The organism is Kribbella sp. NPDC051620, assembly GCF_044453825.1.
Taxonomy (GTDB): domain Bacteria; phylum Actinomycetota; class Actinomycetes; order Propionibacteriales; family Kribbellaceae; genus Kribbella.
In genome coordinates this window covers 1544820-1602169 of record NZ_JBITDB010000001.1, presented here as the reverse complement: position 1 = coordinate 1602169, position 57350 = coordinate 1544820, and the positions used below count along the sequence as shown (strand labels likewise).

The 57350-nt window shown below is 68.8% G+C and carries 52 protein-coding genes (2 of these 52 cut by a window edge); 34 read left to right on the top strand and 18 right to left on the bottom strand.

Features of this window, described 5'->3' with window-relative positions:
• The 11 genes from ACIA12_RS07050 to ACIA12_RS07000 all read left to right on the top strand — a co-directional run.
• Positions 1 to 368 carry the end of an MDR family MFS transporter gene (locus ACIA12_RS07050; protein WP_396365935.1) on the top strand. It extends 1030 nt beyond the left edge of the window, so the window shows 368 of its 1398 coding nt (coding positions 1031-1398); the start codon falls outside the window, past its left edge; the stop codon is at positions 366 to 368.
• Positions 369 to 372: 4 nt separating this feature from the next.
• On the top strand, positions 373 to 1023 hold the full coding sequence (locus ACIA12_RS07045) for an HAD family hydrolase (protein WP_396365933.1): 651 nt from the start codon (positions 373 to 375) through the stop codon (positions 1021 to 1023).
• Positions 1024 to 1064: 41 nt separating this feature from the next.
• On the top strand, positions 1065 to 1523 hold the full coding sequence (locus tag ACIA12_RS07040) for a VOC family protein (protein ID WP_396365932.1): 459 nt from the start codon (positions 1065 to 1067) through the stop codon (positions 1521 to 1523).
• 120 nt (positions 1524 to 1643) lie between these two features.
• Complete coding sequence (locus ACIA12_RS07035; RefSeq protein ID WP_396365930.1) at positions 1644 to 2318, top strand: GntR family transcriptional regulator; 675 nt, start codon at positions 1644 to 1646, stop codon at positions 2316 to 2318.
• Positions 2319 to 2588: 270 nt separating this feature from the next.
• Positions 2589 to 4277, top strand: coding sequence for an ABC transporter substrate-binding protein (locus ACIA12_RS07030; protein ID WP_396365929.1), 1689 nt, complete (start codon positions 2589 to 2591; stop codon positions 4275 to 4277).
• Positions 4277 to 5209, top strand: a complete 933-nt coding sequence (locus ACIA12_RS07025; RefSeq protein ID WP_396365927.1) for an ABC transporter permease — start codon at positions 4277 to 4279, stop codon at positions 5207 to 5209. The genes ACIA12_RS07030 and ACIA12_RS07025 overlap by 1 nt, the downstream gene beginning before the upstream one ends.
• A complete protein-coding gene (locus ACIA12_RS07020) occupies positions 5206 to 6150 on the top strand; it encodes an ABC transporter permease (protein WP_396365926.1) in 945 nt (314 codons plus the stop codon). Before ACIA12_RS07025 ends, ACIA12_RS07020 begins: the two co-directional genes overlap by 4 nt.
• Entirely contained in the window at positions 6147 to 8183 is a 2037-nt protein-coding gene (locus tag ACIA12_RS07015; RefSeq protein WP_396365924.1) for a dipeptide ABC transporter ATP-binding protein, read from the top strand. The genes ACIA12_RS07020 and ACIA12_RS07015 overlap by 4 nt, the downstream gene beginning before the upstream one ends.
• A 3-nt stretch (positions 8184 to 8186) precedes the next feature.
• Entirely contained in the window at positions 8187 to 9128 is a 942-nt protein-coding gene (locus ACIA12_RS07010) for an acetamidase/formamidase family protein (RefSeq protein WP_396365922.1), read from the top strand.
• On the top strand, positions 9125 to 10132 hold the full coding sequence (locus ACIA12_RS07005) for an alpha/beta fold hydrolase (protein ID WP_396365921.1): 1008 nt from the start codon (positions 9125 to 9127) through the stop codon (positions 10130 to 10132). Before ACIA12_RS07010 ends, ACIA12_RS07005 begins: the two co-directional genes overlap by 4 nt.
• Positions 10133 to 10144: 12 nt before the next feature.
• Positions 10145 to 11080: a proline iminopeptidase-family hydrolase gene (locus ACIA12_RS07000; RefSeq protein WP_396365919.1), complete on the top strand. Its 936-nt coding sequence runs from the start codon at positions 10145 to 10147 to the stop codon at positions 11078 to 11080.
• A gap of 11 nt (positions 11081 to 11091) precedes the next feature.
• On the opposite strand, the gene ACIA12_RS06995 is transcribed toward ACIA12_RS07000, so the two are convergent.
• Positions 11092 to 12405 (bottom strand): hypothetical protein, encoded by a 1314-nt coding sequence (locus ACIA12_RS06995; RefSeq protein WP_396365918.1) that lies wholly within the window; start codon positions 12403 to 12405, stop codon positions 11092 to 11094.
• A gap of 131 nt (positions 12406 to 12536) precedes the next feature.
• Between ACIA12_RS06995 and ACIA12_RS06990 the strand changes: the two genes are divergently transcribed.
• A complete protein-coding gene (locus tag ACIA12_RS06990; RefSeq protein WP_396365917.1) occupies positions 12537 to 13313 on the top strand; it encodes a carbonic anhydrase in 777 nt (258 codons plus the stop codon).
• Here the strand turns inward: ACIA12_RS06990 and ACIA12_RS06985 are convergent.
• From ACIA12_RS06985 to ACIA12_RS06955, 7 genes are all read right to left on the bottom strand, one after another.
• A complete protein-coding gene (locus tag ACIA12_RS06985; RefSeq protein WP_396365915.1) occupies positions 13306 to 13812 on the bottom strand; it encodes a beta-class carbonic anhydrase in 507 nt (168 codons plus the stop codon). The genes ACIA12_RS06990 and ACIA12_RS06985 overlap by 8 nt on opposite strands.
• Positions 13809 to 14750: a sucrase ferredoxin gene (locus ACIA12_RS06980; RefSeq protein ID WP_396365913.1), complete on the bottom strand. Its 942-nt coding sequence runs from the start codon at positions 14748 to 14750 to the stop codon at positions 13809 to 13811. Before ACIA12_RS06980 ends, ACIA12_RS06985 begins: the two co-directional genes overlap by 4 nt.
• 39 nt (positions 14751 to 14789) lie before the next feature.
• Positions 14790 to 16457, bottom strand: coding sequence for an MFS transporter (locus ACIA12_RS06975; RefSeq protein WP_396365911.1), 1668 nt, complete (start codon positions 16455 to 16457; stop codon positions 14790 to 14792).
• Positions 16454 to 17161 carry an LppX_LprAFG lipoprotein gene (locus ACIA12_RS06970; RefSeq protein ID WP_396365909.1) on the bottom strand — a complete coding sequence of 236 codons (708 nt, stop codon included), beginning with the start codon at positions 17159 to 17161 and terminating at the stop codon, positions 16454 to 16456. The genes ACIA12_RS06975 and ACIA12_RS06970 overlap by 4 nt, the downstream gene beginning before the upstream one ends.
• A gap of 4 nt (positions 17162 to 17165) precedes the next feature.
• Positions 17166 to 19616, bottom strand: a complete 2451-nt coding sequence (locus tag ACIA12_RS06965; RefSeq protein WP_396365907.1) for a DNA topoisomerase (ATP-hydrolyzing) subunit A — start codon at positions 19614 to 19616, stop codon at positions 17166 to 17168.
• Positions 19617 to 19761: 145 nt separating this feature from the next.
• The gene (locus ACIA12_RS06960) at positions 19762 to 21765 is read right to left on the bottom strand and encodes an FtsX-like permease family protein (RefSeq protein ID WP_396365905.1); all 2004 of its coding nucleotides are present in this window, start codon (positions 21763 to 21765) and stop codon (positions 19762 to 19764) included.
• Positions 21765 to 22532 carry an ABC transporter ATP-binding protein gene (locus ACIA12_RS06955; protein ID WP_396365903.1) on the bottom strand — a complete coding sequence of 256 codons (768 nt, stop codon included), beginning with the start codon at positions 22530 to 22532 and terminating at the stop codon, positions 21765 to 21767. The genes ACIA12_RS06960 and ACIA12_RS06955 overlap by 1 nt, the downstream gene beginning before the upstream one ends.
• Positions 22533 to 22641: 109 nt before the next feature.
• Here ACIA12_RS06955 and ACIA12_RS06950 point away from each other — a divergent pair, with 109 nt between their 5' ends.
• Genes ACIA12_RS06950 through ACIA12_RS06935 form a run of 4 tightly spaced genes read left to right on the top strand, consistent with a single transcriptional unit; the run spans position 22642 to position 25450 of the window.
• On the top strand, positions 22642 to 23922 hold the full coding sequence (locus ACIA12_RS06950; RefSeq protein ID WP_396365902.1) for a sensor histidine kinase: 1281 nt from the start codon (positions 22642 to 22644) through the stop codon (positions 23920 to 23922).
• On the top strand, positions 23904 to 24557 hold the full coding sequence (locus ACIA12_RS06945; RefSeq protein WP_396365900.1) for a LuxR C-terminal-related transcriptional regulator: 654 nt from the start codon (positions 23904 to 23906) through the stop codon (positions 24555 to 24557). The genes ACIA12_RS06950 and ACIA12_RS06945 overlap by 19 nt, the downstream gene beginning before the upstream one ends.
• Before the next feature lie 26 nt (positions 24558 to 24583).
• Positions 24584 to 24997: a CoA-binding protein gene (locus tag ACIA12_RS06940; protein WP_396365898.1), complete on the top strand. Its 414-nt coding sequence runs from the start codon at positions 24584 to 24586 to the stop codon at positions 24995 to 24997.
• A gap of 30 nt (positions 24998 to 25027) precedes the next feature.
• Positions 25028 to 25450: a TIGR03667 family PPOX class F420-dependent oxidoreductase gene (locus ACIA12_RS06935; protein WP_396365896.1), complete on the top strand. Its 423-nt coding sequence runs from the start codon at positions 25028 to 25030 to the stop codon at positions 25448 to 25450.
• A gap of 42 nt (positions 25451 to 25492) precedes the next feature.
• Here ACIA12_RS06935 and ACIA12_RS06930 read toward each other — a convergent pair whose 3' ends face one another.
• The 4 genes from ACIA12_RS06930 to ACIA12_RS06915 all read right to left on the bottom strand — a co-directional run bounded on the left by ACIA12_RS06930 (position 25493) and on the right by ACIA12_RS06915 (position 29523).
• Positions 25493 to 25741 carry a DUF2630 family protein gene (locus tag ACIA12_RS06930; protein ID WP_396365895.1) on the bottom strand — a complete coding sequence of 83 codons (249 nt, stop codon included), beginning with the start codon at positions 25739 to 25741 and terminating at the stop codon, positions 25493 to 25495.
• A complete protein-coding gene (locus ACIA12_RS06925; RefSeq protein WP_396365893.1) occupies positions 25738 to 26505 on the bottom strand; it encodes an ABC transporter permease in 768 nt (255 codons plus the stop codon). Before ACIA12_RS06925 ends, ACIA12_RS06930 begins: the two co-directional genes overlap by 4 nt.
• Before the next feature lie 36 nt (positions 26506 to 26541).
• Complete coding sequence (locus ACIA12_RS06920) at positions 26542 to 28251, bottom strand: AMP-binding protein (protein ID WP_396365892.1); 1710 nt, start codon at positions 28249 to 28251, stop codon at positions 26542 to 26544.
• A gap of 126 nt (positions 28252 to 28377) precedes the next feature.
• Positions 28378 to 29523, bottom strand: coding sequence for an SLC13 family permease (locus tag ACIA12_RS06915; RefSeq protein WP_396365891.1), 1146 nt, complete (start codon positions 29521 to 29523; stop codon positions 28378 to 28380).
• Between the two features lie 45 nt (positions 29524 to 29568).
• On the opposite strand from ACIA12_RS06915, the gene ACIA12_RS06910 reads away from it, so the two are divergent.
• Positions 29569 to 32289, top strand: coding sequence for a GNAT family N-acetyltransferase (locus tag ACIA12_RS06910; protein ID WP_396365890.1), 2721 nt, complete (start codon positions 29569 to 29571; stop codon positions 32287 to 32289).
• Here the strand turns inward: ACIA12_RS06910 and ACIA12_RS06905 are convergent.
• The 3 genes from ACIA12_RS06905 to ACIA12_RS06895 form a co-directional block, all read right to left on the bottom strand.
• Positions 32282 to 33454 (bottom strand): barstar family protein, encoded by a 1173-nt coding sequence (locus tag ACIA12_RS06905; RefSeq protein ID WP_396365889.1) that lies wholly within the window; start codon positions 33452 to 33454, stop codon positions 32282 to 32284. The two genes, ACIA12_RS06910 and ACIA12_RS06905, sit on opposite strands and share 8 nt — an antisense overlap.
• Positions 33455 to 33537: 83 nt before the next feature.
• Positions 33538 to 34539, bottom strand: coding sequence for a sigma-70 family RNA polymerase sigma factor (locus ACIA12_RS06900; protein ID WP_396365888.1), 1002 nt, complete (start codon positions 34537 to 34539; stop codon positions 33538 to 33540).
• A gap of 55 nt (positions 34540 to 34594) precedes the next feature.
• Positions 34595 to 35587, bottom strand: coding sequence for a zinc-binding dehydrogenase (locus tag ACIA12_RS06895; protein ID WP_396365886.1), 993 nt, complete (start codon positions 35585 to 35587; stop codon positions 34595 to 34597).
• Between the two features lie 122 nt (positions 35588 to 35709).
• Here ACIA12_RS06895 and ACIA12_RS06890 point away from each other — a divergent pair, with 122 nt between their 5' ends.
• Positions 35710 to 36657, top strand: a complete 948-nt coding sequence (locus ACIA12_RS06890) for a phosphotransferase enzyme family protein (protein WP_396365884.1) — start codon at positions 35710 to 35712, stop codon at positions 36655 to 36657.
• Here ACIA12_RS06890 and ACIA12_RS06885 read toward each other — a convergent pair.
• Positions 36654 to 37166, bottom strand: a complete 513-nt coding sequence (locus ACIA12_RS06885; protein ID WP_396365882.1) for a DUF2087 domain-containing protein — start codon at positions 37164 to 37166, stop codon at positions 36654 to 36656. The genes ACIA12_RS06890 and ACIA12_RS06885 overlap by 4 nt on opposite strands.
• 57 nt (positions 37167 to 37223) lie before the next feature.
• Here ACIA12_RS06885 and ACIA12_RS06880 point away from each other — a divergent pair, with 57 nt between their 5' ends.
• The 5 genes from ACIA12_RS06880 to ACIA12_RS06860 all read left to right on the top strand — a co-directional run bounded on the left by ACIA12_RS06880 (position 37224) and on the right by ACIA12_RS06860 (position 42837).
• The gene (locus ACIA12_RS06880; RefSeq protein WP_396365881.1) at positions 37224 to 38270 is read left to right on the top strand and encodes a P1 family peptidase; all 1047 of its coding nucleotides are present in this window, start codon (positions 37224 to 37226) and stop codon (positions 38268 to 38270) included.
• Between the two features lie 114 nt (positions 38271 to 38384).
• The gene (locus ACIA12_RS06875; RefSeq protein ID WP_396365879.1) at positions 38385 to 39113 is read left to right on the top strand and encodes an ABC transporter ATP-binding protein; all 729 of its coding nucleotides are present in this window, start codon (positions 38385 to 38387) and stop codon (positions 39111 to 39113) included.
• Entirely contained in the window at positions 39110 to 41011 is a 1902-nt protein-coding gene (locus ACIA12_RS06870) for an FtsX-like permease family protein (protein WP_396365878.1), read from the top strand. Before ACIA12_RS06875 ends, ACIA12_RS06870 begins: the two co-directional genes overlap by 4 nt.
• A 79-nt stretch (positions 41012 to 41090) precedes the next feature.
• On the top strand, positions 41091 to 41711 hold the full coding sequence (locus ACIA12_RS06865; RefSeq protein WP_396365876.1) for a DUF5998 family protein: 621 nt from the start codon (positions 41091 to 41093) through the stop codon (positions 41709 to 41711).
• A 4-nt stretch (positions 41712 to 41715) separates the two neighbouring features.
• Entirely contained in the window at positions 41716 to 42837 is a 1122-nt protein-coding gene (locus tag ACIA12_RS06860; RefSeq protein WP_396365875.1) for an alkaline phosphatase family protein, read from the top strand.
• Here ACIA12_RS06860 and ACIA12_RS06855 read toward each other — a convergent pair.
• The gene (locus tag ACIA12_RS06855) at positions 42834 to 44525 is read right to left on the bottom strand and encodes a S8 family peptidase (protein WP_396365873.1); all 1692 of its coding nucleotides are present in this window, start codon (positions 44523 to 44525) and stop codon (positions 42834 to 42836) included. The two genes, ACIA12_RS06860 and ACIA12_RS06855, sit on opposite strands and share 4 nt — an antisense overlap.
• Before the next feature lie 45 nt (positions 44526 to 44570).
• Here ACIA12_RS06855 and ACIA12_RS06850 point away from each other — a divergent pair, with 45 nt between their 5' ends.
• From ACIA12_RS06850 to ACIA12_RS06805, 10 genes are all read left to right on the top strand, one after another.
• Complete coding sequence (locus ACIA12_RS06850) at positions 44571 to 45221, top strand: thymidine kinase (RefSeq protein ID WP_396365871.1); 651 nt, start codon at positions 44571 to 44573, stop codon at positions 45219 to 45221.
• Entirely contained in the window at positions 45218 to 46057 is an 840-nt protein-coding gene (locus tag ACIA12_RS06845; RefSeq protein ID WP_396365870.1) for a sulfurtransferase, read from the top strand. The genes ACIA12_RS06850 and ACIA12_RS06845 overlap by 4 nt, the downstream gene beginning before the upstream one ends.
• A 218-nt stretch (positions 46058 to 46275) precedes the next feature.
• The gene (locus tag ACIA12_RS06840; protein ID WP_396365868.1) at positions 46276 to 47658 is read left to right on the top strand and encodes an ABC transporter substrate-binding protein; all 1383 of its coding nucleotides are present in this window, start codon (positions 46276 to 46278) and stop codon (positions 47656 to 47658) included.
• Positions 47659 to 47662: 4 nt separating this feature from the next.
• On the top strand, positions 47663 to 48595 hold the full coding sequence (locus tag ACIA12_RS06835; protein ID WP_396365866.1) for a carbohydrate ABC transporter permease: 933 nt from the start codon (positions 47663 to 47665) through the stop codon (positions 48593 to 48595).
• On the top strand, positions 48592 to 49482 hold the full coding sequence (locus ACIA12_RS06830) for a carbohydrate ABC transporter permease (RefSeq protein WP_396365864.1): 891 nt from the start codon (positions 48592 to 48594) through the stop codon (positions 49480 to 49482). The genes ACIA12_RS06835 and ACIA12_RS06830 overlap by 4 nt, the downstream gene beginning before the upstream one ends.
• Complete coding sequence (locus ACIA12_RS06825) at positions 49479 to 50366, top strand: NAD-dependent epimerase/dehydratase family protein (protein ID WP_396365863.1); 888 nt, start codon at positions 49479 to 49481, stop codon at positions 50364 to 50366. Before ACIA12_RS06830 ends, ACIA12_RS06825 begins: the two co-directional genes overlap by 4 nt.
• On the top strand, positions 50367 to 51632 hold the full coding sequence (locus tag ACIA12_RS06820) for an enolase C-terminal domain-like protein (protein ID WP_396365861.1): 1266 nt from the start codon (positions 50367 to 50369) through the stop codon (positions 51630 to 51632).
• A complete protein-coding gene (locus tag ACIA12_RS06815; protein ID WP_396365859.1) occupies positions 51629 to 52492 on the top strand; it encodes a sugar phosphate isomerase/epimerase family protein in 864 nt (287 codons plus the stop codon). Before ACIA12_RS06820 ends, ACIA12_RS06815 begins: the two co-directional genes overlap by 4 nt.
• Before the next feature lie 54 nt (positions 52493 to 52546).
• A complete protein-coding gene (locus tag ACIA12_RS06810) occupies positions 52547 to 53821 on the top strand; it encodes an ROK family transcriptional regulator (RefSeq protein ID WP_396365857.1) in 1275 nt (424 codons plus the stop codon).
• Positions 53818 to 54381, top strand: coding sequence for a GNAT family N-acetyltransferase (locus ACIA12_RS06805; protein ID WP_396365856.1), 564 nt, complete (start codon positions 53818 to 53820; stop codon positions 54379 to 54381). The genes ACIA12_RS06810 and ACIA12_RS06805 overlap by 4 nt, the downstream gene beginning before the upstream one ends.
• On the opposite strand, the gene ACIA12_RS06800 is transcribed toward ACIA12_RS06805, so the two are convergent.
• A complete protein-coding gene (locus ACIA12_RS06800) occupies positions 54382 to 55254 on the bottom strand; it encodes a sigma-70 family RNA polymerase sigma factor (protein WP_396365854.1) in 873 nt (290 codons plus the stop codon).
• Between the two features lie 366 nt (positions 55255 to 55620).
• On the opposite strand from ACIA12_RS06800, the gene ACIA12_RS06795 reads away from it, so the two are divergent.
• Positions 55621 to 57350, top strand: the beginning of a protein-coding gene (locus ACIA12_RS06795; protein ID WP_396365853.1) for an RHS repeat-associated core domain-containing protein. Its footprint extends 5719 nt past the window's final position; only the first 1730 of its 7449 coding nucleotides appear in the window; the start codon lies at positions 55621 to 55623; the stop codon falls past the right edge of the window.

The following is a 57350-nucleotide window of genomic DNA, read 5'->3' as shown; positions in this document are numbered from 1 at the left end:
TCGCGGTGATGACGATCGCGACCGTCCCGTTCGCCTTCGCGTCGGAAGGTACGAACACCTGGTACCTGATGGCGGTGCTGCTCGTCCGCGGCCTCGGCCTGGGAGCAGTCGTCATCCCGCTGATGACCGGCGCGTACGTCGGCCTCGACCACGACGAGATGCCGGACGCCAGCATCATCACCCGGATCGCCCAGCAAGTCGGCGGCTCGTTCGGTACCGCCGTACTGGCCGTCATCCTCACCACTGCTGCCACCACCTCCGCCAACCTCTCGGACGCCTACGGCACAGCCTTCTGGTGGGCCACCGCCTTCACCGCCGTCGCCGCACTACTCTCCCTGCTACTCCCGAAACCGACTGTGAAACCCTGAGCCCGTGCCCCGCCTCGCCTGCTTCGACCTCGACAACACGCTGATCGATCGGGATCGGGCCTTCCGCGACTGGGTCGATTGGTGGGTGCAGCGCGAAGGTCTCGGGCCCGAAGCGGTGGACTGGCTGCACGAGCACGACGGTGGCGGGTACCGCCCGCGCGAAGAACTGTTCGCGAGCGTGAAGGAACGCTTCGGACTCGACGCCGACGTCGCCGCGCTGGTCGAGGCGTACGACCGCGAGTACCCGGTCTTCGCCTCGATCGACCCCGCCGTGGTGCCGGGGCTGCTGTCGCTCCGTACTGCGGGATGGCGCGTGGCCGTGATCACCAACGGCGGCGTCGTGCAGCAATCGATCAAGCTGGAGCGGACCGGTATCGGCGCGGCCGTGGACTACTGCTGCATCTCCGAGGCGGTCGGGGTGCGGAAGCCCGATCCGCGGATCTTCAAGATCACCGCCGCCCAGACCGGCGCGACGCTCGTCGATGGCTGGATGGTGGGGGATCACCCCGCATACGACATCGCCGGCGGGATCGCGGCCGGACTGTCCACGATCCTGATCGGCAACCACCATCCGGCGGCCGCCACGCCGGATCGGGTGCCCACGCATCACGTCGCGTCGGTGCTGCAGGCGTTCCCGGTGATTCTCGCGTCCTGAGCCGTGGTCTTGGGCAGGCCGGCTGGTACAGGATGTCGGCCATGAGCTACCTGCCGCCGCATGGGCGTGTGCTGACGCCGTACTTGTGTTGTCGCGATGCTGCGAAGGCGATCGACTGGTACGGCGAGGTGTTCGGTGCGCGGCCGACCGAGGCGCCGTTCGTCGGCGCGGACGGGCGGATCGGGCATGCCGAGTTGGAGATCGACGGCACCGCCTTCATGCTGTCCGACAGCTACCCCGAAGCCGGTGTCGAAGCGCCGGCCACCGACAGCGCCCCGACCTATGCGCTGAATCTGTATGTGCCGGATGTGGACGCTACCGTCGCGGCCGCCGAGCAGGCCGGCGCGGTGATCGAGAAGCCGGTCGCGGACACGTTCTTCGGCGCGCGCTCGGCCACCTTCAGGGATCCGTTCGGCATCCGCTGGTCGGTGGCTACTCACCTTCGCGACGTCGGGCAGGAGGCCCTGGACGCCGCGAAGGCGAGCTTTGCCGGGGGCTAGCCGAGGGCGGCGCGCAGGACCGCGTGGGCGCACTGGACGATCTCGGCACCCGCCGAATGTCGCTGCCTCGCAGAACGCATCGGCTCGGGCTGAGGCCAATGCTTCGTATACAGTTCACCGGTGACCTCCCACCCGGTTCTTGTCGGCGACGGCCATCTGCCACTGCGCGACGTGGTCGCGGCGGAGCTGCGCCGGCTGATTCTGGACGGTTCGCTGCGGCCCGGTGAGCGCCTCGTCGAGGACCGCCTGGCCCAGCAACTGGGAGTGTCGCGGAACCCGATCCGGGAGGCGATGCGGGTCCTGGAGGCCGAAGGCTTCCTCGACGTGGTGTCGCGGCGCGGGGCGTTCGTGGCCAAGCTGTCGGCTCGCCAGGCCGACGACCTGTTCCACGTCCGGCTCGCCCTCGAGCCGCTCGGAGCCCGGCTGGCCGCCTCGGTCGAGGAGCCGCAAACGGCTATGCTGCAACGGGCCTGGGAGATCCTGGCCCTGGTGCGCGCGTCCGGCGCGGACCAGGACCTCGACACACTGTCGACCCTGCACACCGAGTTGCACTCGCTCATCTTCGAGATGACGCGGAACGACTACCTGATCGCGATCGCGATCCCGATGGTGAAACGCGGCCAGTGGTTGCTGAGGCAGAGCGCGCCGCTGCAGAACCCGGGCGCCTGGACGGAGCACCACGGGCTGATCGAGGCGATCGAGGCCGGTGACGCCGACCTCGCCGAGGCGGCCGCCCGCCACCACGTGCTGAATGTCCGCAGCTCGCTGCGCCCGCGGCTCGACTCCGCCGGATAGGCCGCGCACTGCTCCAACTGTATACGGGAGCATCTCGGCAACCCCGGCCCCTTAGCCGCTGATTCTGCGGCCTGAGTTGTTCCCAGCCTGAGATTCGACCGCTCAGCCGCGCCTCAACGCCTTGTTTTCAACGGATCTGGGGCTGCGTGGCGACCACTCCACGGCCTGATACGAAATTCGCCTGTGCCGGACCGGAAACACGGACGTAGCAAACTCCGTATACAACATACGGAACAGCTTCTGCCTGCTCGTCCCCGAGGAGCACCTCACATGGACCACCACCCCCGTCGCTCCACCACCGCGGCCTTCGGTACTGCCGCTCGCCGCCCGTTGTCCCGCCGCCGGCTGCTGGGGCTGAGCGGCGGCCTGGCCGCCGGCATCGGCCTCGCCCCGGTGCTGTCGGCCTGCAGCGCCGACAACGCGACCACTTCCGCCGCGGTGTCCGCTGGTGGCGGCACGCTGACGATGGGCATCAACGCCACGCCCGACACTCTCGACCCGGGTGCGACCGGTCTGGCGCTCACCCTGCTGATCTCGTTCGCCCTGTTCGACCCGCTTGTCTACTGGCTGCCCGACGGCAAGGGCGGCAGCGCCTTCCATCCCGGCCTGGCCGAGTCCTGGACGATCTCGCCGGACGCCTCGATCTACACCTTCAAGTTGCGCAAGGGCGTGACGTTCCACGACGGCACCCCGTTCAACGCCGCCGCGGTCAAGGCGACGTATGACCACGTCGTCGACCCGCGGACGAAGTCCAAGAGTGGGCTGGGAGCGCTCGGCCCGTACCGCGAGACGAAGGTCATCGACGACTACACCGCGCAGATCGTGTTCAGCGCGCCGAACGCGTCGTTCCTGCACCAGCAGGCGGCCGGCAACTTCGGGATCTCGTCGCCGGCCGCGCTGACCAAGTACGGGCCGACCGGCTTCGGCAACAACCCGGTCGGAACCGGTCCGTTCACCTTCGACAGCTACCAGACCGGCAGTCAGCTCACGCTGCTGAAGAACCCGAAGTACACCTGGGGCCCGAAGGCGCTCGGCGACGGCCCGGCCAAGCTGGACAAGCTGATCTTCCGGATCGTCACCGACGACAGCGGCCGGTACAACGCGCTGCAGAGCGGTCAGCTGCAGATCGCGATGAACCTGCCGCCGAACAACATCTCCGCCGCGCAGAAGTCCGGCAAGTACCAGCAGCTGCTGGTGCCCTCGATCGGTACGCCGCTCGGCATGCCGATCAACGTGGCCAAGCCGCCGACCGACGACCCACTGGTCCGGCAGGCGATCCTGGCCGCGGTCGACCAGGACGCGATGGTCAAGAGCGTCCTGTACGACGTCTACAAACCGGCCCACAACGTGCTGACCCCGATCACCCCCGGCTACAGCGATGCGGCGAGCAAGATCCACACCTACGACCCGGACAAGGCCGCGGCGCTGCTCGACCGCGCCGGCTGGTCGGTCGGCGACGGCGGCACCCGGACCAAGAACGGGCAGAAGCTCGACCTGAACATCATCCTCTTCAGCGGGGGAGGCCTCGAGCTGCCGACCCAGTTCGTCGTCTCGGAGCTGCAGAAGGTCGGCTTCAACGCGACTACGTCCGTGCAACCGTTCGCCACCGCGCAGGCGAGCTTCAACTCCGGCGTCCACAACCTCGGCTCGTTCGGCTACTACGGCGCCGACCCGTACCTGCTCAACATCTGGGTCAACTCCGCCGCGATCGAGTCCGGCTTCAACTGGTCCCACTACAACAACCCGGCGGTCGACAAGATGATCGCGACGGCCAACGCCACCGCCGCCGACGCGACCCGTGACCGGCTGTACCAGCAGGTCGGCACCAAGCTGATGCAGGACGCGATGTTCCTGCCGCTGTGGGACGTCGCCGGCGCCTTCACGCTGTCGCCGAAGGTGAAGAACCTGCACCAGACCCTCAACGGCTACCTGGCGTTCCACAGCGCCACCGTCGGCTGATGACGCTGTTCGTCCTGCGCCGGCTCGGCGCCGCGGTGCCGGTGGTGCTGGGCATCACCGCGATCGCGTTCATCTTGGTGCACGTCGTACCGGGCGATCCCGCCAAGGTGATCCTGTACGGCGCGAACGCCTCACCCGAGCAGATCGCGACCCTGCGTCAGCAGCTCGGCCTCGACCTCCCGCTCTGGCGCCAGTACGCCGACTTCGCCGGCCAGCTGCTGCACGGCAACCTCGGGACGTCGTTCCTGACCCAGAACTCGGTCGCTTTCGAGCTGCTCTCCCGGGCACCGAGCACGCTGGTCCTGACGGCGGCGTCGATGCTGGTGGCGATCCTGATCGGGGTCCCGCTCGGCCTGGTCGCGGGCATGCGGCCCGGCTCGGTGCTCGACACGCTGGCTCGCTGGATCTCCTTCGCCGGTGTCGCGGTGCCGTACTTCTTCCTGGCCCTGCTGCTCGTCCTGGTGTTCAGCGTGAAGCTCCAGTGGTTCTCCGCGATCGACGACGGTACGGCGCGAAGCCTCGTGCTGCCGGCCGTGTCGCTGGGCTGGGGCTACGCCGCGATCCTGACCCGGCTGGTCCGCGGCCGGGTGATCGAGGAGCTGCGCAGCGACTACGTGAAGGCGGCCCGGGCTCGCGGCAGCGGCGATGTACGGGTGTTGCTGCGGCAGGTGCTGCGCAACTCGGCGGTGCCGGCGGTGACCACCATCGGTCTGCAGTTCGGCAACATCCTGACCGGGGCCGCGATCACCGAGGTGATCTTCGGCCGCGCAGGGCTCGGCAGCTTCCTCGCCACCTCGATCACCGGCAAGAACATCCCGGTTGTGCAGGGCGCGGTCGTGGTGATCGGCCTCGCGTACGTGCTGATCAATCTCGGGGTCGACCTGCTCGTCGGCGCCATCGACCCCCGCACCCGGCAGGAGGCCCGCGGATGACCACCGATCCGTTGACCCTCGGCGTGGCCGCCCGGCGCACGCCCAAGCCGGCCGGCATCAAGGGGCTGAAGGCAACAATCGGCCGGACGGCGCTGGCCGTCGCGGTCCTCCTGCTGGTCGTGCTCCTGGTCGCGCCGGGCCTGCTGGCCCACGTCAGCCCGATCGCCACCAGCGACGCCAACCTGCAGGGCCCCAGTGGCAGTCACCTCTTCGGTACCGACCTGCTCGGCCGCGACGTGTTCAGCCGCACCGTGTACGGCGCCCGGCCGGTGCTCCTGGCCAGCCTGCTCGGCGTACTGGTCGCCACGGCGGCCGGTGTCGCCATCGGCGTCCTGGGTGGAGTGGCTCCGCGCCTGGTCAACGCGCTGGTGATGCGGCTGGTCGACGTGTTCCTCGCCCTGCCGGTGCTGCTGATCGCGCTGATCCTGATCGCGACCGCCGGCTCCGGAGTACGCAGCATCGTGCTCGCGATCGGCATCGCCTTCACGCCCGGCTTCGCCCGCGTGGTGGAGTCCTCGGTCCGCCGGTTGCGCAGGGCGGAGTACGTCGAAGCCGCGCGGGTCTTCGGCTCGACGACCCTGCGCACGTCCTGGCGGCACCTGATCCCCAACCTGCTCACCGAGGTCGTCGTCCTGGGCAGCAGCGCGATCGGCTGGGGAGTGCTGACGGCGACGACGCTGAGCTTCCTCGGACTGGGCGTCCGGTTGCCGGCACCCGACTGGGGCAGCGATCTCGCCGCGGGCGCGACGAACCTCGCCGACGCCTGGTGGCTGTCCACCTTTCCCGGCTTGGCGATCATGGCCACGATCCTGCTGGCCAACTTCGCCGGCGACCACCTGATGCGGGTGCTCGACCCGCGCGAGGGCGTCCGATTCGGCCGCCTCTTCCGGCTGGCCGCCGCCCGGCGGTCCGCCACCGGCGACGGAGGGGACGACGCATGAGCCTGCTCGAAGTCACCGGCCTACGCACCGAGATCGACACCCGGCAGGGCCGGATCCGCCCGGTCGACGGAGTAAGTTTCTCCGTCGAGGCGGGGCAGACCCTCGGCCTGGTCGGCGAGTCGGGCTGCGGCAAGACGCTGACCGGCCTGTCGATCCTGCGCCTGCTGCCGCCCGGCGGCGCGATCACCGGTGGATCGGTCCGCCTGGACGGCGAGGAGCTGACCGGTCTGGACGAACCCGCCATGCGCCGGTTGCGCGGCAGCCGGATGGCGATGATCTTCCAGGACCCGATGACCTCGCTGAACCCGGTGCGCACGATCGGCAGCCAGTTGCGCGAGGCGTACCGGATCCATGTCGGCGGGAGCCGGACGGCCGCCACCGCTCGCGCCACCGACGTACTCGGGCTGGTCGGCATGCCGCGCCCGCGGGAGCGGCTGCACGACTACCCGCACCAACTGTCCGGTGGCATGCGCCAGCGGGTGATGATCGCGCTCGGCCTGATGTGCGAGCCGAAACTGCTGATCGCCGACGAACCGACGACCGCGCTGGACGTCTCGATCCAGGCCCAGATCCTGACCCTGATCGACGACCTGAAGTCGCAGCTGTCGATGGGCGTGCTGCTGGTCACCCACGACATGGGCGTCATCGCCGAGTACGCCGACCGGGTCGCGGTGATGTACGGCGGCCGGATGGTCGAGCAGGCCGGTGTCCAGGAACTGTTCGAGGCGCCCAGGCACCGCTACACGAAGGCGCTGCTCGCGGCGATGCCGACTCTGGAGCTGGACCGGGGCGCCGAACTGGCCACGATTCCCGGCGCCCCGCCCAAGCTCCTGGACCTCGCGCCGCAGTGCAGGTTCGCGCCGCGCTGCGCGTTCGCCCAGGACGACTGCCGCCGTACCGACCCGGCGCTGGTGACGGTCGGACCGGGCGACGATCACCTGCACGCGTGTTTCCATCCGGCCACCGAGCCGGCGGTGCGGTCCGAGCCGTTGGTACGGCGTACGGGAGCCGGAGACGAGCCGCGGGAAAGCGAGACGCTGGTTCAGCTGGTCGACGTGCACAAACGCTTCGGGCTCAAGGCGCAGCGGCCGTTCGGGCCGCGCCGGGCGGTGCACGCGGTGTCCGGAGTGACGCTGTCGATCGCCGCCGGTGAGACGCTCGGCATCGTGGGGGAGTCGGGCTGCGGCAAGACCACGATCGGGCGGATGCTGGTCGGGCTGGAGCGCCCGAGCAGCGGCTGGGTCACCTTCGACGGCCGTGACCTGGCCGCCCAGAGCCCGGCGGTACGGCGCCGTCGCCGGCGGGACCTGCAGATGATGTTCCAGGACTCCGCGGCCGCCCTGGACCCGCGGATGACGGTGGCCGCGCTGATCGAGGAACCGCTGGTCGCCCAGGGCGTCGGCACGCGGCGCGAACGGCGCGACACCGTCCGCGAACTGCTGGACGCGGTCGGCCTGCCGCCCGAAGCCGCGCAGCGCTACCCGCACGAGTTCTCCGGTGGACAGCGGCAACGGATCGCGATGGCCCGCGCGCTGGCCCTGCGCCCGAAGGTGATCGTGGCCGACGAACCGGTCTCCGCGCTCGACGTCTCGGTCCAGGCGCAGATGCTGAACCTGATGCGCTCGCTGCAGGACCGGTACGGCCAGACGTACGTAGTGATCTCGCACGACCTGTCGCTGCTGAAGTACCTGGCCGACCGGATCGGCGTGATGTACTTGGGCCGGCTGGTCGAGCTCGGAGCGAGCGAGCAGGTGTACGGCGCACCCCGGCACCCGTACACCGCCGGCCTGATCAAGGCGATCCCGCTGCCGCCGGCCGCGCGGACCGGTGACGGACCGGAGAAGTCGGTCGGGCTCGGGGGCGAGCTGCCGTCCGCGATCGATCCGCCCAGCGGTTGCCATTTCCGGACCCGTTGCCCGTTGGCCACCGAGCGCTGTGCAGTGGAGGCACCGGCTCTGACCGCCGGTGAAGGACTGCACGCGGTGGCCTGCCACCACCCCCTGACCACCGAACTCCTGACCCCGGCGAGGTAACGGATGACCATCCAGGACACCACCCACCACAGGCTCGATCCCGCCCCCGGTACGACGGTCGACGTGTTCACCGCCGAACGCGACCCCGTGCTCACCGTCGATCCGGGCGACACGCTCGTCGTACGGTCCCTCGACGCGTCCGGCTACCTCGAGCCGCAGACGACGCCGGGGGAGAAGCAGCCGACCATGTTCACGCAGTCGCGCGGGCACTGCCTGACCGGCCCGATCGCGGTCCGGGGCGCCGAGCCCGGCGATCTGCTGGCAGTGCGGCTCGTCTCGCTGACGCCCGATCCGTGGGGATGGACCGTCGCCGGTGCGCTCAAGTCGCCGATCACCGAACGGCTCGGCATCACCGGGCAGCCGCCGGCGTGGCTGCTGTGGGACCTCGACGCCGAGGCCGGGACGGGCACCTGCAACGGCGGGTTCACCCGGGCGCTGGCGCCGTTCCTCGGCGTGATCGGCGTCGCGCCGCAGGCGACCGGCGAGTACTCGACCATCCCGCCGCGCGCGGTCGGCGGCGGGAACATCGACTGCAGGGAGCTGGTCGCCGGATCGACGCTCTACCTGCCGGTCGCCGTCGCCGAGGCGATGCTCAGCCTCGGCGACGGGCACGCGGCCCAGGGCGACGGCGAGGTCGGCGGGACCGCGATCGAGTGCCCGATGACGACCACGCTGACGGTCGACCTGGTCCGCGAGGAACCGCCGCTGCGCTCGATCCATGCGGTCACCCCGGTGGGACGGATCACGTTCGGCTTCGACCCCGACCTCGACGTCGCGATGGGCGACGCGCTGGACGCGATGGTGTGCTGGCTGGAGGTGATCCTCGACGTGGACAAGAGCACCGCGCTGGCCCTGGCCAGCACCGCTGTCGACCTGAGGATCACCCAGGTCGCGAACCAGACCTGGGGTGTGCACGCCGTACTGCCGACCGGAGTCCTGGCGTGACGGGATGGCCGGTGGACACCGGCGTGTTCGCGCTCGGGGACCTGCCGGTGGAACGCGGCGGCGTGATCCGCGACGCCCGGCTGTCCTGGCGTACGTACGGCACGCCGGCGCCCGCCCGGGACAACGTGATCGTCTACCCGTGCAGCTACGGCGCGACGCACGAGTCGCAGGAGTGGCTGATCGGACCGGACGGCGTACTCGATCCGGAGCGCTGGTTCGTGGTCGTCCCGGACATGTTCGGCAACGGGTTGTCGTCGAGCCCGTCCACCGACCCGGAGTACCCGGCGCTGGTGACGATGGCCGACAACGTGCGGGCGCAGTACCGGTTGCTCACCGAGGAGTTCGGGATCGCCGGGCTGCAGGCGGCGTACGGGTTCTCGATGGGCGCGGGGCAGGCCTATCACTGGGCGGCGCTGTACCCGGACTTCGTCGAACGGGCAGTCGTGGTGTGCGGCAGTGCCCGGACCTCTCTGCACAACCAGGTGTTCCTGTCCGGGCTGCTGCGCATCCTGGAGGCCGCGCCGCAGCACCTCGGCGGCGGACGGTTCAGCGCCGAGCCGGTCGCGGCGAAGAAGGCCTTCGCGCACGTGTACGCCGGCTGGGGGCTCAGTCAGGACTTCTACCGCGCCCGGCTGTTCGAGTCGCTCGGGTTCACCGATCTGGAGACATTCCTGCAGGCCGACTGGGTCGACAAGTTCGCGGAGGGACGCGCGGCCGATCAGTACGCCCAGGCCCTCACCTGGCTCGCGGCCGACATCAGCACGCCGTACGGCGGTGACCTGGACGCCGCGCTGGCGGCGATCACGGCCCGCGTCCTTCTGGTGCCCTCGGCAACCGATCTGTACTTCCGGACGGCCGACAACCAGCTGGAGCTGGCCGCCCTGCGCAAGGCGGAACTGGCCGAGATCCCGAGTGTGTGGGGACACCGGGCCGGCTCACCCCGCGACATCCCCGAAGACCTTGCCTTCCTGCGCCGGCACGTGCGCAGCTGGCTCGCCGACTGAAAGGCCCACCGCATGAGCATCACCGACTCGTCGCCCTACCGCATCCTGCCGTCCACGCTGGACGGGCGGATCCCGTTCGCCGACGGGGAGACCTGGTTCCGCGTCACCGGCGACCTGTCCAGCGGCGTCACTCCGCTGGTCGTGGCGCACGGCGGGCCCGGCGCCACCCACCAGTACCTGCTGTCGTTGACCGCCTTCGCCGATCCGGACGGGCCCGCGCGCCCGGTGGTCCACTACGACCAGCTCGGCTGCGGGAACTCCACGCACCTGCCGGACGCCGATCCGTCGTACTGGACGGTCGGGTTGTTCCTGGCCGAGCTGGAGAACCTGGTGACGCTGCTAGGGATCGCCGATGGCTACCACCTGCTCGGCCAGTCCTGGGGAGGCATGCTCGCCGCGGAGCACGCCGTACGGCGTCCTGCCGGGCTGAAGCGGCTCGTCATCGCGAACTCGCCGGCCTCGATGCCGTTGTGGCTGGAAGCAGCCGCTTCGTTGCGAGCCGAGCTGCCACCGGTGACTGACCAGACGCTGCGCGCGCACGAGCAGGCCGGGACGACCGACTCCCCCGAGTACGAGGCCGCGATGACGACGTTCTACGACCGGCACGTCTGCCGGGTGGTGCCCAACCCGCCGGAGGTGCGGGCGGCGTTCGCGGCGCTGGCGGACGACCCGACCGTCTACCACACGATGAACGGACCGAGTGAGTTCCACGTCGTCGGCAGTCTGCGCGACTGGAGCGTCGTGGACCGCTTGCCGAACATCGACGTCCCAACTCTGGTCGTCTCCGGCGCGTACGACGAGGCTGCGCCGTTCGCGGTGATGCCGTACGCGCAGCTGATCCCGGACGTGCACTGGGAGGTCTTCGAGTACTCCAGCCACATGCCCCACGTCGAGGAGCACAGCCGGTACGTCTCGGTGGTCGAAGCCTTCCTGCGCGGCAGCGACTGACCTCGGAGGCGTCAGCTCAGGGCGGCGCGCAGGACCGCGTGGGCGCCCTGGACGATCTCGTCGCGGTTGGCTTCGTAGGTCGGGTCGGTGATCGCCGTCGTGTTGGCGACGTCGAACTTGAGCACCGGTACGTGCAGATGGCCGGCCGGCATCGACGGGTCGCGCAGGTCGCGCTGGAGGGTGTTGCGGTAGGCGACCTCGTTGCTGAGGTATCCGCCGCCGGCGCCCTCGGAGGCGATCGAGCCCGGCGTTGGCCCGTCAGGGCGGCGTACCGGAAGGGTCTCGCCGGCGGGGATCTCGAGGACCGACGTGTTCACCCGCGTGCGGAACTGGGTCGGCACGGTCGCGCCGGCCATCCGGGCGAGCGGCAGGCTCGACGTGAGCCACTCCGGTCCGGCCGGCATGCTCGGTGAGACGACCGGCGCGTTGATCGTGCCGCCACCCCAGAGGTTGTTGTTGTCGCCGATCGAGCTGACCGAGCGGCGACGCCCGTTGAACGCCTCCAGGTCGAAGATCCCGACCCGGCCCTGGCTCATCGTCACCACGAGATCCGCGTGCTGCGGGCCGCCGCGGTAGTGCGGGGCGAGCGCGTTCTCGACCATGTTCTCGTCGAAGTCGGTGTAGCGGACGGGGAAGACGACGGTCTGGATCTCGTACGTCTTGCCGTTCACCTTCCAGCGCTGACCGTCCAGGGTCAGCGCGTTGGCGCCGGACGGGTTGCCGATCCGGATGTCGGCGTCGAGCGTGAACGGGTCGAACCCGGTGACCAGGATCTTCTGGACGCCGGGGGAGAACCGCGTGCTGGTGATCCCGCGCGACGAGTACTCGAGGCTGCGGATCAGCTCCGCGCGTTCGGCCGAGCCGAGACTGAAGTGGTCCGGCTGCCACTGGCGGAGCGCGAGCGCCATCGAGATGCGGGCCCAGTAGAGGCCGCGGTCGTCAGTGGACGGCAGGGCGGGAGCAGCCTGCGGGTGCTGGGCGCGATGGGTCGCGGTGCGCCACAGCACCTCACCCTGCACCCGCACGAGAGCGCTCGCCGCGGCACGGTTCGGCGCTGCACACAGCAGCTTGCTGAACAACGCCACCTGGCGGTCGAAACCGGACCTGGCCAGGATCTCGGCCGGTACCGACGGACCACCGGCGATGCCGCGGCCGAGGCGCTGCTCCTCGACGGTGCCGGCCGTACCGGAGTCGAAGCAGGTCGGCTTGAAGGTCTGGTCGGCCACCGGGGCCGCGGTGGCGACCGGAGTGGCGGTCAAGGCGGTGGTCAGGGCCAGCGCGCCGAGCAGGACGAGGCGGGGAAGAGAGCTTGGGCGGAGTCTCATACGTGATGTCTATCAGATTCCGGGAGCCGGGCCGAGAGATCCGAACAGGTTTGGCTATGGCAGACAGTATGCAACGCACTACCGTCTGAGGTGGCGTCGCCCAACGCCGTGTGTCCTGTGAGGAGCATTCCGTGACCCGACCTGCCCCGACCCGCCGCAGATTCCTGGCCGCAGCCGGCCTGACAGCAGCCGGTACGACGCTTGGCGCCGCCGCCTTGACCGCCTGCGCCGCCACCGACCAAGGCGCCAAGAGCAACTCGACCCAGACCCCGGCCGCCGCGGCGCCCGCCGGAGGTGGTGGACCGGCCGTCGAGCCACCGGTCACGACCGGCGCGCAGGCCTTGCAACGGCTGGCGGAAGGCAATGCCCGGTTCGTCTCCGACCAGGCCGGACACGCCGACGAAGGCACCGAACGCCGGGTCGCCGTGAGCCAGGCCCAGCACCCGTTCGCGACGGTTCTCGGTTGCGTCGACTCCCGCGTCCCGATCGAGCTGGTCTTCGACCGTGGTCTGGGCGATCTCGTCGTCGTGCGCAGCGCCGGCGAGGTACTCGATCGCTCGGTCACCGGCAGCCTGGAGTTCGGGGTGGCCGAGCTCGGTACACCGCTCCTGCTGGTGCTCGGCCATCAACGCTGTGGTGCCGTCGACGCCACCATCAAGGCTCTCGACGCCAAGCACCCTGAGGCCGACGGTGACATCGACTACCTGGTCGAAGCACTCCGGCCGGCCGTCCAGCAGGTCGCCGGTCGTTCCGGCGACCGCCTCACCAATGCCATCCACGCCAACGTGGACCTCGTGCTCGCCCAACTCCGCAAGTCCACCGTGATCGGCCCACTGGAGAAGTCGGGCAAGCTCGAGCTCGCCGGTGCCTACTACGAACTCGACACCGGCAAGGTGGTCATCAGCTGATCTGGGTGAGCAGGCCGGTGTCGACGTCGTACATGAACCCGCCGACCAGGATGTCGTCGCCGATCAGCGGGTGCTCACGGACCGCGGCGACGTCATGGCGCAGCGCCTCGAGCTGATCCGGGATGACGTTGAGCGGCAGGTAGCCGGCCGGTTTGCCGGCTGCCCGCTCGACCTTGGCGCGCATCTCGTCCTCGGTCATCGAGGCCATCGCGCAGCGGGTGTGCGGGACGATCATGATCCGCTTCACGCCGAGCAGCTGGACGCCGAGGACCAGGCCGGTCAGGGTCAGCTCGGTGACCCGGGCGCCGGCGCTGCGCAGCACCTTCGCGTCGCCCGGCTTGAGGCCGAGCAGCTCCAGCGGCGGGATCCGGGAGTCCATACAGGTGACGAAACCGATGCCCGCGTGGGCGATCCCGTCGAATCCGCTGTACTGGAAGTTCTTGCTGTACTCCGCGTTGGCGGCGAGCAGGTCGTCGAAGTTGCCGGGGGTGGCGCTCATCGGGTGGCTCCGGGGGTGACGCTGGCGGCGTGCAGGATCGACATGGCGATGGGTTCCTTTCCGCAGGACTCCGGGCGGGGTGGATCGGCGGGCTCGCTGATCACCTCGACGGTCCACCGCCGGCCGTCGCGGTGCCTGACCGTCACGGTCCGCAGGTCATCCGCCACGACGTCGAGGGCGTCGAGTCCGGCCTCGCCGATGAGGTCGCGGACGGTGATCTCGGCGAGCTGGCCGCGCTGGGTCCAGGTGGACCGGCCGCGCAGCTTCTCGAGGATTGTCTCACCGCGGTCGGCCGCGGCGAGAATGGATCCGGCCGTCTCCTCGTCGAGCTGGCCGTACATGATCCCTGCGGGCAGCAGAGTAGCGGTCGGCGCGAACCGGTGCCCGCCCAGGTGGTTGGCCTCCCACACCCGCCCGGGCGCCTGGGCGGCCAGCGCCTTGACGATCGGCCGGCCGAGCAGGGCGCAGCACTCGTCGCGCTTGCCGTTGGTACAGACCAGCAGGATCGGTTCGTTGACCGGGGCAAGCTCCGGCAGCGAGCGCATCGCCGCGTCCCGGTCGCCACTGCTGACGGCCCGCAGATCCAGCGTGGTCAGCATCTTCGGATCGTCGACGCGGCCGCCGAGCAGCCAGGTCCGTCCCGGCACCGTGCTGGCGACGTACACCTGGTGTGCGCGCGGTCCCGCGTCGGCGTGCCGGCCGGGGGAGCGGATCAGCCCGAAGCGCAGCCCCGCCTGCTTCGCGTCGGCATCGATCCTGGCGCCGAACCCGGGATCGAGATGGCTCTGCGTCGGCGCCTTCTTGCCCCACGGGCCCGGTTGCTCGACGACGACCCAGCCGGTGGCGACCACCGCCGTACCGGGCATCGGTTCCCCCAGGTCACGGCAGAAGGTCGAGCACAGACCCGGCCTGCCGCTGTTTGTTGCGCTCACAGGCATCACGGTACGCGAGCGGAGAACTGGTCCCCATGATCATCGTCACCTGTGGGCCGCGCCGCGCCGCCCGAGCAGCAGAACAGCCAGTACCGCGGCCGCGAACGCGCAGACCGCGGCTCCGGCGAAGATCGTGTGAACTTGTGAAATCGCCGCGTCCTGCAGCGCGTCGATGAACGGGCGGCAGGTGGTCGGGGCCTTGCCGGGGCAGAAGTCGTTCGGGGACGGGAGATCGTCGACGATCGTGTAGTAGCGGCGCAGCCCGAGGGCGGTCAGGGCGGAGACCCCGATCAGCATGCCGATCATCCGGGCGACCACGACCAGGGCGCTGACGAGGCCGTGGCTGTCCGGGCGGGTGGCGCCGAGGATCGCGGTGTTGACCGGCGACAGCGCGAGTCCGAAGCCGAAGCCGCAGACGAGCAGCGCGATGGTGGCCGGTGCGTGCTCGAGCGCGTCGTTGTCCCAGAAGGCCATCAGGACGAACATGGCACCGGCCAGGCCGAGTCCTGCGCCGGTGATGAGGCCGAGTCCGAAGCGGCGGGTCAGCCAGCCGCCGACCACTGCGCCGATGGGCAATGCGATCAGGAAGCGCAACAAGATGAGCGCGGCCGCGAGCTGGCCGCCGCTCTGGGTAGTGCGGGCGAAGACGGGGACGTCGACCAGTGCCGCGATCAGGGCTGCTCCGACGAGGAAGCTGACCACCAGGGATCCCCAGGCCGGCTTGGCACCGAGCAGACCCGGCGGAACGATCGCTAGCGGGCTGCGGCGCTGCCACAGGGCGAAGAGGCCAGCGAAGACGGCTGCCGCGACCAGTAGCCACGGTCCGGCGGGTGCCATGACCTCGCGCTCGGGATCAGCGGTCGCGAATGCCAGTACTACGCCCGCCAACGCGCAGGCGAGCAGGAGCGCGCCCAGCAGATCCACACGCTTCACCAGATCCCCGAGGCTCGCACGCGCTTTGAAGAGGATCAGAGCGAGCCAGAGGACCAGCAGTACGAGTGAGACGACACCGATGGGTGTGAGCAGCCGGGAGTCACCAGTGAACGGTACGAACGGAAGGCCCAAGGTGATGCCGGTGGCTAGTCGCTCTGGTGCCGTGAGGGTGAGCCCGAGCGCTATGCAGGCCAGCAACCCGACTGCAGCCGACAGTGGTGGTCGCTGGAGTCCACGGAGCAGCAGGGCAAGGATGACGGCGACTGTGAGGTTGAGCCAGAAGATGTAGCGCCAGTCGGCGATAGCGAGCACAGCGGCACCCAGTAACGGGCCCAGGACCGAGCCGAGCTCCTGGACCGCTCCGACGATGCCTAGCGGGAGTCCTCGCTTCTCCGCAGGCCAGAGATCAGCAACCAGGGCAAGGGTCGCCGGTACGAGACCACCGCCGCCGACCCCTTGCAGGAACCGCCCGACGACCACCAACGACAGGTCGTAGGCACTGGCCGTGATGAGCGAGCCCACCGCGAAGAGGATCAGCGCGCCGACCAGTACCGGCGTACGGCCGACCACATCCGCGATCCGGCCGATCAGGGGGAGTACTGCGATGTAGCCGAGCAGGAAGCCCGACAGGATCGGGGCGGCCCGCTGCAGTTCGTCCGCAGACAGGCCGACCCCGGACATCATGTCGGGCAACGCCAGGACGACGACATAGGTGTCCGCCGCCGCGAAGGCGACCGCGACCGACGCGAGAGTCAGCCGTGCCCGGGGGCTGGAGGTCACGGCTTGGTGATCTCTACCTGCTCGCCGTACTTGTCGAAGGTGACGTCGTAGCTGCTGGTGGCGCCGTCGTAGTACGGGCCGGTGATCGTCGCGGACACCAGTTGCTTGGTGTCCTTGTCGATCTTGAAGGTGCTCGGGAAGTCCTGGTCGCCCGGCGCCTTCGGGAAGATGCCCTGCAGCGTCTTGCCTTCGACCGAGCCGGTGACCTCGGTCAGCACCTTCGCGCCGTCGCGGGTCTCGCCCTTGACCTTGGCGTCCTTCAGCGTCGGCAGCACCGACGTCAGGCCCTTGGCCGGGTCGAGCAGGATGGCCGGGTCGGGCGCGCCCAGACCGGCCAGCTGGGACGGTGGCAGCTCGGTGTACTTCGGCAGGAACGGCAGCTTGGCGTAGACCTTGCTGCCGACCGCGACCACCTCCGCGTCGATCGGCGAGCCGGCGGTACGTACCGTCAGCTTGCCCTTGAACGCCGGCGCGTGGGTGGCGACGCCGTCACCGCTGGCGAGCACCTGGCCGGTGCTCGGCAGGTCCCGCCCGGTGATCACGATGTGCACGCTCGCGGCCTCGTCGATCGTCTTCTTGACGTCGGTCAGCAGTGAGACCGCGTCGTCCCCGGTCTTGGCCGCGGCATCGTCCTTCTTGTCGGTGCAGCCGGCCAGCGACGCCGACAAGACGAGGGCCGCGCCGAACGCGACGAGTTTCTTCATGGGCTCAGCCTGCCAGGTCTGCGGCAACCGCCGCGATCGGCTGAGCCACCGGTACGCCGGAACCGTCGCGGCGGGGGTCCAGCGGGGGAAGGTCGACCGGCGCGCCGCTGTTGGCGCTGGCCTTGACCGGGGCCGCTCCGGCGAAGGCGAGCAGCAGCCCGTCCTCACCCTTGAGCAGCCGGTGGCACCGGACACCGCCGGTCGCGCGGCCCTTGCCCGGGTACTCGCTGAAGGGCGTCACCTTGACCTGGCCGACCTCGGTGCCCGGGAGCGCCGACGACGAGCCGGAGATGGTGACCAGGACCGACTCCTTGGCCGGGTCGACGGCGCCGAAGTAGACGACCTTCTGGCCGGCCGCCAGCCGGATGCCGGCCATACCGCCTGCGGTCCGGCCCTGCGGACGTACCGCGGAGGCGCTGTAGTGCAGCAGTTGCGCGTCGCTGGAGACGAAGACGAGCTCTTCCTCACCTGTGGTCAGCTCGACCGCGCCGACGACCTCGTCGCCGTCGTTGAGCCGGATGATCTCCCACGAGTCGCGGTTGCTGAGATGGTCCGGGGTGACCCGCTTGACGACGCCGGTTGCCGTACCGAGCGCGACGCCGATCGAGTCCGGGTCCATCGTGGTGAGCGCCAGCGCCTTCTCTCCGGCCTCCAGCGAGATGAACTCGGCGACCGGCGCCCCGCCCTGCAGATTCGGCGCGGAAGCAGTCGTCGGGATACCGGGCAGGTCGAGCGATTCCAGCCGGATCAGCCGTCCGGCGCTGGTGATCAGCCCGTACTGGCCGCGGGCCGTGCTCTTGATCGCGGAGATGATCGCGTCGTGCTTGGCGCGGCCATCGCCGGTACCGAAGGGCTCGACGCCGTTCGTCCGGGCAAGCAGCCCGGTGGAGCTGAGGAGCACCCAGCACGGGTCGTCGGTGACCTCGAGCGGCACAGCGGCGGTCTTGGTCGCGCCGGACGACTCCAGCAGGACCGTACGCCGCGGGGTGCCGTAGGTCTTGGCGACGTCGGCGAGCTCCTCGGAGACGGTCTTCTTGAGCAGCGTCTCGTCGTCCAGGATCGCCGACAGCTTCTCGATCTCGCGCTCGAGCTCGCCCTTCTCGGTCTCCAGCTCGAGCTTGGAGAACTTGGTCAGCCGGCGCAGCGGCATGTCCAGGATGTAGTTGGTCTGCACCTCGGACAGGTCGTAGATGTCCATCAAGCGAGTCCGGGCCGCGGCCGCGTCGTCGCTGGTCCGGATGATCTGGATGACCTCGTCGATGTCCAGGATCGCGACCAGCAGGCCGTCCACGATGTGCAGCCGGTCCTGCGCCTTCTTGCGGCGGAACTCGGTGCGCCGGCGCGTCACGTCGTACCGGTGGCCGAGGTAGACCTCGAGCAGTTCCTTCAGGCCGAGGGTGCGCGGCTGGCCGTCGACCAGGCAGACGGCGTTGATGGAGAACGAGTCCTCCAGCGGCGTCATCTTGTAGAGCTGCTCGAGCAGCGCCTCGGGCACGAAGCCGTTCTTGACCTCGATCACCAGCTGGGTGCCGTGCGCCCGGTCGGTCAGGTCCTTGACGTCGGCGATGCCCTGCAGCTTCTTGGCCTGGACCAGCGTCTTGATCTTCTCGATGATCTTCTCCGGGCCGACCGTGTAGGGCAGCTCGGTGACCACGATGCCCTTGCGCCGCGGGGTGACGTTCTCGATCCGGGCGGTGGCGCGCATCTTGAAGCTGCCCCGACCGGTCAGGTAGGCGTCCTTGATGCCTTCCAGGCCGACGATCTTGCCACCGGTCGGCAGGTCCGGGCCGGGGATGAAGCGCATCAGGTCGTCGACGTCGGCGCCGGGCGTCTTGATCAGGTGCCGCAGCGCCTGGATCACCTCGACCAGGTTGTGCGGGGCCATGTTGGTGGCCATTCCGACCGCGATCCCGGCGGCGCCGTTGACCAGCAGGTTCGGGAAGGCGGCCGGGAGTACGGACGGCTCTTCCTCGCGGCCGTCGTAGTTCGGCTTGTAGTCGACGACGTTCTCGTCCAGGCCGTTCGTCATCGCCATCGCGGACGGCGCCATCCGGCACTCCGTGTACCGCATCGCGGCCGGGCCGTCGTCGAGCGAGCCGAAGTTTCCGTGGCCGTCGATCAGCGGCAGCCGCATCGACCACGGCTGCGCGGTCCGGACCAGCGCGTCGTAGATCGCGCCGTCGCCGTGCGGGTGGTATTTACCCATCACCTCGCCGACGACGCGGGCGCTCTTGACGTGACCGCGGTCGGGCCGGATGTTGTTCTCGGCCATCGAGAACAGGATCCGGCGCTGGACCGGCTTCAGTCCGTCGCGGGCGTCCGGCAGGGCCCGGGAGTAGATCACCGAGTAGGCGTACTCCAGGAAGCTGCTGCGCATCTCGTCGGAGACGTCGACATCGAGGATGTGCTCCTCGAAGTCCTCGGGTTCGGCGGTGCTGCTGGTACGGCGTGCCATGCGGGTCTGCGTGCTCCTCAATGACAGCAGCTCACGACCGAGCTGCTTGGCGGCTGGGGCCCATTGTCACTGTCCCGGGCACCTGAACCCAGCACCGACCCGGGTGTCCGCCGGATTTGACCGCCCAGAGTACGCGGTACCGGGCCTACTCGACCGCACCGGATGGACGGGATCGGCGCAGGATTACTGCTGTGGGGATTAGCGCCGCACCGACCGCCAGTGCGAGGCAGACTGTGCCGATTGAGAGCAGGGTGCCCCACGGGATGGTTACCGGTACGTCGGTGAGGCCTACTGACATCGCATGGCGGATCAGTAGGCCGACCGTCACCGTGATCGCCGCGCCGAGGGTCAGGGCGACGGCGCCGACCAGCGTCGACTCCCAGAGGACCATGCGGCGGATCTGGGCCGGTGTGGCGCCCAGTAGGCGGGAGGTGACGAACTCGTGGCGGCGTTGGAGGCTGCCCATCAGGAGCGTGTTGGCGATCGCGATGGCGCTGTAGAGCGCGGCTGGGCCGAGTAGAAGGATCAGGCCGAGCTGGTTGCCTTTGCGCAGGCCCTCGCTCTCCGCCCGCTCCCAGTCAGCAGCCGGTACTACGGCCGCGCCCGTCCCCGCCAACCGTTCCTGGAGCGTCTTGGTCAGCGCGGCGGCGTCGGCACCGTCGCTGGGTTGGACGAACCAGCGGGCCGGCGTGGCCGTCGGCGCGTGCTCCCGAGCGAACTCGAGCGACACGAACATCAGCGGATTGACCTCGGTGGCGGGCTTCAGGATCGCCACGACCTCGAGCTGGTCCGTACTCCGGTCCGTGAAGGTGACGTCGATCTTGTCGCCGACCCGGTACTTGTGACCGTCCGACTCATTGCTCAGGGCAACCGCTTTGCTCGTCAGCTTGGTCAGGTCCCCGGCGATGGGGACGATCGCCCGGGTCTTGGTGGCGACGGCCGGGTCGATCGCCTCGGCCTCCTCGAGCTCGGCGCTGTCGCCGTCGGTGCGGATCAGCCGGACCGGGATCGCACCGTCGGCGTACCCGACTCCCGGCGTACCGACGATACGGCCACCCAGCGACGCGGCGTCCTCCGATGCCTCGCCCGGCGATGCGGCGGGCTCGGGTGCGGTGACCACGATCGGCGTACGGACCGCGTCGCGGATCGTTGCGGTGGAGGCGTCGGCGGCGAAGCTGAGGGTGAGCACCATCGAGCCGGCGACCGCCGAGATGGCCAGGATCGGGGCCGCGAGCGACGCGCTCCGGCGGGGTGCGGCGACCACGTTGCTGCGGGCCAGCAGCCCGGACACCTGCGTCCAGGCGATCAACGGCAGCGACAGCAATCGGGCGATCAACGGGACGACGAGCGGTGCGAGCAAGCTCAGCGCGACGACCAGCAGCATGGGCGTGAACATGGCCAGGGGGACGACGGCGTCGCCGGTGCCCGGGCGGATCAGGGCGAGGAGCACGATGGACCCGGCCAGGACCAGCACGCCGAAGCTCACCCGGACCGGGCCGATGCGTGGCGGTTCGAGAGCAGCCTCACGCAGCGCATCCACGGCACCGACCCGGCCCGCGCGACGAGCGGCCGACCGCGCGCCGAGCATCGCGACGACCAGCCCAGCCGCGACGGCGATCGCCAGCGGCACCCAGGGACTGGCCGGTTCGAGCTTCACCGGCGCCAACTCCGTGTACGACGCCTTGGCCAGCACCAGGGGAGTGAACAGCTGGGCCAGTAGCGCGCCTGTGATCGACGCGGCGAGCGCGACGACCAAGGCCTCGCCCAGGACCATCCGCTTGACCTGCCTCGGGGTGGCACCGATCAGCCGGATCAGACCGACCTCGCGGCGCCGGGACGCGACGGCGAAGGCGAACGTGCTCGCGATGACGAAGATGGTGATGAAGCCGCAGATCACCCCGACCATGCTCAGCACCACCTGCAGCCCGGCCGCGTCCTCGCCCGAGATGAGCACCTTCGCAGTGGTCGGCGGGTCGGCGTTGGGCAGGTTGACGGTGATGGATTCCATCCCCGCGCCGTGGTAGGCGATGGTGGCGGCGGTTGCGGTGGCGGCCAGCCCGAGGAGGAAGACCCCGACGGCCAGCGCGACGAAGGAACCGGCGTACAGGGACAGATGGCGGCGGACGGTCTGCCGGCTGAGGAAGAACATCAGCGCTCCAGCTCGCTCATGGCCGCGGCGATCTGGGCCGGCGTGCCGTGGTCGATCGATCCGGCCACCAGGCCGTCGGACAGGAACAGGACGCGCTCGGCGTACGCCGCGGCGACCGGGTCGTGGGTGACCATGACGACGGTCTGGCCGGCGCGATCGGTTGCCTCACGCAACAATCCCAGGATCTGCCGGCTGGTACTGCTGTCCAGCGCGCCAGTCGGCTCGTCGGCGAAGAAGACGGCCGGCTGGGTGATCAAGGCGCGCGCGATCGCCACCCGCTGCTGCTGCCCGCCGGAGAGCTCGGCCGGGCGACGCCGGGCCATGCCGTCGAGGCCGACCTGGTCGAGTACCCGATGGACTTCGTCGCGGCGCGGCTTGCGGCCGGTCAGCCGCAACGGCAGCGCGATGTTGTCGTGGACCGTCAGCGACGGCAGCAGGTTGTAGGCCTGGAACACGAAGCCCATCTGCTCCCTGCGCAGCTTGGTGAGCGCGACCTCGTTGAGCCCGCGCAGGCTGTTCCCGCCGAGCATCACGTTGCCGGAGGTCGGCTGGTCGAGCCCGGCCGCGCACTGCAGCAGGGTCGACTTGCCGGAGCCGGACGGCCCCATGACAGCGGTGAACGAGCCCCGGACGAAGTGGTACGTGACGCCCCGCAGCGCCTCGACCGAACCGGCCTTGGAGCGGTACGTCTTGGTGATCCCGTCCAGGAGCAGGGCAGGCGGTTCACTCGGTACGACGGAAGGGCGCATCGGCGCGGTGCTGGTCATGGTTCCAGCAAACGTGCTCCGCGGCCGTTGCACCCTGGCCTGCGCGGGACACCTGGAGTAGCGCGCACGCTACCGCCCTGAGGCCCGTACCGGACCTAGTGTTGAGCGAGTGGAGAAACCGGACACGGCGTGGGCCGCCCTGGCATCGAGGCGGTTCCTCGTCTCGTCGTGGCCCTGGCGCAGCTATGCCTACCTGCTCAGTTCGGTTCCGGTCGGCGCGCTGACCATCGTGCTGCTGTTCGCAGCGGTCGGTCTCAGCCTGGTGCTCAGCCCGCTGATCATCGGCATCTGGATGCTGATGGCCTTCCCGCTTGCCGGGATGGTGATCGGCAGCGTCGAGCGGTGGCGGGCGCGGCTGATGATCCCGGCCGGCGTGCGGTCGCCGCACGCGACGATCCCGCCCGGCTACCGGCTGCGGGCCAGGCTGACCTTCCGGCGCCGGGAGCGCGCCTCCTTGCGGGCGCTCGGCTACGGGCTCTTGCTGGGCGTGTTCGTCTGGCCGTTGAGCGCGTTGTTCGCGGGAATCAGCGCCACCGCGCTCGGCCTGACCGTGGCAGCGCCGTGGATCGCCGCGCACGAGCAGATGGGGATGGGGCCGTGGACCCTGGACACCGCCCGCGAGGGATGGGCCTTCCTGGTCCTGTTCGGGCCGCCCTTCTACGTCGTCAGCTCTTACATCCTCGGTGCGCTCGCCGGGGCCGAGGCGGAGTTGGCGAAGGCCTTGCTCGGGCCGCGTGAGGACGAGTTGCGGCGCAACGTCGCCGAGCTGCGCCGGTCGCGGCTCGATCTGGTCGACGCGTTCGAGACCGAGCGGGCGCGGATCGAGCGGCACCTGCACGACGGCGTACAGCAGCGCCTGGTGGGGCTGACGATGACGCTGGGGCTCGCCGAACTTGACCTGCCCCAGGGACAGGGGCGCACGCTGGTGGTCAAGGCACATGCCGAGGCCGAGGCGGCGTTGGCGGATCTGCGCGAGGCGGTGCGCGGGATCCACCCTCGGGTCCTGGTCGACCACGGATTGGAGGCCGCGGTACGAGAGGTTGCTGACCGTAGCCCGCTGCCGGTGAGCGTGCGGATGGCCTTGCCGGACAGACTCCCGACACCGATCGAGGCGGCCGCGTACTTCGTCGTGAGCGAAGCCCTCGGCAACGTCGCGAAGCATGCCCAGGCGAGCCGGTGTGAGGTCGAGGGCTGGGTCGCCGGGGACCGGCTGGTCGTCACGATCACCGACGACGGGATCGGTGGCGCGAGCTTCGAGGACAAGCAGGGGACCGGATTGACCGGGCTGGTGACCAGGCTGGACGCGCTGGGAGGCACACTCGACCTGTCCAGCCCACCCGGTGGGCCTACCCGACTGAGGATGGAGTGCCCGTGCCGGCTCGACGACTGAGCATCGTCCTGGCTGAAGACTCATTGCTGTTGCGCGAAGGGCTGGCCAGCATCCTGGACCGGGCCGGCCACGAGGTCCGCGACACCGTCGGCGACGCGGACACGCTGCTGGCCGTCGTCCGCAAGGAGCCGCCGGAAGTCGTCATCACGGATGTGCGGATGCCACCCGGTCACAGCGACGAGGGGCTGCGGGCCGCCGCGGCGATCCGGGCCGAGTTGCCGCAGATCGGGATCTTGGTGCTCTCGCAGTACGTCGCGGACGCGTACCTCTCATCGTTGCTGGAGACAACTACCGGCGGGATCGGGTACCTGCTGAAGGACCGGGTCGGGCACGTCACCGAGTTCCTGGCCTCGCTCGACCGGGTCGCCGAAGGCGGGACTGTCGTCGATCCCGAGGTGGTGCGCCAGTTGCTCGCACGCCGGCGGGACGACGGGCCGTTGGCCGCACTGACGCCGCGCGAACTCGAAGTACTGGCCCTGATGGCCGAGGGCCGGGTCAACTCGTCGATCGCGGAGCAGTTGGTGGTGAGCGAGGCAGCGGTCCGCAAACACGTCGGCAACATCTTCGCCAAGCTCCGGCTGGAGGACGGACGGGATCGGCGGGTGTCCGCAGTACTGACTTATCTGCGGAGCTGACTTGTCCGTCGGGGGAGAATTGGCCCGTGACCTGGGCTGACGAGAGTGACATCCGCAAGGTGCTGGCCGACTGCGAGACGTGGGCGGTGGTCGGACTGTCGAACAACACCCAGCGGGCGGCGTACGGAGTGGCGAGGTTCCTGCAGCGGCAGGGCAAGCGGATCGTGCCGGTGCACCCGTCAGCGGAGACCGTGCACGGCGAGCAGGGGTATGCCTCGCTGACCGACATCCCGTTCCCGGTGGACTGCGTGGATGTCTTCGTACGCTCCGAACTGGCCGGCGCGGTGGCGGACCAGGCGGTGGGAATCAACGCCCGCGCGGTCTGGTTCCAGCTGGATGTGGTGGATCCGGACGCCTACACCCGGACGACGGCCGCGGGTCTGACGATGGTGATGAACCGCTGCCCGGCGATCGAGTGGGGACGCCTGGGTCCGTCCTGACCCGTTCCGGCGAGACCTGAAGGGCCCCACATGTTCACGATCGACAACTCCAGCGCGATCGGCGCGCGGATCGAGCGTCAGCTTAACGACGAGCTGATCGTCTGGCTGACCACCGTCGGCAAGTCCGGTACGCCGCAGCCCAACCCCGTCTGGTTCAGCTGGACCGGCTCCGAACTCCTGTTCTTCAGCCAGCCCGGCCAGGCGAAGCTGCTCAACATCGCCGGGCATTCCCGGGTGGCTGTCAACTTCAACGCCACCCACACCGGCGGTGACGTCGGCGTGCTCAACGGCGACGCCGTACTCGACGGCAAGCCGGCCACGGACGAGGAGCTCGCGGCGTACAACGCGAAGTACGCGGATGGTATGGCCGGCCTGAACCTGACCGCGACCGACTTCCACCGCGACTACTCGGTGCTGATCCGCATCCGCCCGGACAACCTCCGCGGCTTCTGAATTGTCCCCGGGGTGGGTTGTAGGCCCACCCCGGGGCGGCGGTCAGTTGAGGTAGCCCTCGACGATGTCGCCCGAGCGGGCCTGGGCGTCCTCGGGGTTCTCGCCGAACTCACGCTTGGCGCGACGCTGGCGAAGCAGGTCCCAGCACTGGTCCAGCTCCACCTCGAGCTTGCGCAGGCGATCCTTCTCGTCAGCGTCATTGATCTCACCGGCCGCATGCTTACTCCGAAGCTCGTGCTCCTCAGCAACAAGCTCATCGATGCGGCTGAATAGGCTCTTGTCGTCGGTCATGTGGAAACGGTACGCCCATCCGGCAGCGATGCCCGGGCCAGGAGCTCGGTTGTGGTCAGGATGGCTATCGAGCCGGCGGCGAGCAGTCCGATCAGTACTACGAGTTGCAACGCCGCGGCGGCTGTCGGTGACGCGCCGCCGAGGACCATGCCGACGAAGGCGCCGGGGAGGGTGACGAGGCCGACCGTGCGGGTCTGGTCGAGGGAGGGGAGCAGGGCGTCGCCGGCGACGGGGCCGGCGACGAGTTTGAAGGCGTCGGGTTGCATCAGGCCGATCGACAGGCCGGCCTCGAACTCGCCGTACCGGCCGCCGTACTCCGCCAGCAGGCGCCGGCCGGCCAGCGTGGTGGCGTTCATGGCGCCGCCGACGATGATGCCGCCCATGGGCAGGATGCTGCCGGGGTTGCGGGGGACTACGCCGGGCAGAACGAGCAGTAGGAGGACCAGGGTTGCGCCTCCGGCGATCGCGGCAGCGCAGTACAGGTACTGACCTGGTACTACCGCCACGTGGCGGATGCGGCGCGCACTGGTGATCGTGGCGACGACCATCATCACCAGGATGAAGGCGAGCGTCCCCCAGATCGACTGCAGGGCGACGCCGACCAGTGCGCCGACAACTGCCAGCTGGACCAGGGCACGAAGGGCAGCGGTGATGATGCCCTTCTCGTGCCGCAATGAGGCGAGCCTCGACGCCAGGACGGCGATGGCGACCAGTAGTGGGAGGACCACCACTGCGGCGATACCGAGGCCCGTGTCGTGCGACATTGGGCTATTGCAGCATGCTCACCGCATGCTTTCGGGTTAGGCGTCCCGGAAGTCCGCCTCGTCGTAGGCATGCTCAGTTTTGTTGCCGCTGTCCACCTTGGCGGCTTCGTCCGCGCGCAGTTCGACCCGGCGGATCTTGCCCGAGATCGTCTTCGGCAGCTCCGCGAACTCGATCCGCCGGATCCGCTTGTACGGTGCCAGGTGCTCGCGGCAGAACTCGAGGATCTCCTTGGCCAGCTCCCGTGACGGCTCGCGGCCGGCCGCCAGCACGACGTACGCCTTCGGCACCGACAGCCGGACCGGGTCTGGAGACGGTACGACGGCGGCCTCGGCCACGGCCGGGTGCTCGATCAGTACGGACTCCAGCTCGAACGGCGAGATCCGGTAGTCGCTGGCCTTGAACACGTCGTCGGAGCGGCCGACATAGGTGATGTAGCCGTCCTCGTCCCGGCTCGCGACGTCGCCGGTGTGGTAGAAGCCACCGCGCATCGCCTCCGCCGTCATCTCCTCGGCGTCGCGGTAGCCACGCATCAACGGGACCGGCGGGGGAGCGAGCTCGATACAGATCTCACCGTCGTCGCCGACCTCGTCGGTCGCCGGATCGACCAGGGCGATCTTGTACCCCGGGAGCGGCCGGCCCATCGACCCGAGCTTGACCGGCTGGCCGGGTGGGTTGCCGACCTGCGCGGTCGTCTCGGTCTGCCCGTAGCCGTCGCGGATGGTGATGCCCCAGGCGTTGCGGACCTGCTCGATCACCTCCGGGTTGAGCGGCTCGCCGGCCGAGATGCACTCACGGATCTTGACGTCCACTGCCGACAGATCGGCCTGGATCAGCATCCGCCAGACGGTCGGCGGGGCGCAGAAGGTCGTCACACCGTAGGTCTGCAGGACCTGCAGCATCTTCTCGGCGTCGAAGCGGGTGTAGTTGTAGAGGAAGACGGTCGCGCCGGCGTTCCAGGGCGCGAAGACGTTGCTCCAGGAGTGTTTTGCCCAGCCGGGGGAAGAGACGTTGAGGTGCACGTCGCCGGGTTGGAGGCCGATCCAGTACATCGTGGACAGATGGCCGACCGGGTAGCTGGCCTGGGTGTGCTCGACGAGCTTCGGCTGACTCGTCGTACCGGAGGTGAAGTAGAGCAGGAGCGAGTCGTCGGCCTTGGTGTCCGGCGCCGGCACCGGTCCGTCGTAGCTGTTCGAGTCCTCGTAGTCGAGCCAGTTGTCCACAGCTCCGCCGACACTGACCCGGATGCAGTGATCGGCGATATCTTTGTACCTGGGTGTGTCTTGGGCGGTCGTGACCACAGCCCGTACCGCGCCCCGCGTGATCCGGTCGGCCAGATCGGCGTCGGTGAGCAGCGTCGTCGCGGGGATCATCACCGCACCGGCCCGGATGCAGCCGAGCATCACCTCCCAGAGCGGGACGATGTTGCCGAGCACGATCAGCACCCGGTCGCCTGGCCGCAGCCCGGCCTCGGTGAGCCACCCGGCCACCTGACGCGAACGCTCGGCCATCTCCGCGTACGTCAGCGAGTTGACCTCGCCGTCCTCCTCGACGATGGTCAGCGCGGCCACCTCGCCCTGCTCGACGGCGAGAGCGTCGAACCAGTCCCGCGCCCAGTTGAAACGGTCGAAGTCGGGCCATCCGAAGTCGCGGTAGGCGGTCTCGTAGTCCTCGCGATGGGCGACCAGGAAGTCGCGCGCCTCACGGAACGTGCGGGTGTTGTCCGAGGTGCTCTGTTCCTCGCTCATGGTCCGCACTATTGCCGAGCGCACCGAGATCGGCAACGCGACATCCTGGTTTGCGAAACACTGCATGCTGTGACTAAAGTCGAACGCATGTTCGATCCAGCCTCTTTCCCGTGGTGGTGCTGGCCGTCAGCCGAGGCTGACGGCCAGGACTGCCGCGGTGAGGGCGAGGGGGGTGAGGATCAGGCCGCGCCAGAGGAAGGACCACCACGAGATGTGGACTCCGGCGGCACGGCAGCGGTCGCGCCACAGGAGGGTGGCCAGCGAGCCCCAGAGGGTGAGCAGGCAGCCGCAGTTGACCCCGATCAGCAGCAGCATCATCCGGGTGCCGTCCGCCGAGGCCACCGGCTCCATCGCCAGGTACGCCGGAAGGTTGTCGACCGCGTTCGCGCCGAGCGCTGCCGTGCCGGTCAGTCGCAGGTGTGCGGCCAGGCCTTGCCCGGTGCCTGCGATGTTGCTGAGCAGGCCTTCGAGGCCGTGGGCCGTCAGGGCGCCGACGACGAGAAACAGTCCGGCCACCGTGATGACGAGGCGCCACGGCACCAGAGCCCAGGTGAGCTGCGTGCGACGGCGGACGGCGAAGAGCACGACGAGAATGAGCGCGCCGACGCTGGCCGGCCAAGCGACGTCGATACCGGTGACGAAGGCGGGTCCGAGCGCCAGGCAGACCGCTGCCGAGCCCCAGAAGAGCACCTTGTCGTCCAGCGCGGGCGTCGGCGGCACCTTGTACGACCGGCGCAGATCCTTGTGGAAGAGCGCGGCCAGGACGGCGACCGTGACCAGGATCGCCGCGATCGCCGGTCGCCAGCTGAGCCCGACGTAGTCGCGCAGGCCGAGACCGAGCCGGTCGAACTGGTGCAGCGCGAGCAGATTGGTGAGATTGGACACCGGCAGCAGCATCGACGCGGTGCCGGCCAGCCAGACGGTGGTGAACGCGAACAGCTTCGGCGGGATCTCGAGCTGGCGCGCCATCGCGAGCACGACTGGGGTGAGCAGCACGGCACAGGTGTCCAGCGACAGCACGATCGTCAGCGCGGTCGCGAGCGCGACGACAAGCAACCAGAGCCGCCACATCCGGCCACGGGCCAGGTGAGCCGCCTCACGGGCGGCCACGTCGAAGACCTTGGCCGCGTCGGCGAGCCCGGCGATCACCGTGACGGCCACCAGGAAGACGAGTACCGGGGCGATCCGCTCGATCACGTCGAGCGCGTCCGACGGGCCGAGCAGACCGGTGACAAGCGCGACGATTCCCCCCAGCGCACTCAACCACCACATGGAATTGCCGTCCTCCGAAGTCCGGTGAGTGAGTACGCTGGCCGCGTGACAGTGCCGGAGCAGCCGCAGCGACCGGCCCAGTATGTCCTGGAGTACCCAGAGGGCTATCCAGCGGTGTACGAGGCCGACGTGGTGCTGCGGGACGGGGCGACAGCGCACTTGCGGCCGATCACGCCTGGTGACGCGGACCTGCTGGTGGCGTTCTACGCCCGGGTCTCGGAGCAGTCGAAGTACTACCGGTTCTTTGCGCCGTACCCGCAACTGTCCGACCGGGACGTGGCGCGCTTCACCCAGGTCGACTACGTGGACCGGCTCGCGCTGATCGTCACGGTCGGCGACGCGATGATCGGCGTCGGCCGGTACGAGCGCACCGGCCGGCGGACCGCCGAGGTCGCCTTCCTGATCGAGGACGCGCACCAGGGCCGTGGCCTCGGGCAACTGTTGCTCGAGCACCTCGCGCAAGCGGCCCGTGAGCACGGCATCGCCCGGTTCATCGCCGAGGTGCTGCCGGACAACCGCAAGATGATCACCGTCTTCACCGAGGCCGGCTACAAGGTCGCGCGCGAGTTCGAGGACGGCGTGATCATGGTCGAGTTCGACATCGCGCCGACCGATACCTCGTTCGGGGTGATGCAGGCTCGTGAGCAGCGGTCCGAGGCGCTGTCGATCGCCCGGTTGCTGACGCCGGCCGGGGTCGCGGTGATCGGTGCGTCGCGTCGTGCGGGCACGATCGGCAACGCGCTGCTGCGCAATCTGCGCGACGGGGGCTTCCCGGGGCGGCTGTATGCGGTCAACGCGGATACCCAGGCCGATGAGATCGAGGGCGTACCGGCGTACCCGACGATCCGGGACGTGGACGGGCCCGTGGACCTGGCCGTGGTCGCGGTCCGCGCGGAGATGGTCGCCGATGTGATCCTGGATTGCGCGGCCAAGGGTGTGCGCGGGCTGGTGGTGGTGTCGAGCGGGTTCGCCGAGATCGGTGACGAGGGGCGGAAGCGCCAGCGGTACCTGGTCGGGCTCGCCCGGTCGTACGGGATGCGCGTGATCGGCCCGAACGCGCTCGGCGTGATCAACACGGCGCCGGGGGTGAGCCTGAACGCGACGCTCTCGCCGTTGATGCCGAGCCCGGGGCGGGTCGCGTTCTTCTGTCAGTCGGGCGCGCTCGGCGTGTCCATCTTGGCGGACATGGTCGGTCGTGGGCTCGGATTGTCGAGCTTCGTCTCGGCCGGCAACCGGGCCGATGTCTCGGGCAACGACCTGATGCAGTTCTGGTATTCCGACGAGGCGACCGAGGTCGTCCTGCTCTACCTGGAGTCGCTGGGCAATCCGCGCAAGTTCAGTCGTGTCGCGCGACGGCTGGCCGGTCGCAAGCCGGTGGTCGCGCTCAAGTCGGGCCGGGCTACCCAGGGCGTGCCGCTCGGGCACACGGTCCGTCGCAGTACGTTGCCCCCGGCAACGGTCGATTCGCTGTTCCGGCAGAGCGGCCTGATCGGCGTCGACACGCTGGGGGAGATGTTCGACGTCGCCCAGCTGCTCGCGCACCAGCCGCTGCCGAAGGGGCGCCGGGTGGCGATCGTGAGCAACTCGGACGCGCTGACCCTGCTCGCGCTCGACTCGGTCGCGGGGTGTGGGCTCGACGTGGCGGGGGAGCCGCGCACGCTCAACGCCGAGGCGACGGCTGCCGATTTCGGTGCGGCGCTGAGCGAGGTGTTCGCGGACGACCGGGTCCACTCGGTCGTGGTGATCTTCACCCCGCCGGTCCAGTCGAACGGTGCGGAGGTCGCGCGAGTCCTCGCCGCCGCGGCCGCTGGGTCCGACAAGCCGGTCGTGTCGACGTTCCTCGCGTCGCGCAGCGTTCCGGAGCAGCTTCGCGTCGCCGATGGGCACGGCGGCGCTGCTCGCGGCTCGATTCCGTCGTTCTCCTCACCGCAGTACGCCGTGGGTGCCCTGGCGAAGGCGACGACGTACGCCGAGTGGCGGCGGCGCGCGGACAGCCGGATCCCCGACCTGCCGGGTGTCGACACAGCCGGCGCGGAGGACTTCGTCGCAGAGTTCCTGCAACGGCACCCGCATGGAGCCGACCTCGACGACGCCGATCGCCAGCGCCTGCTGAGCTTCTACGACATCAGCGTGCTGCCCGCGTTCCCGGTGCTGTCGGCGGACGAGGCGGTCGACCGCGCGGCGGACCTGGGGTTCGAGGTGATCCTCAAGGCGACGGCCGAGCAATGGCGGATGCGCCCCGACCTCGCCGACATCTGGCGTCACATCCACGACGAAGACGACATGCGCGAGGCGTGGGCCGAGATGACCCGCACCTTCGGCGTCGCCTCCGACCCTGCCCGGGCCCAATTCGTAGTACAGAAGATGGCTCCGCCCGGCGTACCGGTAGTCATCTCTGCTCTGGAGGACGTCTCCTACGGCCCGGTGGTCACCTTCGGCCTCTCCGGAGTAGCCACCGACCTACTCGGCGACCGCTCCTACCGCATGCCACCTCTCACCACGGCCGACGCCGCCGAAATGGTCCGCGAGGTCCGAGCGGCGCCCCTGCTCTACGGCTACCGAGGCTCCGACCCAGTAGACATCCCAGCCATCGAAAACCTCCTCCACCGAGTCTCCCGCCTCACCCTGGAACTCGAAGAGGTAGTCCGCTGCGACCTCCGCTCAGTCCTGGTAGCAGCCGAAGGCGCCACCGTCCTCGACACCACCATCCGCATTGCCCCCAACGAAAAACCCCGCCAAGACACCCCCGCCCGCCGCCTCACCTGAGCACGACGGAGACTCCGTTGCGCTCGAGAAGCCGGACGACTTCCTCGAAGTACGTCAGCCGCTCTGCCGGGTCGGTGAACACACCGGCGAACGCCTGCCGCGCGACGTCGGAGTCGTGCCAGTTGAGCGTGAAGGGCGGGACAACGCCGAATCCGCCACAGAGGCAGTCTTTGAAGGCGTTCCATTCACGGCCGAAATAGAACCCAGGTCCAAGCAGTGCCTCCGCCATCGCGCAGTGGAGCCCTGGGGCGTCCGTGACGAACCGCCCATCGAGGTGGTATTCGGCACCGGAGCGATCGGGCCGGGGTGCCGGTATCCGCCAGGCACGGGTAGTGAGTCCGATCCATTCGGTCCGGCCGGCTGAGTCGTACGGCGCCCAGAGGTTGGGCTCCGTTGCCGGGCCTTGATGCCATCGGTCCCAGATCGGGCGTACTGCCGGCGACGGCCGTTCGTCGCCGCCGTCGGCCATGGTGATGTCGACGAGCGTTCCGCCGAGCACCGACGGCCGAAGGTCGGTGAGGTCGAGGCTCAACGTGACAGCCGCCATCACGGCACCATCGCGATCCAGCACCACCAAGTGTCCCCAACCCGGACGCGCACGGCGAGGACGGTGGACCGCGGCGAGCAGTAGCTCGGTGGGCTCGCAGCCGATCAGCTTCAGCGGAACAGGTACTGGCGCAGGTCGTGATTTGAACAGACCGTCGACAGTCGAGGCTTGGCCGCCAGGAGTCGCCCGGCCGCCGGCGAACAGTTCGAAGCGAGGCGCCTTCGGAGGTTGGCCGGCATCGGTGTCGGGGACGACGCCCGCACCGACGACAAGGTCGTACAGTCCTGGGCTGTCCGGATCTGGTAGCTGAGCGAGCACCGCGACGTCCTTCAGGGTCCACCACTCCTGCGGCCCGCCCTCATCCCAGACCTCGACAGCCAGGTCGCCGATGACCGCGTGCGAGTTGTCCGCGTCGCCAATGGTCCTCATGAACGCGTCTTCGGGTCTGAAACCCCGCAGGGCGAGGACTTCTCGCGGCACCGGTGACGGCTCGACGAACAGGCCCTCTGCCGCGGCGCAGCTTGCCCAAAGGTGCTCCTGGTCATCGGCGTCGACCTCGGCCAGGAGGTATCGCAGTGGCAACGCGTGCGGCCAGGTCGTGTGTTTCGAGACCTGCATTCAACCCCCGGCGCGTTCGAGCAATGGTCCCGGTGACGATACGCCGCGCCCGGCGACTGACCCGACAGGAATGAAGGTAGCTGTCAGCGGGAGAGGACCTTCGGGAAGCCGAACGTTGCGACGAGGGTGGGGTCGTGGAATTTGATGACCTGGGAAACGCCGGTGGTGGTGGCCGTCAGCACCACGACGCCGTCGGCTCGGAGGACACCGGCTGGGTCTCGGTGGTAGACGGCGGCGGCGGGTTGGGCGTTGGCGGTGGTGGGGATCATCCGCCAGTCACCGGGTGTGCCGAGTACGTAGGCGTCGAGGATGTGGATGCACATGACCCGGCCTGCCTGCCAGTCGCGGAACGGTGTTGCTTCCAGGGTGGCGTCACTGCGGAGTACCTGTTCCAGCAGATCGGCATCCGAGCGCTCGAAGGCTGCGATGTAGCCGTCGAGTAGAGCCCGTGCGCGTTGGTCGGTCGGTTCGAGCAGTTCCGCGGGCTCCAGATCCAGCTTCAGGTCGTCGAGTCGTGCGCGGGCGCGCTGGAGACCGCTCTTGACCGCCGCCGTGGTCGTGTCGAGGATCTGAGCCGTCTCGGCCGCGGAGAACGCCAGTACGTCCCGCAGGAGGAGGATCGCGCGCTGGCGGGAGGACAGGTGCTGCAGGCTGGCGATCAGCGCCAACCGCAACGACTCGCGGCCGACCACCACCGCGGCCGGATCGTCGGCCTGCGGCGCGATCCAGGTATCCGGCAGCGGTTCCAGCCACGAGACCTCACCCGCCGGCACGGGAATCGGCGGGCGATCGGGTCCGTCGTACGGGCCGGTCAGGCCGGAGGGCAGCATCCGGATCGGGCGCGGTTTCGACGCCGTCAGGCAGACGTTGGTGGCGATCTTGTAGAGCCAGGACCGGATCGACGCCCGCCCCTCGAATCCGGCGTACGACCGCCAGGCGCGGAGATAGGTCTCCTGCACCAGGTCCTCGGCATCGTGTGCCGATCCGACCATCCGGTAGCAGTGCGCCAACAGCTCTCTGCGGAACCGGTCGGTCTCGGCGGCGAACTGGTCCTGGTTCGGCGCCGCCCGCACTTGCGACGTCACGCCGAAAGCCTAGTACCGCAACGCATCTGAGTGTCCGTCATCGGGCAGCAGGGTCTCAGGGGATCAGTGCAAGTTTGCCGATAGTGGCTCTCGCTTGCAGCTCCGCGAGTACCTTCGGGCCATCGGCGAGCTCGTACGTGGTTGGCCGGCCGGGGGTGAGCACGCCCGCGGCGATGAGCGCGAACAGCTCACCCATGACCTCGCCGAACATCTGCGGCGCCGACCGGATCAGCGCTCCGAGGTTGAGACCGATCACGTGGACCTGGTGCTTGTACACCAGCTCCCAGTTGCTGATCGACGCGTCGCCGCCTGCCATGCCGTACACGACGACACGGCCGGTGACACGCTTGGCGGCGGTCAGACTCGCCTCGAAGGTGGCGCCACCTGCCGACTCGAGCACCACGTCTGCGCCATAGCCGTCGGTCAACCGCAGTACCTCGGCAGCGATGTCGCCGTCGACTGAGTCGAGGACATGGTCGGCGCCCAGGCTCAGTACCGTCTCCCGCTTGCCCGGCGAAGCGGTGGCGATGACCGTTGCGCCGTAGTGCTTGGCCAGCCTGACCGCCGCCTGGCCGGTCGCGCCCGCCGCAGCGTGGATCAGTACAACCTGCCCGGCCCTGATGTCGCCCAGCGGCCTGAGCGCGGCCAGCGCGGTTGGCAAGTTCACCATCAGGCCGAGCGCCTCCTGCTCGGTCCAGCCCGCGGGTACCGGCATCGCCGCGGCCGCGGGCAGCACCATGTACTCAGCGAACGCACCGTCGCCGACGCCGACAACCCGGGCCCCTGGCTGCAGGCCATCCACGCCCCCACCCACCGCGACAACCTCGCCGGCGGCCTCGAAGCCGGCCAGGTACGGCGGCTGCGGGCCGTCCAGAAAGGTGCCATGGGCCCTGGACACGTCGGCGAAGTTGACCCCGGCGGCCGCGACCCGGATCAACACCTCGGCCTCGCCGGGTCGAGGCACCGGCGCATCGGTGATCAGGCGCAGGTCCTGCGGCCCGTCGAGCGAGGTCTGCTGCAGCGCGCACATGGTCGCGGGAATCCTCATCGGCGATCAGCCCTTCCTACTAGGTCTCGCTCAGGTAGACCTCGGCCACCACCAAAAGGAATTGACCCCACCGCCGCGTCTACCTACGATCGAGACTTCGCTGGTCGATCGGGACGGGGCTGATGAGTGAGCTGACGAGTGCCGCGGGAGAGCTCGCTGAGGTGTTCGGCGTCGGCCAACCCGTGCGAATGTCGCAGGTGGCGCGTGGAGCGATGGGAGCGGTCTGGCGGCTCGAGACCGACACCGGGGTGTACGCGGCGAAGAACCTGTTCTGGAATCAGGGCGACGCGGCATCCATCCGAACCGAGGTGGCCTTCCGCGCAGCCTGCGCAGAGGCCGGAGTGCGGAGCCCACTGCCGCTCCCAGCAGTTGATGGCGAGTACGTCGTACAGCTGACCAGTGGGCGATGGCGGTTGTACGAGTGGGCCGACGGCGAGGTCCCTGACCGGCAGGATGCCGAGGCGGTTGCCTGGCTCGCCGGGCAGATGGGCATCGTTCACGCGCTGGACTGGTCCGGCGGCACAACCGAGGTGGCACCTTGGTATCACCGTGTCGAGGTCGAGTGGCCGCCGCTGGTGGCGGCTGCCGAAGCCGCGCAGGTCGAGTGGGCCCCAACCCTCGAGAAGCTCCGGCCACGACTCACCGAGTTGACCGCCCTCGCCAACGAGTCGCCGATCGGGGACCAGGTCTGGTGTCACCGAGACCTCAAGAACACGAACGTACTCCGTTCCGCCGACCGCACCTACCTGGTCGACTGGGACAACGTCGGCCCGCTGGCCCCGTGGCGAGAGCTGGGCGCATTGCTTTTGCATCACCTCGACCAACCGCGGACCATGCGCCGAATCATCGCCGCCTACCGGGAAGCAGGAGGCCCCGCGGACCTTGATGGCGCCTGCACCTTCGCCACCGGCGTGGCCATCCAGCTCAACTTCCTCCACGGCCAGGCCACCGCCACCCTGGATGCCAACCTGACCGAAGCCCACCGCAGCTTCGCCCGACGCCAGGTCAGCGCCCTGCTCACCTCGACCCCCACTCTCGGCCAACTCGAAGAAGCGGCCACGGCCAACTAGGGGGTACGGCGGTAGATGCTGTCGGTTCGGGTGAGGAGGTGGCTGTCGACGAGGAGGCGGCGCAGGGCCGCATGGTCTTCGTGCCAGGTGTTGAGGATGGTGTTGACCTCGGTCTCCGGATAGGCGCGACCCACCTCGAAGGAGTTCACCAGGTACTCGAGCACGACGCGAGTTTTCGCGGGGAAGGTCGGGAAGTGGGTCAGCCGGCCGTCGCGGATGAAGGCGCGGAGGACTGCGTCGCGGGCCGGGTCCGGGTCGAGTGGCTCGACCTCGCGTTGGCCGCTGCGAGCGGCCTCCTTGAAGAGTTCCTCGACCGCGTGGAACCCGTCTGCGGATGCTGTCAGCAGCCCGGTCTTGAGGAGGCGTTGGGCTGACTTGCCGACGACGGCGGGGGAGAGGCCGGTGGCTGCTGCGATCTGGTCCGGCGTACGGGCGCCGAGCACAACAGCGGAGTACGTGCGCAGTCGAGCCGGTTCAGCCAGGGAGCCACAGAGCAGATCAGCGTTCATGCATTCCAACGTAATGTCGACGGCAACCGAATTTCGCCGTGGTGCTAGACAGACCCCATGACGACTGAGCAGCCGCAACCCGGTCCGCACAACGCGATCACCGACGTCCCCGGCGTACTGGTCGGGCAGGTCGAGCGCACCGACGCGCCCTACCTAACCGGCACTACGGTCATCCACGTCCCCACGACCGCAGTGGCCGGTGTGGACGTCCGCGGCGGCGCCCCTGGCACCCGCGAGACCGACCTGCTCGACCCAGTCAACTCCAACGCCGGTGTGAACGCGATCGTGCTCACCGGCGGCAGCGCCTTCGGACTCGACGCGGCCACGGGCGTGATGGCGGCACTCGAAGAGCGCGGGCAGGGCGTGCGGGTCGGCGCTGGGGAGAAGGACGTCGTACCGATCGTCCCGACCGCGGTGATCTTCGACCTCGGTCGTGGCGGTGGATTCCAGGCCAGGCCGACCGCGGACTGGGGACGCCAAGCGCTCGAGACAGCCACCGACGGGCCAGTTGCTCAGGGCAACCACGGCGCCGGGGCGGGGGCTCACGTCGGTGGCCTGAAGGGCGGTGTGGGCTCAGCCAGTGTGCGCCTCGCGGACGGTACGACGGTCGGCGCGCTGGTGATCGTCAACGCCGCGGGCTCAGCCGTAGATGCGCAGGGACATCTCTCGGCCGTGCGCTACGGCCTGCCAGGCGAATTCCCCGTACTACGCACCCCCACCGACCCGCCGCCAAACCTCCCCGGCCGTATACCCGGCATGAACACCGTCATCGCCGTAGTCGCCACCGACGCTTCCCTCGACAAGGCAGCAACCAAACGCATGGCGATGATCGCCCACGACGGCCTGGCCCGCGCCATCGACCCGATCCACACGCTGGTCGACGGCGACAGCATCTTCGCCCTCTCCGCCGGCAAGGCGCCCAACCGCCTCACCGTTACCGACCCGACCACCTTCCTCCAGCTCGAAACCATCTTCGCCGCCGGCGCCCGCACCCTCGCCCGCGCCATCGCCCACGCCGTCCTGTCCGCCGAAACGGTTGAAACCCCGGTCGGCCGCACCCTGAACTACCGAGACGCCTACCCCTCGGCCTTCACGAACGACTAGCCCCACGTACGACCCCAGTACTACGTCCGAGTACCTCACGAGCACCGAAAGGCGCACCGAAGACCGCACCCCGGACCGACGCTCCACAGCCGAGATCCCGGAAAGCTACCTGGTATGAGCTACCCAGGCGTCCCCACGACGAATCCGCAGTCCACGCAGACCTACCAGCAGCCCGTACCACCGCCGGTGCTGGCCGGACGCGGACTGGTCAAGTACTACGGCGATGTCGTCGGGCTGGCCGGAGTCGACGTCCAGGTCCGCGCAGGCGAAGCGCTAGCCGTCATGGGCCCCTCCGGCAACGGCAAGACAACCCTCCTGCACGTGCTGGCCGGCATTCTCAGCCCCGACAAAGGTGAGGTCTGGCTGGGCAACGACCGAGTGGATCAGCTCAACGATGCGGCCCGGACCATCCTCAGACGGCGCCGCCTGGGATTCGTCTTTCAGGACAACCAGCTTCTCGCCGAGCTCCCGGCCGACGAGAACGTCGCCCTTCCGCTCATGGTCGACGGTGTGTCCCGCCGCGAAGCCATCCAGCGAGCCCGCGCCACCCTCGCCCAGGTCGGCCTCGCCAACGAAGCCGGCCGCCGCCCTGGCGAACTCTCCGGCGGCCAGGCCCAACGCGTCGCCATCGCCCGAGCCCTGGTCGGCGAACCCCAGGCTGTCTTCGCCGATGAGCCCACCGGCGCCCTTGACGCCGCCACCGGCGCCCAGGTGATCGACCTCCTGGTCGGCGCCGCCACCCACCGAGGCGCCGCCGTAGTAGTCGTCACCCACGACGACGCCGTAGCCGCCCGCTGCCACCGCGTACTCCGCATCGTCGACGGCCGGGTGAGCGACCGATGAACCCGATGACTGACCTGGGCCTGCGGTTCGTGCGCCGCCCAGGACCCGGCGGACGGGCGGCCAACCTGGCAGCTCTTGGAGCCACCGCGATTGTCGCCCTCCTCGTCACCTTCCTGATCGCCGGTTCGCTCGGCCTCACCCACCGCTCGGACCGGATCGGCTGGCGCACCACCGACTACGGCGACCAGAAGACCGCGGTCGGTGTCGTCAACGAGATCGACGACATGGCCGGCGGCGTACCGCTCACCCGGTACGACGTCGCCATCAACAACCCGCCAAAGAACGTCCCGCCCCCGCCCGGCCTGAGCAGCGCCCCGAAGCCGGGCGAGGCCTTCGTCTCCCCAGAGGTGGCCAAGCACTGGTCCGAGGATCTCGCCAAGCGCTACAACACCGCCGAACCGACCGGAGTGATCACCGCCAAAGGTCTGTCGTCACCCGACGAGTGGGTGATCATCCACGGCGTCGAGAAGAACTCACCCGGCGTCGCCCCGGCCGACCATCCGAAGTACCTCGACACCTGGAACGGCAAGGCCCTCGACGAGCGGATGGCGACGCTGCTGATCCTGGTGGCGTTCGGCATCACCCTGGTCCTGTTCCCGCTTCTCAGCCTGGTCGGCCAAGCAGCAGGAGTCGCTGCCAAGCGCCGTGAACACCGCCTGGCCGCACTCAGACTCGCCGGCGCAACCCGCAGCCAAGTCCTCTGGTTGAGCGCAGTCGAGCAAGCAGTCCTCGGCCTGTTCGGCGCCATCGCCGGTCTGGTCGGCTACACGCTGCTCACGCCGCTCATCGCCCGCATCCCGCTCGGTGGCGGCCGCTGGTACGTCCACGACCTCACCCCCAGCTGGTGGGTCGCGCTGATCGTCCTGATCGCAGTACCGGTGCTAAGTGTTATCAGCGCGCTCATCGGCCTCGGCCGGGTCAGCATCACCCCGCTCGGCGTCGTCCGCGGTCAAACGAGGAAGCCGACCAGCGCCCTGCGCCTCGGTCTGCTCGTCGTCGGCCCGATCATGCTCGCCATCCTCGGTACCGGCGGCGCGATCATCCCCCTGCTCATCGGCATCGGCCTGGCCGCCCTCGCGGTCCGCATCGTCGGCCCGTTCGCGGTACAGCTCATCGGCAAGTTCATGGCCCGTACTGCGAAAGGCCCAGTCGCCCTCCTCGCAGGCCGACGCCTCGCCGACGACCCGAAAGCGGCTTTCCGCCCGGTCGCCGCGCTGGTTCTGAGCGGCTTCGTCACCGGCTTCCTGGCTCTGTTCATGCCGTACGGGATGAACAGCACCGCCGCGGACCAAGCGTTCGAGTTCAACCCCAAGGAAGGCCAGGTGGCCGTCGTCGCGAAGGATGCCAGGCAGTTGCTGTCCGAGGCGAAGATCGACGGCAAGGTCAGTACCGACGCCCACTCGGTGATCATCTCCATCCCGGCTGCTGACCATGAGAAGGCCCGTACTGCCCTCTACAACCTCGTACCCGGCAAGGTCCCGCTGACCAACGCCGAGCGTGACGAGCAGGACGCCGGGATGTACAAGGACCTCAGACTCGGCGTCGCCCTGCTGCTCGGCCTGGTGTTCGTCACCGGCGCGGCCTCGACGGCGGCCGGTGCAGTCGGCACCGCGCTCGACCAGGCCGGCCCGGCGAAGGCCCTGCGCCGATCCGGAGTACCGCTCAAGGTGATCGAGCGATCCGCCCGCCTGGCGGCCGTAGTACCGGTCGTCGGTGTTGGTCTCCCCGTGGTCGGATTCGGAGCGCTGACCGGGCTGGCCTTGAGCGGCGGCCAGGTGCTCACGAAGGGCAGCTCGGGCGTGATCCTGCTCGGCGCGCAGGTGATCATCGGCCTCGTCCTGGTCGCCGTCGCCGGTGCCGCGGGCGCGCCGGTACTGCGCAAAGCCAGCGTCGGCTGACCCGCGGCCGACGCTCAACGGCACAACTGTCCACAGGCACCAATCGGGCTCCGGGCCCGGCGCATGCAAGGATGAGGTCATGCGTGACCTGAATGCGCCGGTCCCGGAGCTCGCGGACGTCGCGTCCGACCTTCGCGACGCGATCGACCGGTGCGGCTACTACCCAGACGTTGTGACGGACTCTCTCGCCGTGGCCATCGCCGGCGAACCGATCCGGGCTTTTGTGCTGCAGCACGAGCCGACCTTCGACCGTGACGAGGTCCGGCGCCACATCACCATCCTGGCGCTGACCCCGAGCCGGCTGATCGTCGGGCACACCGACGAGCACGCCGCGGACGACCTGATCCGGGCGCCCTACGCGTCCACCTCGACCGAGGCGATCCCGCTCAACCGGGTGAACGCGGTCGTGGTGAACCGGGTGGTGCCGAATCCGGCCGGTTACGGAGCCGCCGGCGGCAAGGCCGACCCGGCGCCCGGTGGCGAGGTCGTGCTGACCATCGGCTGGGGCATGGTGAACCGGATCGACCTCGAGCCGGCCGTCTGCGCCGACCCGAACTGCGAGGCCGACCACGGCTACACCGGCTCGGTCGCCGCCGACGACATCTCGCTGCGGATCTCGGCCGCCGCGGACGGTCCGGCGGGGATCCAGCAGGTGCTCGACTTCGCCTCGGCGCTGTCGTTCGCGACGACCAGCAGGTAGTGCGGTGGCCGATCCGACGCCCGTCCTCCCGGCATACGGCGGCGGGTCGCTGGCAGACGTACTGCCCTCGGTCGCCGGCGCCCTCGCCGTCCCCGGCGAGCAGAACGTGCTCGACCTGCCACCCGCACCCCGGTACGCCGTATTGCTCCTCGACGGTCTCGGCTGGAACCTCCTGCGCCGCAACGCGGAGACCGCGCCCTACCTGTCGTCCCTGGCCGCCCGCAGCCTGACTGCAGGAGTCCCGTCGACGACGGCCGCGAGCCTGACCAGCCTCGGCACCGGACTCCCACCGGGCGCGCACGGAATCGTCGGCTACACCTCGATCGTGCCCGAGACGGGCGCGTTGCTGAACGCGTTGCAATGGGATGCCCCGGTCGACCCGCGCCGCTGGCAACCCCATCAGACCGTGTTCGAGCGAGTCGCGGCCGCCGGCGTCGCCACCCGCAACGTCAGCAAGGCGCGTTTCGACAGCTCCGGGCTGACCGCGGCGGCCTTCCGCGGCAGCAAGCACCGTGGAGCCGACACCGTCGAGGACCGCCTCGACGCGACGAGATTCGCCAGCCGCGAGGGCTCGTCCTCACTCGTCTATGTCTACGACTCGCAACTCGACTACACCGGTCACGGGCAGGGGAGTGAGTCGTGGCAATGGCGCAAGGAGCTGGCCGCGGCCGATGCCTTCGCCAGCCGGGTCAGGTCGGCGTTGCCGCGCGACGCGGTACTGGTCGTCGTCGCTGATCACGGCATGATCGACGTCGCCCCCGAGAACCGGGTCGATCTCGACTCCGAGCCGGCGTTGACCGACGGCGTGCGCGTCATCGGCGGGGAGTCCCGCTTCAGGCACCTGTACTGCGTCGACGGCGCGGCTGACGACGTACTGGCGACGTACCGGGAGCGGGTGGGAGACAAGGCCCTCGTGCTCAGCCGGGACGAAGCCATCGGCCGCGGCTGGTTCGGTGCCGTCGAGGAGCGAGTGGAGCCACGGCTCGGCGATGTCATCGTCGCCTCACTGGGACCGGTCGCGCTGGTCGCCAGCCGCCGCTATCCGCAGGAGGCCGGCTTGATCGGCCTGCACGGATCGCTCACCGACGACGAGATGCTCATCCCGCTGCTCATCGACGCGGGCTAGAAGCTCCACACGTTCCAGTAGAAGCTCGCCTGCGCCGTCTTCGCCTCGGCGTCCCGAGCAGTCACGGTCACCTTGTACCGTCCTGCGCCCGGTGTGAGGACGCCGACGATCCAGCCGCGTTGCCCGTCGATGCTCAGGCCCGGCGGCAGACCACTCGCGGTGTAGCTGATGGAGCCCTTGCTGCTCATCCCCTTGAGCAGCAGGGGAACTGCCGGTGCGCCGCCGAACCCGATCTGCTCGCCGGGCTTGGTGATGGTCACGCCGGACGTCGGAGTCTTCGAGGCCGCGCCGACCGCCTCGGCCGCGTCGACGAGTCCTTCGCCGTAGAACGAGTTCACCGCCTCCGAGCCCTTGCACAGGGCCGCTGCTGACGCGGGGCAAGCGATGTCATTGGCTTGCGCGGCGAGTCTGGCGCGGACCTGAGCGGGCGTCAGCTTCGGATTCGCGCTGCGGAGCAACGCGGCCACCCCGGCGACGTGCGGCGACGCCATCGACGTACCGTCGAGGGATTGGTAGCCGCCGCCGGGGATGGTCGAGTAGACGTCCTGGCCGGGCGCGGCGATCTTGATCTTGCCTTCGCCGTAGTTGGAGAAGCTCGCCTTGGTGCCCGCGGGGCTGAGCGCCGAGACGACGACCACGTTCGGCAGTTCGGTCGGCAGGCTGATGCACTGGGTGGTGACCGGGCGGGCGGCGGGAGTCGAGTCGTTCGGGCTGCTCGAGTCGGTGGTCTTGTTGGCGAGGTCGGTGTTCTCGTTGCCCGCGGCGGCGACGTTGACGACACCCTTGGAGTCGGCGTACGCGACAGCGCGGCGTACCGCTTCCTGGATCGCGTCCTGGTCGGGGTCGGTCGGGCAGAGGAACATCCACGGGTCGACGTAGTAGCTGTTGTTGGTTACCGAGACGCCCTTGTCGGCGGCGAAGACGAAAGCGCAGACGGTGTTCTCGGGGAAGAAGAGTTGCTGGCCCTCTGGCTCGGCGACCCGGATCGACGAGACCTTCACGCCCGGCGCGACACCGGTCATGCCCTTGCCGTCCTTGGCCGCCGCGATGGTGCCGGCGACATGGGTGCCGTGCTCGGCGACCGGTCGCCAGGCGCCCGGCCTGGTGTCTGCCTTGCCGTATGCGCAGGACGCCGACTTGCTCGCGTCGAAGTTCGCCTTGAGATCCTGGTGCTGATCGTCGACGCCCGTGTCCAGTACGCCGACGGTGATCGACTTGGATCCAGGGTTCACCGCCCAGGCCTTGTCCGCGCCGATCATCGCCATGTCCGGGCGCACCCGCTCTGGTGAGCTGTCCGGGTGCTCGACCGGCGCCGGCGGGATCGCCGGGTTGGCGACGGCGGCCGGGAGGTCCGACGTACGGGTCGCTCCCACCTTCTGCACGCCCTTCACGGTCCGCATCGCGGCGACGAAGTTGGTGTTGCTGGAATGCACGACCAGCACGCCGATGGCGTCGTACGCCGCGTAGATGGTGCCCGCGGCGGCCGCGACACCCGCCGCCACCACGGCGGTCTGCTTCGGTTCGGTGATCACGAAGTACGCACGCAATCCTGCTTCGGCCCGCAGCGGCGCCGCGGCCGACTGCACGGTCGTGGCGGCGAGAGTCAGGCACAGCGAGAGGACCAGGATCAGGGCTTTGCGCACGCCCAAGTAGACCTCGCGGAAGGCGCAGAACAAAAGCCGACGCACCCCGGCGTACCTGATCGTCCAACGACTTTGGCAGGATGGGCGCTCGTGGCTGAGCTGCTCTACTTCACCGGGACCATGGACTGCGGCAAGTCGACGCTGGCTCTGCAGATGGATCACAACCATGCGGCCCGGGGGCGGCTGGGCAAGATCTTCACCAGCAACGACCGGGCGGGTGAGTCGGTGCTGTCGTCGCGGCTGGGGCTGGAGGCGGAGGCGATCGAGGTCAAGCCCGACTTCGACTTCTGGCAGTACGTCGTGGACGAGCTGACCCATGGTGGGCGGATCGACTATGTGGTTGCCGACGAGGCGCAGTTCTATCAGCCTGAGCAGGTCGACCAGCTCGCTCGACTGGTCGACGAGCTGCAGATCGACGTCTTCTGCTTCGGCATCCTGACTGACTTCCGGGCCACGTTGTTCCCCGGCTCGGCCCGGCTGGTCGAGCTGGCCGACCGGATGGAGCTGCTCCAGGTCGAGGCGTTGTGCTGGTGCGGTGAGCGCGCCACCCACAACGCCCGTACGGTCGGTGGTGAGATGGTCACCGAAGGCGAGCAACTTGTCGTCGGTGACATGGTCACCAACGCGGCCCAGGTCGCGTACGAGGTGCTCTGCCGTCGTCATCACCGGCGCCGGCTGACCGCCGCCCGTGCTCGTGCCACCCTGTCACCCGAGGTACTCCCGTTCGGAGGCGCACTGTGAACCCGCTGATCTCTGCCGACTCGTTGCTCTCGGCTACCACCAGGCCGGTGCTGATCGACGTCACGTGGAATCTCTCGGTACCGTCCGGCCCGCCCGCGCCTCCCGGCCGCGACGCCTATGCGGCCGGCCACATCCCCGGCGCGCACTACGTCGACCTCGATGCCGAGCTGGCCGGCCCGCCCGGCGAAGGCGGCCGCCACCCGTTGCCCTCAGCAACAACTGTCGAAGCGGCCCTGCGACGCGCCGGCGTCTCCGAGGACACCCCGGTGGTCGTCTACGACGCCGCCAACTCGATGGCCGCCGCCCGGGCCTGGTGGATCTTCCGGTACTTCGGTGTGCGCGACGTCCGCGTCCTCGACGGCGGCTTCGCGGCCTGGCGAGCTGCCGGGGGAGAGGTGACCACCGAGGTGCCCGAGGACGCCAAGGGCTCCTTCACCGCCTCACCCGGCCACGTACCGATGCTCGACGCCGAGAGCGCCGCGGAGCTGGCCTCCACCGGCGTACTGCTCGACGCCCGCGCCCCCGAACGCTTCGCCGGCGAGGTCGAACCGATCGACAAGATCGCCGGCCACATCCCCGGCGCGATCAACGCCCCAACCACCGCGAACGTCACACCCGACGGCCACTTCCTCCCCGCCGCCGACCTCCGAGCCCGCTTCACCGCCCTGGGCGCCGACGGCTCCAAGACGGTAGGCGCCTACTGCGGCTCCGGCGTAACCGCAGCCCATGAGGCGCTCGCCCTGGAGATCGCCGGCATCGAAGCCCCCGTCTACGTAGGCTCCTGGTCCGAATGGATCACCGACCCCACCCGCCCCATCGCCACCGGTACCGCCTAGAGCCGGAGCACCTCAAGACGCGCCCCCACCCACTCGGGTGAGGGCGCGCTTTGCATTGTCCACGACCTTGGGGGAGTTGAACCGATCCGTGATCTGGCTGGGCATTGATAAAGTAACACGCATGGTTTAACTTACTCGGACTTGGGCTTCTGTGGCCCAGACCACACCCCTGGACCGCCCGGTGCCCGGGGTGTACCCCGGACACCTGAGGAGTTCCGATGACGAGAACGGCACGGTTCGTCGCGACGTGCGCGTCGGCCGCGGTGCTGCTGGCGACGGCAGCCTGCGCGGACGGCACCGACCCGTCGGCGAGCAGCAGCGGCGGCGCGATCGACGAGAACGCACCCGTCACCATCACGGTCGGGAACAAGCCCAAGCCGGACAAGCCGGCCGACGTCGCCGCCTTCGAGCGCAACGTCAAGAAGTTCACCGACGCCCACCCCAACATCACGATCAAGTCGACCGAGACGTCGTGGGACGCGCAGACCTTCCAGGCTCAGGTGGCAGGTGGCTCGCTCCCGACCGTGATGAGCATCAGCTTCACCGAGCCGCTGAACATGATCCCCAACAAGCAGCTCCCGGACATCACCGACGAGCTCAAGCTGGTCGACATGACCAAGGACCTCAACCCCGAGACGCTCAAGCTGGTCCAGGACGACAAGGGCCGGATCTACGGTGTCCCGTTCGAGGCGTTCTCGGTCGGCCTGGCCTACAACCGCGCACTGTTCAAGCAGGCCGGTCTCGACCCTGACAAGCCGCCGACGACCTGGGACGAGGTCCGGCAGTACGCGAAGCAGATCACCGAGAAGACTGGCAAGGCCGGCTACGCGCAGCTGACCAAGGACAACACCGGTGGCTGGATGCTCACCACGATGACCTACAGCATGGGCGGCAAGGTCCAGAGCGACGACGGCAAGAAGAGCACCTTCAACGACGCGCCGACCAAGAAGGCGCTGCAGTTGCTGAAGGACATGCGCTGGACCGACAACACGATGGGCACCCAGTTCCTCTACAACCAGGAGGAGGCGCGCCAGGACTTCGCGGCCGGCAAGATCGGGATGATCATGCAGGCGCCGGACGCCTACGACATGACGGTGAAGAACTTCGGCATGAAGCCCGCCGACTTCGGTGAGGGCGCGCTGCCGCAGGACGGCGGCCCGTTCGGCACGCTGACCGGTGGCTCGATCAAGATGATCAACCCGAAGTCGTCCAAGAACGAGATCGTCGCGGCGCTGAAGTGGATCAAGTCGCAGGAGTTCGACAAGTACACGTCGGAGGCGCTCGCGGTCCAGGACGCCAAGAACCAGATCGCCGACAAGGGCTTCGTCGGCCGCCCCGGCGTGACGCCGCTGAGCCAGGCGACCTACGACCAGTACAACAAGTGGCGTGAGCCCTACAACAACGTGCCGGTGCAGCAGTTCCAGGGGTACATCGAGTCGACCAAGACGCTCAAGCTGCTGCCGGAGCCGTCGAACAAGGCGCAGGAGGTCTACGCGCTGCTCGACCCGGTCGTCCAGCAGGTGCTGACCAAGAAGGACGCCGACATCGACAAGTTACTAACCGACGCCGCAGCGAAGATCGACGCCCGCCTGGCGCGGTAGCCCGATGGCCGTCCTGACGCGCGTCTCCACCGCGCGACCCGCCACTCAGTCCCGCCGGGGTCCGGTCAGCTGGTTCCGCTCCGGCGGACTGAGCAGCATCCTGTTCGCACTTCCCCTGGTACTGACCTTCCTGTACTTCTCCTGGGGCCCGATCGTGCGCGGCCTGGTGCTGTCGTTCCAGAAAACCAACCTGGTCGCCCCGGCCGAGTGGGTCGGGATGTCCAACTTCAGCTACGTGCTGACCGACCCGCAGTTGCCGCAAGCAACGATCAACACCCTGTACTTCGCCCTGCTGGCGCTGGTCTTCGGCTTTCCGGTGCCGCTGTTCCTGGCGGTCTTCATCAGTGAGCTGCGCAAGACCGGGTGGCTCTACAACGTGATCTCGTACCTCCCGGCGGTCGTCCCGCCGGTGGTCGCGATCCTGTTGTGGAAGTACTTCTACGACCCCGGCTCGGGTGTCTTCAACGCGATCCTCGGCTGGTTCGGTCTCGGCCCGTACGCCTGGCTGAACTCGCCGAGCCTGGCGATGCCGGCGATCGTGCTGGAGGCGACCTGGGCCGGCGCCGGGGCCACCTCGATCATCTACCTGGCCGCCCTCACCGGCGTACGCAACGAGCTGTACGAGGCGGCCGAGCTGGACGGCGCCGGGATCTGGCGCCGGGTCTGGCATGTCACGATCCCGCAGATCCGCGGAATCATCCTGATCATGATGCTGCTGCAGCTGATCGGGACGTTCCAGGTCTTCACCGAGCCGTTCCTGTTCACCGGCGGCGGCCCGGACAACGCGACCACCACGATCCTGCTGCTGATCTACCGGTACGCGTTCATCAACGGCGACTTCGGTGCCGCCACCGCGCTCAGCGTGCTGCTCGCGCTGGTGCTGTGCGTGCTGTCGGTCGTCTACCACTTCCTCACCAGACGTTGGAGCACGACATGACGGCGGAGGCTCCGGAACGCGGCATCATCTCGACCATGGACCGGCGCCGGCCGCTGGTCAGGTACGGGCTGCCGATCATCCAGGTGTTGCTGTTCATCGGAGTGGTCATCGCCGGCGTCGGGCCGTTGCTGTGGCTGCTGAAGTCCGGGCTGTCGACCAGCCAGGACATCCTGCGCGGACCGATGCAGCTGTGGCCGAGCGGGATCCAGTGGCACAACGTGCCGGACGCCTGGAACCAGGTGCAGATCGGCTCGTACCTGGGCAACACCGCGATCATCGCGATCGGCTCACTGCTGTCCACGTTGTTCGTCTGTACGACCGGCGCCTTCGTGCTCAGTGTGCTGCGCCCGAAGTGGGGACCCGTGATCACCGGCCTGGTGCTGGCCACGTTGTTCCTGCCGGGCGTGATCTCGCTGGTCCCGCTGTACCTGACCATCCTCAAGATGCCGGTGTTCGGCTGGAACCTGCAGAACACGTTCTGGGCGGTCTGGCTGCCACAGGCGGCGGGCGCGTTCAACATCTTGGTGATGAAGCGGTACTTCGACGCGATCCCGCGCGAGCTGATCGAGGCGGCGCGGATCGACGGGGCGAGCAACCTGCGACTCTTCACGGCTCTCGTCGTGCCGATGTCGAAGCCGATCATCGGGGTGGTCGCGCTGCTGACTGTGATCGGCTCGTGGAAGGACTACCTCTGGCCGCTGCTGGTGCTGCCTGATCCGAAGCTGCAGCCGATCTCGGTCGCCCTGCCGAGAGTACAGAAGACCACTGACCTCTCCCTGCAGATGAGCGCATTATTCCTGGCGGTCCTCATCCCCGTAGTGCTGTTCTTGATCTTCCAGAAGCAGTTCCTGCGCGGAGTCGGGATGTCGGGAGGGATCAAGGAATGAAGGAGAGCGTGGAAGGGGTCGCTGGTCGGCGGGTGCTGGTGACGGGCGCGGCCGGGCGGATCGGTCAGGTCGCGACCCGGCACCTGACCGAGTTGGGCGCATTGGTGACCGCGATGGAGATCGTCGAGGACGACGGTCTGAAGGCGGATCGGGTCGTGATCGGCGACACCAGGTCGGAGGACGACGTGGCGAAGGCGCTCGAGGGCGTCGACGCCGTCGTCCACCTGGCCGCTCTGGCTCACCCGAGCGCCGGTACGCCGTACGACGTCTACACGATCAACGTCGTCTCCACCTTCAACGTGCTCGCTCAGGCCGGTGCGCTCGGCATCAAGCGGGCCGTCGTCGCGAGCAGCATCAACGCCTTCGGGGTGCCGTTCAACCCGGCTGACATCCGGCCGGCCTACTACCCGCTGGACGAGAAGATCCCCGCCGATGTCGCCGACTGGTACTCGTTGTCGAAGCAGAACGACGAGAACACCTGCCGGATGGCGTGGCGGCGCTGGGGGATCGACGTGGTGGCGTTCCGGTTCCCGCATGTCAACTCGGTCGAGGTGCTGCAACGCCAGGCCGACGGGTACGCGAAAGACCCGGCGCCCGGCGTACGGGAGGGCTGGTCGTACCTCGACACCCGCGACGCGGCGTACGCGATCGAGTTGGGGCTGACGGCGAAGCTGTCCGGCGCCCACACCTTCTTCGCGGCGGCAAGCACCACCAACGCGCCGTACGAGACCGAAGCTCTGCTCGACAGGTACGCGCCTGGTGTACCGCGGCTGCGGCGCTTCGTCGGTCGCGAAGTGCCGATCGACCTGACGGCGGTACGGACCGTGCTCGGCTTCCAGGCTCGCCACGAGCTCGACCTGCCCACGAAAACTCTGGAGACCTGAATGGCGCAAGAGACCCCTGCCACCTTCGCCCAGCCCTGGCCGGTCCGCGACGACATCCGGATCCGTGCGGTGCAGGCGATCGTCACCGCGCCACAGGGCATCCCGCTGGTGGTGGTGAAGATCGACACCACCGAACCAGGCCTGTACGGACTCGGCTGCGCCACCTTCACGCAGCGCTGGAAGGCCGTGAAGACCTTTGTCGACGAGCACCTCGCCCGGCTGCTGATCGGCCGGTACCCCGGTGACATCGGCGACCTGGTCCGACTGGCCGGGTTCTCCGGCTACTGGCGAGGCGGGCCGGTCACCAACAACGCCATCTCCGGTATCGACCAAGCGCTCTGGGACATCGCGGGCAAGCGGGCTGGCATGCCGGTCTACGAGCTGCTCGGTGGCAAGGTCCGTGCCGCTGCCGACACCTACATCCACGCCGGTGGCATCACGATCGAGCAGACGCTGGAGCAGGCGAAGGAGTTCGTGGCGCAGGGCTGGCGTCACATCCGGCTGCAGGTGTCGACACCGGGTGGCGGTGGGTACGGCGCTCCGCGACTCGCGACGCTGTACCCGGAGGCGCCGTACCGGAACGGCTGGAGCGCCCGCGACTACCTTCGTACTACGCCCGACCTGTTCGCGGCGGCCCGGCAGTCGTTGCCGGACAACATCGAGCTGCTGCATGACGTGCACTCGCGGCTGACTCCCAAGGAAGCCGTGTTGCTGGCCCGGTCGCTGGAGCCGTACCGGCTGTTCTTCCTCGAAGACGTCCTGCCGCCGGAGCACTGGGACCGGCTCCCGGAGGTCCGGGCCGCATCGCCGGTGCCGCTGGCTGTCGGCGAGCTGACGACCTCGATGGGCGACGCGGTACGACTGGTCCGCGACGGTGGCGTCGACTTCATCCGCTCGCACGTCTCCGACATCGGCGGGCTCACCGCGGCGCGCAAGGTGGCCGATCTCGCCGAGCTGTGCGGAGTCAAGACGGCGTGGCACGGGCCGGGGGACACCTCGCCGATCGGTGCCGCCGCCAACGTCGCGCTCGACGTCAGTTCTGTTGCCTTCGGCATCCAAGAAGGGCACATCTACAACGACGCGACTCATGAGGTGTTCCCGGGGACGTTGCGGATCAAGGACGGCTGGCTGCGGCCGAACGAGACTCCGGGCTGGGGCATCGAGATCAACCTTGAGGCGGCCGCGGAGTACCCGGCGGAGCTGTCCGGGCATGACGAGTGGGCGGCCGGCGTACGGCGTATCGACGGGGCCCTGGAGGCGCCGTGAAGTTCGCCGTGTTCACCGATTCGACGCCGGAGTGGGCTCCTGAGGAGGCGGCGAAGATCCTGGCCGAGCAGGGCTGGCAGGGGATCGAGTGGCGGATCGCTGACCCGGTGGAGTCGTCGCGACCGACGTTCTGGGCGGGGAACCGGGCGACTTGGCCGCTGACCGGGCTTGAGTACCACCTCGACGACATTCGCTCTGTCACTGAAGCAGCGGGTCTGGCCATGCCCGCGCTCGGTGGTTACGTGACGCCGAAACAGCGGGACGACGCCGAGCGGATGCTCGCCGCGGCCGCCGCGCTCGACGCTGGGCAGGTCCGCTTCCTCGGGGTGAACACCGAGAAGGGCCAGTCGTACCGGGAGGCGTTCGCGGCGTACCGGGCCGATTGGGAGTGGCTCGAGGACCGCGCGCGGCAGTACGGCGTACGGGCGTTGCTCGAGTTGCATCACGAGAGCCTGACCGCGAGCGCGTCCGCGGCTCGGCGGCTGGTGGAGGGGCTCGATCCTCGGTACGTCGGGGTCCTGCACGACATCGGCAACACGGTGATCGAGGGGTGGGAGGAGCCCGCCCACGCGCTCGACCTGCTCGGTGAGTACCTTGCGCACATACACGTCAAAAACGTGGCATTTCATCTCAGCGCGGTGGAAAACGACGGCACGCTGCGGTGGGCGCCGAAATGGGTGCCGTTGCGCGAAGGCCGGGCCCACCTGCCCGAATTCTTCAAAGCACTCGCGGCGACCGGCTATGACGGCTGGGTGACCGTGGAGGATTTCTCTGTCGCGTTGCCGGTGGCGGAAAGGACAGCGGCGAACCTCGAATACCTGACCGGCCTGGCGAGGGCCGCGGGGTACGATCTCGGCTAGTTCGGGGCGGAATTCGGTGAACGGGGAAAGTAATGCAGACAGAGGAGGTCGGCGATGGTTACGCCAGAGACTGAGTCGGCGGTGCTCGACGAGCCGACGCGTTCCGGCGCGAACCAGTACGACCTGGGCTCCTTCAACGAGGCCGTGATCATCGAGACGATCCGGCTGGCCGGCATCATCAGCCGGACCGAGATCTCCCGGCGGACCGGGCTGACCCAGCAGTCGGTGTCGCGGATCCTGCGGGTTCTGCTCCAGCAGGGACTGCTGGTCGAGGAGGCGCAGGAACGCGCCGAACGCCTCGGCAAACCCCGTACGCCGGTGCGGCTGCGCTCGAACGCGGCCCATGCCGTCGGCATCCACATCGACCCCGAACTGCTCACCGTCGCGGTGGTCGATCTGGACGGCACGATCGTGCGGCGGGAGACCGTCGACCTGCCGGCCGATCTGGACGCCGTGCGCCTGGTCGACCTCGCCGCGGCGACCGTGACAGCGGCCTTGAGCATCAGCCAGGTGGACGCGAATTCCATGCTGGGCGTGGGAGTCGCGGTGCCGGGGCCGATCAATGCCGACGGCACCCTGCTCGACCTCCCGTTGCAGCCGGCCTGGCGCGGGCTCGAGATCCGCCACCTCCTGCAGGGCAAGCTGAACCACCCGGTGCTGGTCGAGAAGGACGGCACCGCGGCGGCGATCGGCGAGCGCTGGATCGGCCGCTCCGCGCGGGCCCGCGACTTCGCCTATCTGTACCTCGGTACCGGGGTCGGCAGCGGGCTGATCCTGAACGGCTCGATCTATCGCGGGCTGACCGCGAACGCCGGCGAGTTCGGTCAGCTGTGCGCGCTGAAGATGGGGGAGTGGGACGAGCAGACCGGCCCGAAGATGATGGCCGAATGCAATCCGACCGCCGGGCTGCCGGTGATCGCGGCCGGCTTCGGATATGTCGAGACCGACGCCGGGGCGACCGACGAGGCGAAACGCTACAAAGCGGTCTGCAAAGCCGCCGCGAACGGTGACGAGGCGGCCCAGAAGGCGGTTACCCAGGTCGCATCGGTGATTGCGCAGGGTGCGGTCGGCCTGGTCGATCTGCTCGATATCGATTTGATCGTGCTCGGCGGCCCGGCGTTCGAAAAGGAAATCGCTGCGGTGTTCCTTTCCGAAATCAGCCGGGCGGTGAATTCACACCCGATCGCGAAAGGCACCCGGACGGTCGCGGTCGAGGAGTCGATGCTGCAGGCCGACGCTGCCGCGGTGGGCGCCGCCTCGACGATCTTCCACGACGCCTTCACCCCGCGGGTCGGCGGTTCCAGCCAGGCTCGTAGGCTGCCGAAGTGACCCTGGACAGACCCCTCACCGACGATGTCGCGATGCGGGTGGCGACGCTTGACGACGCCGCTGCTTTCGCCGAGGCACAGGTTCGCAACCGCGAGCACCTGAAGCCGTGGGAACCAGTCCGCTCGGACCGCTGGTTCACAACGGCCGGGCAGTCGGACCGGCTCGGCCAGCAACTCGAGCGCTACAAACGCGGTGAGGTCGTGCCGTGGTTCCTGTTCCAGGGCGACCGGGTGGTGGGTGCGATGACGCTGACCGACATCGTGCCCGGTCCGTTCCGGAGCGCGAGCCTCGGTTACTGGATCGACGCAGACCTGCTGGGCAGGGGCCTCGCGACGATTGCCGTCCAGGCGGTGGCTGAGGCGGCCGACAAGGAACTGCTCCTGCACCGGATCGAGGCCAGCACGCTGACCCACAACCTTCCCTCCCAGAAGGTCCTGAAGAAGGCCGGCTTCAGCCAGATCGGCACCGCTCCCGACTACCTCCACATCGACGGGGCGTGGCGCGACTGCCACCTCTTCCAGCGCATCCTCAACACCCGGCTGCCCGGCGCCAGACCCTGATCAAGCGGTCAGTACTGCCAGCTCCAGTTCGGCCAGGCGGGCCGGCTCCGTCACGATGTCGATCTCGTGGATGGCGCCACCGCGGATGGTGAAGCGGATGGCCCGCTGCAAGCGGCCGGCGGGCGCAACCACGATACCGACGGCGCCGTCCACCAAGGCCAGGTGCGCGGAAGGCGCGCTGACGGCCGCGGCCGCGACCGCGCCACTGGCGGCACTCGCAGCGCCGCGGATCGCCCGGGTGACTCCGCCGAGGTCGTTGCGGACCACGACGTCCGGGTCGAGGACTGCGACCAACGCCTCGAAGTCCCCGTTGCGTGCAGCCGCCAGGAACGCCTCGATGACCTCACGCTGAGCGGCCTGATCAGGCTCCGGGACGGCCGTCCGACCGTCGCCCCGTCCCTGAACCCGGCGCCGAGCCCGACTCGCGAGTTGCCTCGCCGCTACCGGCGTACGGTCCACGATCGGCGCGATCTCCTCGAACGGCACCGCAAACAAGTCATGCAACACAAACGAAAGCCGCTCAGCCGGAGTCAGCGTCTCCAGCACAACGAGCAACGCCACCCCCACCGAATCAGCCAGCAACGCCTCCCGCTCCGGATCCACCACACTCAACGCCGCCGGTACCTCGTCAAGCACCCGCTCCCGCCGCACCCGCCGAGCCTGCAACTGATCCAGACAAATCCGCGAAACCACAGTCGTCAACCACCCACCAAGGTTCTCGATCTCCCCAGCCCCAGCCCGGTTCAACCGAAGCCAAGCCTCCTGCACAGCATCCTCAGCCTCAGCCCCCGACCCCAGCATCCGATAAGCCACACCACGCAGTTGTGCTCTCTTCTCCTCAAACCGCTCCGCCAGCCACTCATCGTCCGTCATCAGCATCCTCCGCGTCGGCACCATCACCACTCTGACTGTCCCAACCTGAGGAATGTGACAGGAGCAGGCCCAATAGGTCCGCGACCACGTCAACGTCAAGCGAGTTCGCGTAGTCGACCGGTCACCGACGTGTGACATTCACCTGCGAATTGCAGGTTCCTGCAACCTTGGTGGATGACCTTGCGAGGACAAAGCGGTGGCCCGCACGCTGGCTCGGCTGCCTCGTCCCGGGCAGTTGCACCTCGGGGGTGCTGATACTGGGGGTTTCTCGTGGTCGGTCGGTTGCGTTCTCTTGCCCTGCCCAAATTCTTGGCGATTGTGTTGTCGGCGGTTCTGCTGACAGCTGGTCTGGTGAAGCTACCGGCCGTGGCGTCCACGGCTGCATCGCCTTCGCTGACCGTGGCTGGTGTTGCGTTGGCGGGTTCGACGCAGCCGGCGACGTTCAAGGCTGATCTGATCGATGCTCCGGCAGCCACCGGTGAGGTGACCTGGCTGGTGGACGACAAGTTCGCCGCGAAGACACCGACGCCTCCACACTCGTACTCGGCGACCTATACGGCCGGGCCGCACAAGTTGAAGGCGCGTTGGGTCATCGACACCGCGATCGGTGCGACGGCTGAGACGTTCGCGAACTTCACGGTCGGTACTGCGCCGACGCAGCCGACTCTGATGGCGGGGAGTGAGCCGTTGCAGGGGGCGACGGTCAACTCGCCGTTCCGGGCGGACCTGGCCGGCGTGCCGACGTCGATCCCGGGTGGTGTGACGTTCCTGCTCGATGGCGCGCTGGTGATCAAGGACACGTCGTCGCCGTTCCAGGCGAACATCACCACTAGTGCCGGGTCGCATCAGGTCAAGGCGACGTGGACGGATCCGTCCAATCAGCAACCTAAGGAGGTTGTTGCCTCTGCCAACGTTCAGGACGGGCCGTTCCTGTCGTCGGGTGGTACGCCGTTGCACGCGGGCAAGGTCAACTCGCCGTTCACCGCTGTGCTGTCCAACCCGGTCGGTGTGTCCGGCGATGTCACCTGGTTGCTGGACGACAGCTTCATTGGCAAGAGCACCACGCCGCCGCATCAGTTCACGGTGACCACCACGAACGGTCAGCACAAGCTGAAGGCCCGTTGGCTGATCAACACCGGCACGGGTGCGACCAAGGATGTCACCGCGGTCTTCACGGTCGGCACGATGCCGGACTTCCGGGTCGCGCCGCCGGTTGATGAGGAGCCTGGTCCGGCGATCAAGAACCTTTGGGCGACTTCCGACAACCGGCGTACGCCGATCGCCGGCGTCTACGACTGGAGCCACGCGGGCTTCGGTGGTGGTACTCCGCTGCCGGCTCCGTCGAACTATCGCAGTGACGCTGCCTGCAACTTGACGGCTGCGACGGTTCAGTCGACGTACAACGTGATCCCGAACGACGACAAGGACGATACGAACGCGTTGCAGGCGGTCATCGACCACATCCGCACGGATTGCTCGCCGACGAGCCGGATCGATTCGATGGCCAAGGTGTTGCTGCCTGCGGGCAAGATCAACCTGAGCCACGAGCTGCACCTGGACGCCGACTACATGCTGCTGCGCGGCGCGGGCTCCGGTACCGGCGGTACGCAGCTCGTCTTCGCACCGGATGCGAACACGCGCTACGACAAGATCACCAAGGACGGCTCGCGCTGGGATCTCGACGCGATGACGTCGGGTGACGCGACCGGTGGGTGGATCTGGCCGGGTCGCGGGATGATCCGGGTCCAGTCGCGCGCGGTCGCTCCGAAGTACGCCGAGCAGTATGCAGCTGCGGCGCCGAACCGTAAGGACCTGTTCGAGGGCACCGTCAACGACCACTGGACGACCGGGCTGCTGCTGGGTGGCAAGGCCGGCGACGCGAACTACAGCGCCCGTAAGGGTGACAAGGTCATCCAGCTGGCGCCGGGGACGCCGTTCGACAATCTCAAGGTCGGCGGCTTCGTGAACGTGATGGCCGCGAACTCGCAGAAGTTCTACGACAGCATGGAGGCGACGCCGACGGAGTTCCCGTTGGAGAACCTGCACATGCGTCAGCAGATGTTCATGGTGACGTCGGGTGACCCGTTGGCTGGGAC

Excerpts from the sequence above, each read along its gene's own strand:
- ACIA12_RS06995 (WP_396365918.1), bottom strand. The coding sequence starts at position 12,405 with ATGAGACTCCGCCCAAGCTCTCTTCCCCGCCTCGTCCTGCTCGGCGCG.
- ACIA12_RS06980 (WP_396365913.1), bottom strand. The coding sequence starts at position 14,750 with ATGCCTGTGAGCGCAACAAACAGCGGCAGGCCGGGTCTGTGCTCGACC.
- ACIA12_RS06935 (WP_396365896.1), top strand. The coding sequence starts at position 25,028 with ATGTTCACGATCGACAACTCCAGCGCGATCGGCGCGCGGATCGAGCGT.
- ACIA12_RS07040 (WP_396365932.1), top strand. The coding sequence starts at position 1,065 with ATGAGCTACCTGCCGCCGCATGGGCGTGTGCTGACGCCGTACTTGTGT.
- ACIA12_RS06820 (WP_396365861.1), top strand. The coding sequence starts at position 50,367 with ATGGCGCAAGAGACCCCTGCCACCTTCGCCCAGCCCTGGCCGGTCCGC.
- ACIA12_RS07025 (WP_396365927.1), top strand. The coding sequence starts at position 4,277 with ATGACGCTGTTCGTCCTGCGCCGGCTCGGCGCCGCGGTGCCGGTGGTG.
- ACIA12_RS06810 (WP_396365857.1), top strand. The coding sequence starts at position 52,547 with ATGGTTACGCCAGAGACTGAGTCGGCGGTGCTCGACGAGCCGACGCGT.
- ACIA12_RS06840 (WP_396365868.1), top strand. The coding sequence starts at position 46,276 with ATGACGAGAACGGCACGGTTCGTCGCGACGTGCGCGTCGGCCGCGGTG.
- ACIA12_RS06970 (WP_396365909.1), bottom strand. The coding sequence starts at position 17,161 with ATGAAGAAACTCGTCGCGTTCGGCGCGGCCCTCGTCTTGTCGGCGTCG.
- ACIA12_RS07010 (WP_396365922.1), top strand. The coding sequence starts at position 8,187 with ATGACCATCCAGGACACCACCCACCACAGGCTCGATCCCGCCCCCGGT.
- ACIA12_RS06915 (WP_396365891.1), bottom strand. The coding sequence starts at position 29,523 with ATGTGGTGGTTGAGTGCGCTGGGGGGAATCGTCGCGCTTGTCACCGGT.
- ACIA12_RS06880 (WP_396365881.1), top strand. The coding sequence starts at position 37,224 with ATGACGACTGAGCAGCCGCAACCCGGTCCGCACAACGCGATCACCGAC.
- ACIA12_RS07015 (WP_396365924.1), top strand. The coding sequence starts at position 6,147 with ATGAGCCTGCTCGAAGTCACCGGCCTACGCACCGAGATCGACACCCGG.
- ACIA12_RS06960 (WP_396365905.1), bottom strand. The coding sequence starts at position 21,765 with ATGTTCTTCCTCAGCCGGCAGACCGTCCGCCGCCATCTGTCCCTGTAC.
- ACIA12_RS06955 (WP_396365903.1), bottom strand. The coding sequence starts at position 22,532 with ATGACCAGCACCGCGCCGATGCGCCCTTCCGTCGTACCGAGTGAACCG.
- ACIA12_RS06895 (WP_396365886.1), bottom strand. The coding sequence starts at position 35,587 with ATGAGGATTCCCGCGACCATGTGCGCGCTGCAGCAGACCTCGCTCGAC.
- ACIA12_RS06920 (WP_396365892.1), bottom strand. The coding sequence starts at position 28,251 with ATGAGCGAGGAACAGAGCACCTCGGACAACACCCGCACGTTCCGTGAG.
- ACIA12_RS06825 (WP_396365863.1), top strand. The coding sequence starts at position 49,479 with ATGAAGGAGAGCGTGGAAGGGGTCGCTGGTCGGCGGGTGCTGGTGACG.
- ACIA12_RS06905 (WP_396365889.1), bottom strand. The coding sequence starts at position 33,454 with ATGCAGGTCTCGAAACACACGACCTGGCCGCACGCGTTGCCACTGCGA.
- ACIA12_RS06800 (WP_396365854.1), bottom strand. The coding sequence starts at position 55,254 with ATGACGGACGATGAGTGGCTGGCGGAGCGGTTTGAGGAGAAGAGAGCA.
- ACIA12_RS06925 (WP_396365893.1), bottom strand. The coding sequence starts at position 26,505 with ATGTCGCACGACACGGGCCTCGGTATCGCCGCAGTGGTGGTCCTCCCA.
- ACIA12_RS06835 (WP_396365866.1), top strand. The coding sequence starts at position 47,663 with ATGGCCGTCCTGACGCGCGTCTCCACCGCGCGACCCGCCACTCAGTCC.
- ACIA12_RS07020 (WP_396365926.1), top strand. The coding sequence starts at position 5,206 with ATGACCACCGATCCGTTGACCCTCGGCGTGGCCGCCCGGCGCACGCCC.
- ACIA12_RS07030 (WP_396365929.1), top strand. The coding sequence starts at position 2,589 with ATGGACCACCACCCCCGTCGCTCCACCACCGCGGCCTTCGGTACTGCC.
- ACIA12_RS07000 (WP_396365919.1), top strand. The coding sequence starts at position 10,145 with ATGAGCATCACCGACTCGTCGCCCTACCGCATCCTGCCGTCCACGCTG.
- ACIA12_RS06930 (WP_396365895.1), bottom strand. The coding sequence starts at position 25,741 with ATGACCGACGACAAGAGCCTATTCAGCCGCATCGATGAGCTTGTTGCT.
- ACIA12_RS06985 (WP_396365915.1), bottom strand. The coding sequence starts at position 13,812 with ATGAGCGCCACCCCCGGCAACTTCGACGACCTGCTCGCCGCCAACGCG.
- ACIA12_RS06965 (WP_396365907.1), bottom strand. The coding sequence starts at position 19,616 with ATGGCACGCCGTACCAGCAGCACCGCCGAACCCGAGGACTTCGAGGAG.
- ACIA12_RS06885 (WP_396365882.1), bottom strand. The coding sequence starts at position 37,166 with ATGAACGCTGATCTGCTCTGTGGCTCCCTGGCTGAACCGGCTCGACTG.
- ACIA12_RS06890 (WP_396365884.1), top strand. The coding sequence starts at position 35,710 with ATGAGTGAGCTGACGAGTGCCGCGGGAGAGCTCGCTGAGGTGTTCGGC.
- ACIA12_RS06830 (WP_396365864.1), top strand. The coding sequence starts at position 48,592 with ATGACGGCGGAGGCTCCGGAACGCGGCATCATCTCGACCATGGACCGG.
- ACIA12_RS06870 (WP_396365878.1), top strand. The coding sequence starts at position 39,110 with ATGAACCCGATGACTGACCTGGGCCTGCGGTTCGTGCGCCGCCCAGGA.
- ACIA12_RS06875 (WP_396365879.1), top strand. The coding sequence starts at position 38,385 with ATGAGCTACCCAGGCGTCCCCACGACGAATCCGCAGTCCACGCAGACC.
- ACIA12_RS06865 (WP_396365876.1), top strand. The coding sequence starts at position 41,091 with ATGCGTGACCTGAATGCGCCGGTCCCGGAGCTCGCGGACGTCGCGTCC.